At 46.4% G+C, this 57,671-nt stretch carries 58 protein-coding genes and 1 other annotated feature (1 of these 59 running past the window's edge); of the genes, 12 read left to right on the top strand and 46 right to left on the bottom strand.

The features are described 5' to 3' along the window. From DW835_RS13070 to DW835_RS13040, 8 genes are all read right to left on the bottom strand, one after another. Positions 1-530: the 5' portion of an ABC transporter permease gene (locus DW835_RS13070; RefSeq protein WP_118669522.1), read on the bottom strand. The gene continues 577 nt to the left of window position 1, outside the view; only the first 530 of its 1,107 coding nucleotides appear in the window; its start codon is at positions 528-530; the stop codon falls past the left edge of the window. A 4-nt stretch (positions 531-534) separates the two neighbouring features. Beyond that, the gene (locus DW835_RS13065) at positions 535-2,079 is read right to left on the bottom strand and encodes an ABC transporter ATP-binding protein (protein ID WP_118731280.1); all 1,545 of its coding nucleotides are present in this window, start codon (positions 2,077-2,079) and stop codon (positions 535-537) included. Positions 2,080-2,178: 99 nt separating this feature from the next. Continuing rightward, positions 2,179-3,360: a BMP family ABC transporter substrate-binding protein gene (locus DW835_RS13060; protein WP_022312981.1), complete on the bottom strand. Its 1,182-nt coding sequence runs from the start codon at positions 3,358-3,360 to the stop codon at positions 2,179-2,181. Positions 3,361-3,453: 93 nt separating this feature from the next. Further along, positions 3,454-4,311: a mechanosensitive ion channel family protein gene (locus DW835_RS13055; RefSeq protein WP_022312982.1), complete on the bottom strand. Its 858-nt coding sequence runs from the start codon at positions 4,309-4,311 to the stop codon at positions 3,454-3,456. Positions 4,312-4,317: 6 nt separating this feature from the next. Continuing rightward, positions 4,318-5,856, bottom strand: coding sequence for a 1,4-alpha-glucan branching protein GlgB (gene glgB, locus DW835_RS13050; protein WP_243037177.1), 1,539 nt, complete (start codon positions 5,854-5,856; stop codon positions 4,318-4,320). Further along, complete coding sequence (locus DW835_RS18465) at positions 5,835-6,653, bottom strand: hypothetical protein (RefSeq protein ID WP_243037175.1); 819 nt, start codon at positions 6,651-6,653, stop codon at positions 5,835-5,837. The genes glgB and DW835_RS18465 overlap by 22 nt, the downstream gene beginning before the upstream one ends. A gap of 73 nt (positions 6,654-6,726) precedes the next feature. Then, on the bottom strand, positions 6,727-7,968 hold the full coding sequence (locus DW835_RS13045) for a DUF1015 family protein (protein ID WP_118669520.1): 1,242 nt from the start codon (positions 7,966-7,968) through the stop codon (positions 6,727-6,729). Between the two features lie 240 nt (positions 7,969-8,208). After that, positions 8,209-9,261 carry a beta-propeller fold lactonase family protein gene (locus DW835_RS13040; protein WP_118669519.1) on the bottom strand — a complete coding sequence of 351 codons (1,053 nt, stop codon included), beginning with the start codon at positions 9,259-9,261 and terminating at the stop codon, positions 8,209-8,211. Between the two features lie 274 nt (positions 9,262-9,535). On the opposite strand from DW835_RS13040, the gene DW835_RS13035 reads away from it, so the two are divergent. The 4 genes from DW835_RS13035 to DW835_RS13020 are packed head-to-tail and all read left to right on the top strand — an operon-like array spanning position 9,536 to position 13,283. After that, positions 9,536-10,609 (top strand): ABC transporter ATP-binding protein, encoded by a 1,074-nt coding sequence (locus tag DW835_RS13035; RefSeq protein ID WP_118669518.1) that lies wholly within the window; start codon positions 9,536-9,538, stop codon positions 10,607-10,609. Continuing rightward, the gene (locus tag DW835_RS13030; protein WP_022312987.1) at positions 10,602-11,414 is read left to right on the top strand and encodes an ABC transporter permease; all 813 of its coding nucleotides are present in this window, start codon (positions 10,602-10,604) and stop codon (positions 11,412-11,414) included. The genes DW835_RS13035 and DW835_RS13030 overlap by 8 nt, the downstream gene beginning before the upstream one ends. Then, positions 11,411-12,187, top strand: a complete 777-nt coding sequence (locus DW835_RS13025; RefSeq protein ID WP_022312988.1) for an ABC transporter permease — start codon at positions 11,411-11,413, stop codon at positions 12,185-12,187. Before DW835_RS13030 ends, DW835_RS13025 begins: the two co-directional genes overlap by 4 nt. 31 nt (positions 12,188-12,218) lie before the next feature. Continuing rightward, on the top strand, positions 12,219-13,283 hold the full coding sequence (locus DW835_RS13020) for an ABC transporter substrate-binding protein (protein ID WP_118669516.1): 1,065 nt from the start codon (positions 12,219-12,221) through the stop codon (positions 13,281-13,283). A 66-nt stretch (positions 13,284-13,349) separates the two neighbouring features. Here the strand turns inward: DW835_RS13020 and DW835_RS13015 are convergent, their stop codons facing one another. Genes DW835_RS13015 through DW835_RS13005 form a run of 3 tightly spaced genes read right to left on the bottom strand, consistent with a single transcriptional unit; the run spans position 13,350 to position 16,247 of the window. Next, positions 13,350-13,676, bottom strand: coding sequence for a hypothetical protein (locus tag DW835_RS13015; protein ID WP_118669515.1), 327 nt, complete (start codon positions 13,674-13,676; stop codon positions 13,350-13,352). 33 nt (positions 13,677-13,709) lie between these two features. Further along, a complete protein-coding gene (locus DW835_RS13010) occupies positions 13,710-14,282 on the bottom strand; it encodes a DUF5662 family protein (protein ID WP_118731277.1) in 573 nt (190 codons plus the stop codon). Between the two features lie 9 nt (positions 14,283-14,291). Then, a complete protein-coding gene (locus tag DW835_RS13005; RefSeq protein ID WP_118731276.1) occupies positions 14,292-16,247 on the bottom strand; it encodes an alpha-amylase family glycosyl hydrolase in 1,956 nt (651 codons plus the stop codon). A gap of 158 nt (positions 16,248-16,405) precedes the next feature. On the opposite strand from DW835_RS13005, the gene DW835_RS13000 reads away from it, so the two are divergent. After that, positions 16,406-16,738, top strand: a complete 333-nt coding sequence (locus DW835_RS13000; protein WP_022312993.1) for a DUF1292 domain-containing protein — start codon at positions 16,406-16,408, stop codon at positions 16,736-16,738. On the opposite strand, the gene DW835_RS12995 is transcribed toward DW835_RS13000, so the two are convergent. The 10 genes from DW835_RS12995 to DW835_RS12945 all read right to left on the bottom strand — a co-directional run bounded on the left by DW835_RS12995 (position 16,710) and on the right by DW835_RS12945 (position 27,722). Continuing rightward, the gene (locus DW835_RS12995) at positions 16,710-18,653 is read right to left on the bottom strand and encodes an ATP-dependent helicase (protein WP_118731275.1); all 1,944 of its coding nucleotides are present in this window, start codon (positions 18,651-18,653) and stop codon (positions 16,710-16,712) included. The genes DW835_RS13000 and DW835_RS12995 overlap by 29 nt on opposite strands. Further along, positions 18,646-20,106 carry a glutamate--tRNA ligase gene (gene gltX, locus DW835_RS12990; RefSeq protein ID WP_022312995.1) on the bottom strand — a complete coding sequence of 487 codons (1,461 nt, stop codon included), beginning with the start codon at positions 20,104-20,106 and terminating at the stop codon, positions 18,646-18,648. Before gltX ends, DW835_RS12995 begins: the two co-directional genes overlap by 8 nt. 142 nt (positions 20,107-20,248) lie before the next feature. Next, on the bottom strand, positions 20,249-20,899 hold the full coding sequence (locus tag DW835_RS12985; RefSeq protein WP_022312996.1) for a trimeric intracellular cation channel family protein: 651 nt from the start codon (positions 20,897-20,899) through the stop codon (positions 20,249-20,251). 177 nt (positions 20,900-21,076) lie between these two features. Continuing rightward, positions 21,077-22,597 (bottom strand): 4Fe-4S dicluster domain-containing protein, encoded by a 1,521-nt coding sequence (locus tag DW835_RS12980; protein ID WP_118504722.1) that lies wholly within the window; start codon positions 22,595-22,597, stop codon positions 21,077-21,079. Positions 22,598-22,805: 208 nt separating this feature from the next. Then, complete coding sequence (locus DW835_RS12975) at positions 22,806-23,051, bottom strand: integrase core domain-containing protein (protein WP_006855993.1); 246 nt, start codon at positions 23,049-23,051, stop codon at positions 22,806-22,808. Positions 23,052-23,393: 342 nt separating this feature from the next. After that, positions 23,394-24,086 carry a hypothetical protein gene (locus DW835_RS12965; protein WP_178708366.1) on the bottom strand — a complete coding sequence of 231 codons (693 nt, stop codon included), beginning with the start codon at positions 24,084-24,086 and terminating at the stop codon, positions 23,394-23,396. Positions 24,087-24,090: 4 nt separating this feature from the next. Next, the gene (locus DW835_RS12960; protein ID WP_022154496.1) at positions 24,091-24,612 is read right to left on the bottom strand and encodes a helix-turn-helix transcriptional regulator; all 522 of its coding nucleotides are present in this window, start codon (positions 24,610-24,612) and stop codon (positions 24,091-24,093) included. Between the two features lie 382 nt (positions 24,613-24,994). Beyond that, entirely contained in the window at positions 24,995-26,299 is a 1,305-nt protein-coding gene (locus DW835_RS12955) for a sensor histidine kinase (protein ID WP_243037173.1), read from the bottom strand. A gap of 3 nt (positions 26,300-26,302) precedes the next feature. Continuing rightward, complete coding sequence (locus tag DW835_RS12950) at positions 26,303-27,028, bottom strand: LytTR family DNA-binding domain-containing protein (RefSeq protein ID WP_117466466.1); 726 nt, start codon at positions 27,026-27,028, stop codon at positions 26,303-26,305. Between the two features lie 340 nt (positions 27,029-27,368). Continuing rightward, positions 27,369-27,722: a hypothetical protein gene (locus tag DW835_RS12945; RefSeq protein ID WP_118669752.1), complete on the bottom strand. Its 354-nt coding sequence runs from the start codon at positions 27,720-27,722 to the stop codon at positions 27,369-27,371. Positions 27,723-28,159: 437 nt separating this feature from the next. Here DW835_RS12945 and DW835_RS18060 point away from each other — a divergent pair, with 437 nt between their 5' ends. Then, the gene (locus DW835_RS18060) at positions 28,160-28,462 is read left to right on the top strand and encodes a hypothetical protein (RefSeq protein WP_182430319.1); all 303 of its coding nucleotides are present in this window, start codon (positions 28,160-28,162) and stop codon (positions 28,460-28,462) included. Between the two features lie 60 nt (positions 28,463-28,522). Here DW835_RS18060 and DW835_RS12930 read toward each other — a convergent pair whose 3' ends face one another. From DW835_RS12930 to DW835_RS12920, 3 genes are read right to left on the bottom strand one after another with little or no spacing between them, the layout of a single operon-like run. Continuing rightward, a complete protein-coding gene (locus DW835_RS12930; RefSeq protein WP_243037172.1) occupies positions 28,523-28,951 on the bottom strand; it encodes a hypothetical protein in 429 nt (142 codons plus the stop codon). Further along, positions 28,882-29,682, bottom strand: a complete 801-nt coding sequence (locus DW835_RS12925) for a helix-turn-helix transcriptional regulator (protein ID WP_118731273.1) — start codon at positions 29,680-29,682, stop codon at positions 28,882-28,884. The genes DW835_RS12930 and DW835_RS12925 overlap by 70 nt, the downstream gene beginning before the upstream one ends. A 34-nt stretch (positions 29,683-29,716) precedes the next feature. Continuing rightward, complete coding sequence (locus DW835_RS12920) at positions 29,717-30,196, bottom strand: imm68 putative immunity domain-containing protein (protein ID WP_020225661.1); 480 nt, start codon at positions 30,194-30,196, stop codon at positions 29,717-29,719. Positions 30,197-30,572: 376 nt separating this feature from the next. Here DW835_RS12920 and DW835_RS12915 point away from each other — a divergent pair, with 376 nt between their 5' ends. The 5 genes from DW835_RS12915 (at position 30,573) to DW835_RS12890 (ending at position 34,485) form a co-directional block, all read left to right on the top strand. Next, a complete protein-coding gene (locus tag DW835_RS12915) occupies positions 30,573-30,986 on the top strand; it encodes a cysteine-rich VLP domain-containing protein (RefSeq protein WP_118731272.1) in 414 nt (137 codons plus the stop codon). Between the two features lie 111 nt (positions 30,987-31,097). Continuing rightward, positions 31,098-31,493: a replication initiator protein A gene (locus DW835_RS12910; RefSeq protein WP_118731271.1), complete on the top strand. Its 396-nt coding sequence runs from the start codon at positions 31,098-31,100 to the stop codon at positions 31,491-31,493. Positions 31,494-31,675: 182 nt separating this feature from the next. Next, positions 31,676-32,617: a MobV family relaxase gene (gene mobV / locus DW835_RS12900; protein WP_118731270.1), complete on the top strand. Its 942-nt coding sequence runs from the start codon at positions 31,676-31,678 to the stop codon at positions 32,615-32,617. Between the two features lie 70 nt (positions 32,618-32,687). Beyond that, complete coding sequence (locus DW835_RS12895; protein ID WP_002566025.1) at positions 32,688-32,879, top strand: hypothetical protein; 192 nt, start codon at positions 32,688-32,690, stop codon at positions 32,877-32,879. 94 nt (positions 32,880-32,973) lie between these two features. Then, positions 32,974-34,485 (top strand): recombinase family protein, encoded by a 1,512-nt coding sequence (locus tag DW835_RS12890; RefSeq protein ID WP_118439450.1) that lies wholly within the window; start codon positions 32,974-32,976, stop codon positions 34,483-34,485. 278 nt (positions 34,486-34,763) lie between these two features. Here the strand turns inward: DW835_RS12890 and tyrS are convergent, their stop codons facing one another. From tyrS to DW835_RS12860, 5 genes are all read right to left on the bottom strand, one after another. Continuing rightward, a complete protein-coding gene (gene tyrS, locus DW835_RS12880) occupies positions 34,764-35,990 on the bottom strand; it encodes a tyrosine--tRNA ligase (protein WP_022153339.1) in 1,227 nt (408 codons plus the stop codon). 94 nt (positions 35,991-36,084) lie between these two features. Continuing rightward, positions 36,085-36,359, bottom strand: a binding site (T-box leader). A 75-nt stretch (positions 36,360-36,434) separates the two neighbouring features. Continuing rightward, positions 36,435-37,448 (bottom strand): NAD(P)H-dependent glycerol-3-phosphate dehydrogenase, encoded by a 1,014-nt coding sequence (locus DW835_RS12875; protein ID WP_118504680.1) that lies wholly within the window; start codon positions 37,446-37,448, stop codon positions 36,435-36,437. Between the two features lie 2 nt (positions 37,449-37,450). Then, entirely contained in the window at positions 37,451-38,137 is a 687-nt protein-coding gene (gene plsY / locus DW835_RS12870) for a glycerol-3-phosphate 1-O-acyltransferase PlsY (protein WP_022313001.1), read from the bottom strand. After that, positions 38,137-39,477 carry a ribosome biogenesis GTPase Der gene (der, locus tag DW835_RS12865; RefSeq protein WP_022313002.1) on the bottom strand — a complete coding sequence of 447 codons (1,341 nt, stop codon included), beginning with the start codon at positions 39,475-39,477 and terminating at the stop codon, positions 38,137-38,139. The genes plsY and der overlap by 1 nt, the downstream gene beginning before the upstream one ends. A gap of 34 nt (positions 39,478-39,511) precedes the next feature. Further along, positions 39,512-40,864 carry a DUF512 domain-containing protein gene (locus tag DW835_RS12860; protein ID WP_118504678.1) on the bottom strand — a complete coding sequence of 451 codons (1,353 nt, stop codon included), beginning with the start codon at positions 40,862-40,864 and terminating at the stop codon, positions 39,512-39,514. 189 nt (positions 40,865-41,053) lie between these two features. Here DW835_RS12860 and DW835_RS12855 point away from each other — a divergent pair, with 189 nt between their 5' ends. Beyond that, positions 41,054-42,253 (top strand): ribose-phosphate pyrophosphokinase, encoded by a 1,200-nt coding sequence (locus DW835_RS12855; protein ID WP_022313004.1) that lies wholly within the window; start codon positions 41,054-41,056, stop codon positions 42,251-42,253. Positions 42,254-42,355: 102 nt separating this feature from the next. Here the strand turns inward: DW835_RS12855 and DW835_RS12850 are convergent, their stop codons facing one another. The 17 genes from DW835_RS12850 to ylxM form a co-directional block, all read right to left on the bottom strand. Then, positions 42,356-45,037, bottom strand: coding sequence for a HAMP domain-containing sensor histidine kinase (locus tag DW835_RS12850; protein WP_118731269.1), 2,682 nt, complete (start codon positions 45,035-45,037; stop codon positions 42,356-42,358). After that, positions 45,034-45,732 (bottom strand): response regulator transcription factor, encoded by a 699-nt coding sequence (locus tag DW835_RS12845; protein ID WP_118537824.1) that lies wholly within the window; start codon positions 45,730-45,732, stop codon positions 45,034-45,036. Before DW835_RS12845 ends, DW835_RS12850 begins: the two co-directional genes overlap by 4 nt. 128 nt (positions 45,733-45,860) lie before the next feature. Next, a complete protein-coding gene (pgeF, locus tag DW835_RS12840) occupies positions 45,861-46,712 on the bottom strand; it encodes a peptidoglycan editing factor PgeF (RefSeq protein ID WP_118731268.1) in 852 nt (283 codons plus the stop codon). A 4-nt stretch (positions 46,713-46,716) separates the two neighbouring features. After that, the gene (locus DW835_RS12835; RefSeq protein ID WP_022313008.1) at positions 46,717-47,085 is read right to left on the bottom strand and encodes a YraN family protein; all 369 of its coding nucleotides are present in this window, start codon (positions 47,083-47,085) and stop codon (positions 46,717-46,719) included. Beyond that, complete coding sequence (locus DW835_RS12830; RefSeq protein WP_117466456.1) at positions 47,082-47,390, bottom strand: EscU/YscU/HrcU family type III secretion system export apparatus switch protein; 309 nt, start codon at positions 47,388-47,390, stop codon at positions 47,082-47,084. Before DW835_RS12830 ends, DW835_RS12835 begins: the two co-directional genes overlap by 4 nt. A gap of 819 nt (positions 47,391-48,209) precedes the next feature. After that, positions 48,210-49,838, bottom strand: coding sequence for a flagellar hook-length control protein FliK (locus DW835_RS12825; RefSeq protein ID WP_118731267.1), 1,629 nt, complete (start codon positions 49,836-49,838; stop codon positions 48,210-48,212). Between the two features lie 28 nt (positions 49,839-49,866). After that, positions 49,867-50,625, bottom strand: coding sequence for a ribonuclease HII (locus DW835_RS12820; protein ID WP_117466454.1), 759 nt, complete (start codon positions 50,623-50,625; stop codon positions 49,867-49,869). Positions 50,626-50,645: 20 nt separating this feature from the next. After that, on the bottom strand, positions 50,646-51,191 hold the full coding sequence (gene lepB / locus DW835_RS12815; RefSeq protein ID WP_117466453.1) for a signal peptidase I: 546 nt from the start codon (positions 51,189-51,191) through the stop codon (positions 50,646-50,648). 4 nt (positions 51,192-51,195) lie between these two features. Continuing rightward, positions 51,196-52,035 carry a ribosome biogenesis GTPase YlqF gene (ylqF, locus tag DW835_RS12810; RefSeq protein WP_117466452.1) on the bottom strand — a complete coding sequence of 280 codons (840 nt, stop codon included), beginning with the start codon at positions 52,033-52,035 and terminating at the stop codon, positions 51,196-51,198. A gap of 24 nt (positions 52,036-52,059) precedes the next feature. Further along, positions 52,060-52,635 carry a signal peptidase I gene (lepB, locus tag DW835_RS12805; RefSeq protein ID WP_022313015.1) on the bottom strand — a complete coding sequence of 192 codons (576 nt, stop codon included), beginning with the start codon at positions 52,633-52,635 and terminating at the stop codon, positions 52,060-52,062. A gap of 118 nt (positions 52,636-52,753) precedes the next feature. After that, positions 52,754-53,101 carry a 50S ribosomal protein L19 gene (gene rplS, locus DW835_RS12800; RefSeq protein WP_022313016.1) on the bottom strand — a complete coding sequence of 116 codons (348 nt, stop codon included), beginning with the start codon at positions 53,099-53,101 and terminating at the stop codon, positions 52,754-52,756. Between the two features lie 115 nt (positions 53,102-53,216). Then, complete coding sequence (trmD, locus tag DW835_RS12795) at positions 53,217-54,599, bottom strand: tRNA (guanosine(37)-N1)-methyltransferase TrmD (RefSeq protein WP_243037170.1); 1,383 nt, start codon at positions 54,597-54,599, stop codon at positions 53,217-53,219. Then, positions 54,596-55,108, bottom strand: coding sequence for a ribosome maturation factor RimM (gene rimM, locus DW835_RS12790; RefSeq protein WP_118537821.1), 513 nt, complete (start codon positions 55,106-55,108; stop codon positions 54,596-54,598). Before rimM ends, trmD begins: the two co-directional genes overlap by 4 nt. A gap of 93 nt (positions 55,109-55,201) precedes the next feature. Then, positions 55,202-55,429, bottom strand: coding sequence for a KH domain-containing protein (locus DW835_RS12785; protein WP_022154075.1), 228 nt, complete (start codon positions 55,427-55,429; stop codon positions 55,202-55,204). Between the two features lie 31 nt (positions 55,430-55,460). Continuing rightward, entirely contained in the window at positions 55,461-55,706 is a 246-nt protein-coding gene (gene rpsP / locus DW835_RS12780) for a 30S ribosomal protein S16 (RefSeq protein ID WP_022313019.1), read from the bottom strand. An 86-nt stretch (positions 55,707-55,792) separates the two neighbouring features. Beyond that, complete coding sequence (gene ffh, locus DW835_RS12775; RefSeq protein WP_118731266.1) at positions 55,793-57,172, bottom strand: signal recognition particle protein; 1,380 nt, start codon at positions 57,170-57,172, stop codon at positions 55,793-55,795. Positions 57,173-57,182: 10 nt separating this feature from the next. Then, positions 57,183-57,524, bottom strand: coding sequence for a YlxM family DNA-binding protein (gene ylxM, locus DW835_RS12770; RefSeq protein ID WP_117466484.1), 342 nt, complete (start codon positions 57,522-57,524; stop codon positions 57,183-57,185). Between the last annotated feature and the right edge of the window lie 147 nt (positions 57,525-57,671).

Here is a 57,671-nt window from a genome sequence, read left to right as displayed (position 1 = left end):
ACCGGATCCACGAAAAAGGTATTGATGAAGAAACTGATCACATACTGGAACGTATAGTTTAACATAATAGAGGAAACGACCTCATTGATATTAAACCGGTATTTCAGGAAGCCGATCAGTGCCCCCACCAGACCACCGACGATCAGGCCAATGATTACTACCAGCGGCTTTGCCAGCACGGCGTTCAGACTGCTGTAGCCCACAACGATGCTTGCGGTAAATCCGGCTGCCAGCATCTGTCCGGAGACGCCGATATTAAACAGTCCGGCGCGGAGTGCTACCGCCACAGCCAGTGCCGCGTAGATCATGGGGGTAAAATAGTTCACATAACTCATAAAGTCCGTCAGCATACTCTTGTAGCTGGCGTAGGAGGACTTGGGTGCCAGTCCGCCTCCCTGTAGAAGTGCGTAATAAGCCTTAAAGGGATTGGAACCGGTCACAGCGATGATCACACCACCTGCCACAAGACTACAAAGGATCGCAAGGAGAGGAATCTTTACCGCATTCCATAATTTTGTAAATTTTTTCATGGTCTTATGCCTCCTTCTCCTTGTTTTTTACGCCCATCATGAACTCTCCCACTTCATTGGTGGTCAGTTCACTGGCTTTGGCGATCTTCTGTATGCTTCCGTTATAAATAACTGCGATGGTATCCGCACAATTCATGATCTCATCCAATTCCAGAGAGATCAGAAGGATTGCCTTGCCCTTGTCTCTCTCTGCAATGATCTGCTTGTGGATATTCTCTATGGCACCGATATCCAGTCCACGGGTGGGTTGCACAAAGATCATCAGGGAGGAATCCTGTTCCACTTCTCTGGCAATAATGGCTTTCTGCTGATTACCACCACTCATGGAACGTACCACTGTCTTGCTGCCCTGGCCGCTTCGGATATCGTATTTTTCTATCAGTTTTTCACTGTTGTCTTCAAAAATCTTCTGATCCAGTACTCCCTTATGACAGAACGGCTCTTTGTAATAATTACGAAGCGCCAGATTCTCCGAAAGGGTAAAATCCATGACCAGTCCGTAATTCTGTCTATCCTCGGGAATATAGGAAATTCCTTCGGTCGTTCGTTCTCTGATAGACAGGTTCGTAATGTCTCTGCCGTTTAACAGGATCTTGCCGGAACGCACCAGTACCAGTCCCGCAATAGCATCTGCGATTTCTACCTGTCCGTTGCCTGCCACACCTGCGATCGCAACGATCTCACCGGAATGTACCTCCAGAGATACATCCTTTACCACCTGGAAATCCTGTTTATTGTAAACATTCAGTTTCTCGATACTGAGTATGGTCTTACCCGGTTTTGCAGGCTCTTTTTCTGTCTCAAAATTCACTTCACGGCCTACCATTTTGTTGGCCATAACTTTGGTGGACGTGGTAGCCACATCCATGACATCCATCAGACGTCCGTGGTTCAGGATGGCACATCTGTCCGCGATCCGTTTGATTTCTTCCAGTTTATGTGTGATCAGGATGATAGTCTTGCCGTCATCCCGCAGAGATTTGATAATATCCAACAGGAAATCGATCTCCTGCGGTGTCAGAACCGCTGTGGGTTCATCAAAAATGAGGATCTCCGCTTCTCTGTAAAGCATCTTTAAGATCTCTACTCTCTGCTGTGTAGAGACATTAATGTCGCTGATCACATCGGTGGGGTTCACTGCCAGTCCGTATTTTTCCGAAAGGTTCCGGATATCCTGATTGGCCTTCTTCATATCCACTACCGGAATACATCCCAGCACCTTCTTCACCGGCTCCATACCCATTACGATATTCTCAGCAATGGTGTAGTTGGATACCAGTTTGAAATGCTGGTGTACCATACCGATGTTTAATTTGGTGGCATGATTGGGAGATTCCAGCTTCACCTTTTCACCCCGGATATAGATCTCTCCTTCATCCGGTTCGTACATTCCGAACAGCATACTCATCAAGGTGGATTTTCCTGCACCATTTTCTCCCAGAAGGGCAAAGATCTCTCCCTTTTTGATCTGGATCGTCACATCGTCATTGGCTACGATCCCGGGAAAACGTTTGGTGATGTGTTTCATCTCAACAATATATTCCGACATGTTCATCCTCATTTCTGTACATTTTCCTGCCTAAACAGCAGTTTAAACAAGAAGAAGGTGACAGTTCCTCACCATCACCTTCTTGTGAATCCATTCTTCCTACCAGGTAAAGGTCTCCGGAGTTACACCGTTAAAGTTTGCCGCAGGAACGATCTTGCCTTCCTTTAACAGAGCCTGTGCTGCATTGATCTTCTCAATAGCCTCTGCGGTGAGCTGGCATCTGCCTTCCTCACTTACGAAACCGGTAGCATCATCTGCTGCGGTCAGAGTCACATTAGCACCTTTGAAGGAACCGTCTTTTACTTCGTTCAGTACGTTGTAAACAGTATCATGCATTACCTTCAGGCCACTGGTCAGAACGATATTGCTGTCACCGTTTGCACCGTCATCATACTGGTCAACATCACAACCGATCACCTTAACGCCTTCAGCTTCCTTTGCAGCGGTGAATACACCGTTACCGGAACCACCTGCTGCTACGAACAGGATGTCCACGCCTTCAGCGATCAGAGCATTACCCAGTACCTTACCGGTAGCTTCATCGGAGAAGTTACCAACATAGTTACCGCCTACGTTAGCGCCGGTAACATCGGTACCTGCGTAAGAAGGAAGCTCTACTACTTCTACGTTCATGCCTTCGGTACCGTTCACATACTTAACACCGCACTCGAAGCCATACTGGTAGTTCACGTTGGAAGGATATGCAATACCGTTTACTACTGCTACCTTACCTGTGGTGGTAGACAGAGCTGCAGCCATACCTGCATAGAAACCACTCTCCTGCTCAGCATAGTAAGCAGCGTATACGTTGTCGATCACCTGATCTGCGGTTACTTCGGTACCATCAACGGTAGGCCAGGAATCGATCAGGATGAACTTGGTATCCGGATTCTCCTGTGCCAGATTGCCGATACCTGCAAACTGGAAACCACAGCATACAATAACATCATAATCAGCTACAACATCAGCTACAGCCTGAACAGCTGCTGCGCTGTCACCGGTCTCCTCACGGATGGGGGTTACGGTTGCATTCGGATTCTCCTCAATGAACTTCAGAACACCGTTGTAGTTGTCCTGATTGAAGGAACCGTCATCCACGCCGGAGGGGCTGGATACGATAGCGATCTTCAGACCGGGTTCTTCACTGCTGCTCTCTGCAGTTGTTGCAGTGGTGGTAGCTGCCGCACTGGATTCTGCATTGGTGTCAGCATTGGTGCTGCCGCATGCTACCAGAGAAACAGCCATGACAGATGCAAGTGCAAGTGCCAGAAACTTTTTCATAATTTTTTCCTCCTAAAAATGTAAATATTAAAACATTGAATCACAACGGTAATATTATCATTATAGTCTGTAAAATTCAATATCTATTTTTAATTAACGCATATGCACATCCATCTGCGGGAACGGTATTTCAATTTCTGCTTTATCAAGTGCATACTTACACTGTTCGGTAATACGCCATTTTCCCTGCCAGAAATCCTCATTTTTGAACCAGCAGCGTACACATAGGTTGATTCCGGAGTCTGCCAGTTCATCTACAAATACAAAATGCTCTCTTTCCTTTATAGTATCGGGATCTTCAGAGAGAACCTTTGTCAGAACTTCCTTTGCCTTCTTAATATCTGCGCTGTAAGCAATAGACACCTTCACATCACATCGCCTGGATTCGGCAGCAGTGACATTCACAATGGTGTTATTTGCCAGATTGCCGTTTGGAAGAATAATCGTCTGATTATCATAGGTTAACAGCTTTGTATAGAAGATCTGGATCTCTTTTACTGTACCTTCCTTACCGGAGGAGCCTTCCACAATGTAATCTCCCACCTTAAACGGCTTCAATAATAAAATCAGCACACCGCCCGCCAGATTAGACAGACTTCCCTGCACTGCCAGACCGATGGCCACGCCGGCCGATCCCAGCAACGCAACAATGCTGGCTGCGTCCACGCCGAAGGAGGACGCCAGTGTCAGGATCAGTATTATATATAAAGAAGCTTTTACAAAAGAGTCCACGAACTGGATCACACCGATCTCTGCTCCCGCCCGGTTCATAGATTTACGGATGATCTTGCGGATCAGCCTGATCAGCTGCATTCCAATGAAAAAGAATACCAGTGCCAGTCCGATCCGGATGCCAAGATTCAGTGCCTTTTCCGGCAGGGTATCCAGGAAAGATGCGATCAGTCCTTCTTTTTTCTGCACCTCTTCAATTACGTTATCTGTCAGATCCATGTTGCCTTATTTCTCCTGTTTTCTTTTTGTAGTCTTGCCTGCGGTCTTGCGGATCGGTGTATTCTTGCGGATACGTTTCTCGATCACTTTTTCCAGTTCTGCCTCGGTATAAGGAATAAACTGCAGAATGCTTAAGGAAAGGGGAGCCATTTTCACGGTAACGGACTGCTTTTTGTCATCCCATTCCACGTCCTCCGCACGTTTCACACGGTCATTGACCACACCGGTACCGCCATATTGCACAGCATCCGTGTTCAGGATCTCCTTGTATTTTCCCTCGTAAGGCACACCTGTGGTGATCTCTCTGGGTACTCCGGAGAAGTTTGCTACGACCAGAAGCAGTTCCTCTGCCTCTTCTCCCTTACGCACAAAGCTTACATAGCATTCATTGGCAGAGATCTCGTTCATCCACTGGAAGCCTTTGGCCTGATCATCGCATTCATACAATGCCTTATTCTCTCTGTAAAGTACATTCAGATCCTTCACCAGTTTCTGGACACCGGCATTTTCCTTCTGTTCCTCCAGCTGCCACTCTACCTGACGCATTTCGTTCCATTCTTTCTCTTCCGCCAGATCCTGTCCCATGAAGAGAAGCTTCTTGCCGGGATGGGTCATCATATAACCGTAAGTCAGACGTAAATTAGCAAGCTTCTGTGCCCTGTCTCCAGGCATTTTACCAAGCAGAGTTCCCTTGCCGTGTACCACTTCATCATGGGAAAATACCAGCATGAACTTCTCACTGTAGGCATAGATCATGCTGAAAGTAAGCTCTCCGTGGTGGTGGCTGCGGAAATAGGGATCGTATTTGATATAATCCAGATAGTCATTCATGAAGCCCATGTTCCACTTCAGGTCAAATCCCAGTCCGCCTTCATCCAGTGATCCGGTGATCATGGGAAATGCCGTGCTTTCCTCTGCAATGGACAATACCCCGGGATCTCTCTTTTTGAGGATTGAATTAAAGTGTTTGATCAGCTCGATGGCTTCCAGATTCTCATTACCACCGTACATATTGGGAATCCATTCCCCGTCCTGTTTGCCGTAGTCCAGATAAAGCATACTGGCTACCGCATCCATCCGGATACCGTCTGCATGATATTTTTCCACCCAGAATAAAGCATTGGCGATCAGGTAATTGGATACCTGGGGACGGCCGTAGTTGTAGATCAGCGTTCCCCAGTGAGGATGGCTTCCCTGCCTGGGATCCTGATGCTCATAGAGACAGGTGCCGTCAAAGCCGGACAAACCGTAAGTATCTCTGGGAAAATGTGCCGGTACCCAGTCAAGGATCACGCCGATTCCCGCCTTATGCAGTTCATTCACGAAGAACATAAAGTCCTCCGGTGTACCGTATCTGGCGGTAGGGGCATAATAACCGATCACCTGATAGCCCCAGGAAGCATCCAGAGGATGTTCCATAACCGGCATCAGTTCCACATGGGTGTATCCCATTTTTTTTACATAGTCAATGACCTTCGGAGCGATCTCACGATAGTTCGCATAATCCTGTCCCTCGTCCGGCGTCACAAAGCTTCCCAGATACATTTCATACACACTGACCGGAGCATTTCCGCACTGGTAGCTTTCCCTTTTTTCAAGAATTCGCTGTCATCCCACGAAAAATCTCGCAGGTCAGCGATGACGGAAGCTGTCTCCGGTCTCTTCTGCGCGGCGTTGCCGTAAGGGTCTGCTTTCAGATAAGTCAGTCCACCTTTGATCTTCAATTCATATTTATAGCAGTCTCCTGCTTCTGCGCCGGGAATGAACAATTCGAAAATACCGGAATCTCCCAGGCGTCTCATCTGATGGATCCGCCCGTCCCATTCATTGAAATCACCTACTACGCTGACACGCATGGCATTCGGCGCCCACACAGCAAAATACGTGCCGTTATCCCCATCCAGTTCCATGGGATGTGCGCCCAGTTTTTCATAAATGGTGTAATGAACACCGACTGCAAAACGATCCATATCTTCCTTCGTGATCTGGGGAACATGCCGGTAAGCATCGCCGCAGATCATTCTGTGGGCTTCACGCTCTTCTGTCTTTCCATATTCCACCAAATATTCATAAGGTGCCATCTTCCCGGCATTTATCAGGGCTGCGAAATAACCTTCTTCGTCTGCCAGTTCCATAGGGACATCTGCCAGAAAAGCTTCGCCTACCTGTCCTGTCTTCTTCCAGTGGATCGTCACCTTTTCTGCTCCCGGGAAGAATGCCTGTACCAGCATTTTACTTCCCTGCTTATGAGGTCCTAACAGTTCATGGGGATTATCACATTCAGAATAAGTGATTTCTTCTATCTTTGCCCAGTTCATCAGTTTATAAAGTTTGTTTGTCATATTCCCTCTTTTCTGCGGCGTGTAGTCTGCTGCATTCTATTCTGTCACTATTTTGCTTATCCGGTCGTAGGTATTACCGCTCTATCTCATGCAGAAACAGACCGCTGCGCAGCTTCGGCTCGAACCAGGTGGACTTCGGAGGCATCAGACGTCCCGCATCCGCCACTGCAAAAAGTTCCCCGATGGAAGTAGGATACATGGAAAATGCCACCTTCATATCGGTATGTACTCTCCGCTCCAGTTCCGCAAGTCCCCGGATACCTCCCACAAAATCGATCCGCTTATCGGTCTTTGGATCTTCGATTCCCAGAACAGGATTCAACAGGTAATTTTGTAAAAGAGATACATCCAGTCCTTCCACAGCATCTTCGCTCCGAATCTCCTTCTTCGCTGTAAGACAGTACCACTCATCTTCCAGGAACATACCGAAAGCTCCTTTTTTCTCCGGCCGGTAAGGAATACGTCCTTTTTTCTCTATCATAAAATGTTCTTCGATGGCTGCCAGGAACGCATCGACATCCATACCGTTTAAATCCTTCACCACCCGGTTATAATCCAGGATCTGCAGTTCTTCATCTGGGAAAATCACCGACAGGAAATAATTGAATTCCTCTTCTCCCGTATAATCCGGATGCTGCTCTCTGCGCTTTAATCCCACCTTTACCGCTGAGGCACAACGATGATGACCGTCCGCAATATAAATAGCCGGGATCTTTGCAAATGCCTCTTCAATCATTGCCACATCCGCAGCCTCCGAAATCACCCACACACGATGTTCGATGCCGTCCTCACTGACAAAATCGTATACCGGTGTCTGTGTTTTGATCTCTCCGATCTTGTTCTGCAGTTCCTCTTTCGCCCGATATGCCAGGAAAATGGGCCCCGTCTGCATACTGCAGGTATCTACATGGCGGATACGGTCTTCCTCCTTATCCGCTCTGGTATTTTCATGCTTTTTGATCACATTGTTCCGGTAATCGTCAATAGAGGCACAAGCCACTACACCGGTCTGGCTGTTCCCGTCCATGGTCAGTTCATACAGATAGAAACATGGCGTCGGATCCTGTACAAATTTTCCTTCCTGAATTTTCTCCCGAAGCAGCTGATCCGCTTTCTCATACACACAGTCCGCATATGTGTCTACTTCCTCGCCAAACTGCGTCTCCGCCCGATCAACCACCAGAAAAGAGTCCGGATTCTTCTTCACCACTTCACACGCTTCCTCCCTGTTATATACATCATAAGGAAGCGCCGCAATCCTTTTCTCCATCCCCTGACAGGGACGATATGCCCTAAATGGTCTGATCTGTGCCATACTCCTACCTCCCAATTTCTATATGTTCTTATTTTACCAAATCCCATCTCATATCACAAGGTTATTAAAATAAGCAAGCAGCCCCGGATGGGTGTAAGAATAAGCAGGCCGTAAGCAGACGTCAGCACTTAGCGGGCGTATTCTGACCGCTTATGTGCCGTTACGCTCTGCGACAGAGCGAAAGCGTGCCGCGTTTCTTACCCCAGCCGAGGCTGCGGGGGGTTATTACTAAAATAATACCTACCCCAACTTATGGAACAAAATACAGTTGGGCATATTGACCTTCATTGCCGGTCCATTCATGATCATCGTTCCATGCTCCAGATCAATATGGAAGAAGGTCATCGTATTACTTTCATGATTCAAAGACACCAGAAACTTATTGTTCGGGAAGAACTCTGCATCCTTGGGATACTCACCGCTGATCGGCAGCAGGAAGTTCTTCTTCAAAAGTCCTGTCTTCTTGTCTACATCAAATACGATAACAGAATTATCCCCTGCAATGGAACTGAGCAGATAATTGTAATCCAATGAAAAACTGAAGGCGCTGGCACTGTTGGTGTTGCCTCTGGTCAGCTTGATCAGCTCTACCGTCTGGATCTTCTCAAAGGTAGGGTCGTTATTATTGTCCGCATATTCGTATACATCAATATAACACTTTAATTCATGGAGAATGTAAATATACTTGCCATCCTCGGAAATCTTGATATGACGGGGTGCGGATTCCATCTCACTGCGGATGATATCCTCCAGCTTTACCTTGCCCTTCTCCACATCAAAACGATATACATTGACATGATCCATACCCTGATCTGCCACCAGAAGATACTTATTATCATGTGTCATGCGGGCACAGTTGATATGGGGACGGAAATTCCGCTCTGCCATACTGCCCAGACCCTTGTGGTAGATTTCATCAGTGATTTCGCCGATGGAACCGTCCTCTTTCAGTCTGAGTACTGTCAGCTTACCGTCATGATAACCGGCTACAAACAGATACCGATCCGTATAATCCGTAGAAACATAGCAGCCTCTCATACCATTGATTGGTGCAAAGTTGATCAGCTCCAGATCTCCGTCCGGCTGGATGGTATAAGCCTCCACACCAAAATCCGTTATAGAATAAAGAAACTTTCCGTTGTGGGAAATGGTCAGATAGGAAGAGTTCGTGATCTCTACCTTATCTTTCTCCTTAAAACGGCCGTTTTTCATATCCACATCATATATTCTGATGCCATGACTGTCCCCCTGTGTGTAACTGGAAATGTAGGCAACATATTTTTCCTTGCTCATGACCGGATCCTCCTTAGCGTTCTATGTCTTTTTTTATGTTTATAAATATAGCACAATTCTGAAAATTGTGAAACATTTTTTCTGCAAAATTCCCGAAAAATACTCCTGTTTTTTCCACAGGGTAAAGTTTATGTAAATTAGGCCAGAAATTGCAAAACTTCACATTGACTTTCCGTGTATTTACGTATAATATTAATTCGACTTGCAAAAAATTTTCATTTAGGTTTTTCGAAGATTTTTTGCAGGATTTTTTACATCAGGAAGGAAAAAATTGATGAAAAATGCTTTAGTCAATTTAGTGAACATCTCAAAATCATTTGACAATCAGATGGTTCTGGATGATCTCAATCTGTACATCCGCGAGAACGAGTTTCTGACTCTGTTGGGCCCCAGTGGCTGCGGAAAGACTACAACCCTCCGTATCTTGGGCGGTTTCGAGACCCCTGATAAAGGTCAGGTCATTTTCGAAGGCCGGGATATCACTAACCTTCCACCCAATAAGCGCAATTTAAATACCGTATTCCAGAAGTATGCTCTTTTCCCTCATATGACCATTGCGGAGAACATTGCTTTCGGATTAAAGATCAGCGGTAAAAGTAAATCTTATATTAATGATAAAATTAAATATGCCCTGAAGTTAGTCAATCTGGACGGTTTCGAGAACCGTATGCCGGATTCCTTAAGCGGCGGTCAGCAGCAGCGTATCGCCATTGCCCGTGCTATCGTAAATGAGCCCAAGCTTCTGCTGTTGGATGAGCCTCTGGGTGCACTGGATCTGAAACTGCGTCAGGACATGCAGTACGAACTGATCCGTCTGAAAAATGAGTTGGGAATTACCTTTATCTATGTCACCCACGACCAGGAGGAGGCTCTGACCATGTCCGATACCATCGTGGTCATGAACCAGGGCTATATCCAGCAGATCGGCACTCCCGAAAGTATCTACAACGAGCCGGAGAACGCTTTCGTTGCCGACTTCATCGGTGACAGTAACATTATCGGTGCAACCATGATCAGAGATCGTCTGGTAGAGATCCTTGGTGCCCGCTTTGACTGTGTGGATACCGGTTTCGGAGAAAACAAGCCCGTCGACGTAGTCATCCGTCCCGAGGACGTGGAGCTGGTAGCACCGGAAGAAGGTATTATCCATGGTACACTGACCCATTCCATTTTCAAAGGTGTCCATTACGAAATGGAAGTTATGGCCAACGGTTTCGAGTGGCTGGTACAGTCCACGAAAATGGTTCCTGTGGGGACCAAAGTCGGCATCAAAGTGGATCCGTTCAACATCCAGATCATGAAGAAGCCGGAATCCGAGGATGAGGAGGCGATTGGTGTCAATGAATAAAAAATTATTATCGCTCCCTTTTATCTTCTGGTCAGCCATGTTTGTCATCGTGCCCCTGTGCATGGTCTTCTACTATGGTCTGACCGATAAGAGCGGTGCTTTTACGCTGGATAATATTCTGGCGATCGCAACCGCCGAGCATTCCAAGGCTCTGTGGGAAGCGCTGAAGTTATCCGTGATCAGCACTGTGATCTGCCTGCTTCTGGCATATCCCCTTGCCATGATCCTGTGTAACATGAATGTCAACCAGAACTCGTTTCTGGTATTGATCTTTATCCTGCCCATGTGGATGAACTTCCTGCTTCGTACCCTGGCATGGCAGACACTGCTTGAGAAGACAGGTGTCATCAACAGCATCCTCTCCACCCTGCATCTGCCGGCGTTAAATATTATCAATACACCCTCTGCCATCGTACTGGGTATGGTATACAACTTTTTGCCTTTTATGGTACTGCCTCTTTATAATGTACTGGTCAAGATCGACAAGAGCGTAATCAACGCCGCTTATGATCTTGGTGCCAACGGTGTGCAGACCTTTGTACGGATCATCTTCCCCTTAAGTCTGCCCGGCATGTTCAGCGGTATCACTATGGTATTTGTCCCCGCCCTGACCACTTTCGTGATCAGTAAGATCTTAGGCGGCAGCAAAATCCTGCTCATTGGTAATGTCATCGAACAGGAATTTACCCAGACCGGCAACTGGAATCTGGGAAGCGGACTTTCCATCGTACTGATGCTGTTCATTATCTTCAATATGGTGATCTCCGTAATCACGGATAAAGAGGGGGAGGCGAACACATTATGATCAAAACAACGGCACAGAAAATATATCTGGGGCTGATCTTTATCTTTTTGTATGCCCCCATCGTTACCCTGATCGTACTCTCCTTCAACGCCAGCAAGACCCGTGCAAAATGGGGAGGTTTTACGACCAAATGGTATGCTGCCCTGTTCCAGAACGAACAGATCATGCAGGCTCTGTGGAATACACTGGCGCTGGCTGTGTTGTCTGCACTGATTGCCACCTTCATTGGTACGATTGCCTGTATTGCCATGCAATCCATGAAGCGTACCAGCCGTACGATCCTTATGGGAATCACAAATATTCCCATGCTGAACGCAGAGATTGTTACCGGTATCTCCCTGATGCTTCTGTTCTTAAGCCTTGGAGCCAAATTTGGTTTTGGTACGATTCTGCTGTCACACATTACGTTTAATATTCCTTATGTGATCTTAAGCGTAATGCCCCGTATGAAGCAGTTGAACCCCAGCACGTATGAGGCCGCCCTTGACCTGGGTGCTTCCCAGACCTACGCCTTTTTCAAGGTGGTATTTCCGGATATCCTGCCGGGTATCCTTTCCGGTTTCCTGATGGCATTTACCATGTCACTGGATGATTTTATCATTACCCACTTTACCAAAGGTCCCGGTGTCGACACACTGTCCACCAAAATCTACACTGAGGTAAAGAAGGGCATCAAGCCGGAAATGTATGCATTGTCCACCATCATTTTTGTGACGGTACTGGTTCTGCTTTTACTGGTGAACTACATGCCCATGGCAAAGAAGAAGAAATAATTCTTTGAAAATAGATTCAGGAGGAAAAGAAATGAAAAAATTTATTGCACTGCTTCTGTGCGGTATCCTTACCGCAACTGCTCTGACCGGCTGCGGGTCCTCTTCCGCCGGTGGTGAAAACGGTGAAGTCATCGTCTACAACTGGGGTGAATATATCGATCCCGATACGATCACCATGTTCGAAAAAGAGACCGGAATCAAAGTGGTCTACGATGAGTTCGAGACCAACGAGATCATGTATCCCAAGGTAGAAGCTGGTTCTTCCGCTTATGATGTGGTATGTCCTTCCGATTACATGGTACAGAAAATGATTGAAAACGACCTGATCCAGGAACTGGATTATGACAAGATCCCCAATGCCAAGGAAAACATCGGTGCCGAGTATTATGAGCAGGCTGCCGCTTACGATCCCGGCAACAAGTACTGTGTTCCCTACTGCTGGGGAACTGTAGGAATCATCTATAATAAGACTCTGGTAGATACCCCTCCCACCAAATGGGCTGATCTCTGGGATGAAAAGTATTCCGATGAAATCCTGATGATGGATTCCATCAAGGACTGCTTCATGGTGGCACTGAAAAAGAACGGCTTCTCTTCCAACAGTCTGGACGAATCCGAACTGCAGATTGCCACAGAGGATCTGATTGCCCAGAAGCCTCTGGTACAGGCCTATGTAGTAGATCAGGTACGTGATAAAATGATCGGTGGCGAGGCTGCCATGGGTGTTATGTTCTCCGGCGATGCTCTTTATGTTATGAGCGAAAATGAGGATCTGGATTTCGTAATTCCCGAGGAAGGCACCAATGTCTGGATCGATGGCTGGGTAATCCCGAAGAATGCTCCCAACAAGGAAAATGCGGAGAAATTCATCGATTTCATGTGTCATCCGGATGTAGCACTGAAGAATTTCGAGTACATCACCTACGGTACTCCTAATACCGCCGCCAGAGAGCTGATCGAGGATGAAGATCTGAAGAATTCTCCCATTGCTTTCCCGGATCTGACGCAGTATAACAATCTGGAGACCTTCCTGTACCTCGGAGAGGACGGCGAAGAACTCTACAACAAATACTGGAAAGAAGTTATGTCCAACTAGTCTTTCAGACAAAACAAGCCCCTGAACTGCCAAGACAGTTCCGGGGCTTTCCTGTTACCCATATTTTCAGGAATTCTGCTCACATCCACAGGTCTCGCATCTTCCGTCATTTCTCCTGGAAAATGCCGGATCATCCACCGGTGTGAAATTCGGGAAATCCGGTCTGGGCGGTCTGCGGTCTCTGTCTCCACCGCGTCCCTCGTCTTCCAGACAACGTGCGCCGCAGGCATTCGAGCTGCCACAGGAACTACTGCTTCCGCAGGAGTTATTGGAATTCCCACAGGAATTGTTGTTTCCGCAGGAGCTGCGATTGCTGTTTCCTATACAGCTACAGCCGTTGCTACAGGAATTTCCACCACAAAATAGTAACAATAACAGAATGATACAGTTCATAGGATCCTCTACTTACCACTGTTTTTTACTATTCTATTCCGCTTTCTCCAGCTGGTGCCAGTCCATACACCGTTTATGCTGCACCAGTTCCTCTTTGATAAACCGGAAGGTCTTCTCCTCTCCCTCCTCTGCCAGCATTTCCAGCACATATAGCAATTTTGTCTTCGTCTCCGGATGAATGGGTGCCCTATCTGTCCCCTGATAATAGTAATCAAGAGGAGACCTGTCCGTGTATTCGCCTCCCATATAGACCTTGCTGGCAGCGATCCGATCCATGATCATTTCCGCAATATACTTATCCGGCATCGGCACCGGAGCCATTCCACCGGGCAGTGCCTGCATGCTGTAATCGATCCAGTATTCGTAATGATGTTTATTCCGGCCCTTATGGTGCAGCCAGGCGCTGGAATAACCGATGTCTTCTCGTTCCGCATTGTTTGGGCTGCGTGTCCCCTGATAGTATTTTGCCCCTACCCAGAACTCTGTGGGACTATACTTGGACATATCATGCAACAATCCCTGTTTATACAGACTTACCTTAAAGCAGCCCTTTGCCACAAGGATCTTATGATGTGTGATCGTTTTAAAATGTTTCCAGATATTCATTTCGTTCTATCATCTTTCTCCGGCAGCATCTGTTTTCTTTTTTAAAGATCTTGCCGAAACTTTTTTCTCCTTGTCCTGTGATGCTGCCATCACAACGCCTTCATATACTGCAATACTTCTGGGGGCAATGATCCCCGTCTGCTCTCTGGACTGTTCTTCTTTCTCCTGCACTGTCAGAGTATCTTCCGCCTTCTCCGTTGCCAGCACAAGATTCCATTCCATACCCTTCGGCAGCTTTGGAAATGCCAGTTTCTGCGGCTCCCAGTGCATATTCATGGCAACATAGAGGAAAGAATCCTCCCCACCCTGTGGTGTCTTTGCATACTTTCCGCAGTACATAATGCCTACATGCCGGTTATAGCTCTCTGTCTGGGGCCTCCAGGCATTCTGTCCGTGATAGGACAGATCCGGATAACCACAGGACAGGCTGTCCAGGATTCGCAGTTCTTCGACAGGGTGCAGGATCGGGTGAGCTTTCCGGAAAGCGATCATCTGTTTCCAGAAATTCAATAATTCCGCATTTTTCTCCCTGTCCTGCCAGTTCAGCCATGTGATTTTATTGTCCTGGCAATAGGGATTATTGTTGCCCTGCTGGGAATTGCCAAACTCATCCCCCATGAAAATCAACGGGGTGGACTGTGTCAGCAGCAACATACAACATGCATTCTGTAACTGTTTTTTCCGAAGTGCCTGCACTTTTTTCCGTCTGGACGGTCCTTCCTCCCCACAGTTCCAGCTGCAGTTATAGTCATTGCCATCCCGGTTACCTTCTCCGTTGGCTTCATTATGCTTGTGATCATAGGACACCATATCCATCAGCGTAAGGCCGTAATAATTGGACAGATAATGGATTCTTCCCATATTGGCGGGGATATGACGCATCTCATACAATACGCCCGATAGCATATTGTCATCTCCCTTAAGAAAACGACGCATGGTATACAGATAATCGTCCCGGTATTCCGCCAGATTCCGGTATTCCGGCTTCACTGCCGGATCATAGAGTTGCTCCGTATCAAAGGAATAATGCCACAGTTTTGTCCCGGACAATGCCGGATCTCCAGCCAGCATCTGAGCCGGTACTCCCTCCCCCATCAGATGAAAACCATCCACATGATAGGATAATACCCAGAATCTTAAAATATTCCCGATCTCTGCCGCATCCATTCCCCGGGGGAAATAGAACTGCAGGATCACTTCCATTTTTCGCTTATGGAATTCTTTTACCATAAGACGAAACTCTTCCGCCGGGTCTTCCCCTGCCGCATAGGCTGCCTTAGGCGCATAATAGAAGCCTTCCCGATAGCCCCAATAGTTCAGCACCCGGTAGCCGGGCAATTTACCTTCTCCGTTCTTTTCCCCCGCCACGGCCACAAGCTCTCCGGAGGTCTTCGGCACCGTCTTCTCCGGTGTCTCATCGAATTCATAGACCGGTTGGAATTCCACGGTTGTCACACCGATTTCCTGCAGATAGTCCAGCTTCTCCACAACCCCTGCAAAGGTACCTCGATGTGTTACCTGAGATGAGGCATGCATGGTAAAGCCACGCACATGAAGGCAATAGCAGGTGCTGTCTTCATAGGGAAGCATAGGGTGCATATCCTGTTCCCAGTCGAAATCTTCGTTGGTAAATACTGCAATGCGATCCGAAGGCTTACGTATTTTCCCATACGCAGGCTTACGCAGGAACCCCTGTGCATGCAGATCCGGCACAGTACGCTCCCCTTCATAGAACTGATACCCGATATTTTCCGGCTCCAGTTCCAGATATTTACAGTACACATTTCCCATCCGTTCCTCCTGTCGAAACGGAACCCTGTGCGTTTTTTTTCCACTCTTTCTGTCATATATGAGAATGCCGCAATCCTTTTTCCCGGACGCATAGGCAAAACGGATGGCTCCGTCCTCCACATGCACCCCCAGAGGGTAAGGCTTTATTGCATGCTTTTTTTCTGTCATTGTCATACCCCATCTTCCAGTTTTCTATCACTTAAAGTCTCTTTGTCCATTTTTATTATAGTCTGTAAGTGTAAGAAAAACAAGCATTGCAAGAATATCCGTAAGCGGTTATAATAAAGGAACAAAGTACTGTTACACCCAATAAACATATCAGGAGGATTCCCATGGGTAAAAAAGAAAGCTATGAAGATGAAGAAATGACCGTTGAGCTGGAGCTGGAAGACGGCACTGTTGTCAACTGTGCCATCATTACCATTCTCACCGTAGAGGCCAAGGACTATATCGTACTGTTGCCTCTGGACGAGGACGGCGAAAACGAAGACGGAGAAGTATGGTTCTACGGATATTCCGAGAATCCGGATGACCCGAATGAAGAACCCATTCTCGCATACATTGAAGATGATGATGTCTACGAAAAGGTTGCCGATGCTTTTGATGAGTATCTCGACAGCTGTGAATTTGACGAGATCATCGATGATAACGATTCAGAGGAATAAGGAATCTGGAAGGGAACCTGGGACGCTCTCTCGTGCCTGTAAGGCAGAGAAGTTCCAGGTCTTTTTTTGCCCGTGTCATCGCCACATAGAAGATCCGTCGTTCCTCTTCACAATGCTCCGGCTCCCGGGAGCTTCCGTGGGGAAAGGTCTTCTCATTACAGTCCGGGATCCACACATGGTCGAATTCCAGTCCCTTTGCCGCATGTACCGTCAGCAGAGTGATCCCGCTGTTTTCCTGTTTTTCCTGCTTCTTCTGCATGCCACTCCTTACAGTTTCCCTGCATTGCAGTTGTTCCCGGTAAAGCTCCTGTGCTTCCTGCCATTCTTCAAGGCTTCGGTATCGTCCCGCATCCTCCGTGATAAAATCCAGCACTTCCTGCCATTCCGTCAGATCTGTTTTTCCCTCCTGTGCAGCTCTCACCCGCAGGTATCTCTCATAGCCGCACGCCTTACGCAAAAATGCCATTGCAAGCTTCAGTTCCGTATTTTTTACAAATTCCATCTGTCGCATCCATACTCCGACCGCTTTCTGCGCCTTTTGCTGCCCCGCGTCCAGACTTCCCGCAGTCAGATCTTCATAATATTTCTTCAAAGCCGGTAAAGATGCTTCGGCACCAAAAGCCTCTCTGGAAATATTCCGATATGGTCTGTTGCTCACCCTCAGGTAATCCGCTCTTGTAGCACACCCCTGCGCGATCCGCAGATAGGACAGGAGATCCTGTGCGATAAAATGGTCGTAAATGTTTCTCCCCTTCTCTTTCATGGAAAAAGGGATCCCCTCCCCGGTAAGTCTCGCCGCCACGCCCTGCATGGCCAGATTTGTCCGGAACAATACAGCACAGGTCCCCCCATTTATCCGATTTTTCAAGCTTTGTACCAGATACCTCATTTGTTCCGAAGCCTCACTGAATTCCCTGATTTTTACCCGATATTCCTTCCGGTATCCGGCGTCAGTCTTATGATCCCCTGCCTGCCGTCTATGCGCCTCGCAAGGCTCCAGATCCTTATGAAAACGGTCTTTATTCTCATCTATCACCGCCAGGGATGCCTCCACGATATCCGGATGACTGCGATAATTCGTCCGAAGAAGGATCTGCTTTGCACCAAATTCCTCTACAAACTGTCTCATGCAGGCTGGTCTGGCTCCGCGGAATCCGTAAATGGCCTGATCATCATCCCCCACTGCAAAAATATTTCTATGTTTTTCCGCCAGAATTTTCACGATACTGTACTGTCTGTAATTGATATCCTGAAATTCATCGATCAGTATATATTCAAACCGGTTCTGCCAGTATGTACGCTGCACCGGATCCCTTTGCAGAAACTCCTCGCATTCCTTTAACATATCCTCAAAATCAAGGCCTCCGGTATTTTTTCTCGCCTCCTCATAAGCTTCATAGATCCTGGAAAAATGTTGTTTTTCTTCTTCCGGAAGCTTCTTTCTGCTGTTCTCAATATCGCCGGTATTTTTGTAATAACCGATGGCAGCAAGATAGTTCCCGGCAAGCTCCGTTACTTCCGCTGCGGATCTTTTTTTACAGTCTGTTATTTTCTTCAAAATGGGAAGGATAAGATCTTTTTTTTGTCTGTCGTTTAAAATATTGCCTGATGAAATTCTGCCCGACTGGAGCAGGATTTGATAGAAAACAGAATGAAATGTTCCAAAATTGACGGTATGCACTTCCTGTGGAGATATCTGCGCAAAGCGCTGCCTCATGGATAGAGCCGCTTCTCTGGTAAAGGTGATCACCAGAAGCTTCTCCGGGGTGATCCGGCGTTCCCGGATCAGATACAGGATCCTCTGGGTGATGGTAAATGTCTTGCCGGAGCCGGGGCCCGCCAGTAATAACAGCGGTCCCTCTCCGAACGTGACAGCCTCCCGCTGGGAGGCACTTAAGCATGTCAGATCAGACATTTGCCTGTAATAACTCGATTCCTTTGCGGATTCTTGCCAGAGATTCCTCTTTGCCCAGGACTTCCATAATCTCCGTAGCACCGGCAGGTGTCATCTGCTTGCCGGATACGGCGGTACGGATCGGCCACATCACATAGCCGTTCTTACAGCCTTTTTCCTCCACATATTTTACAAGAGTCTGATACAGCCCGTCATTGCTGTAATCCTCCTGTGCCTCCAGGATCGGAAGCAGATCTTTCAATACCTCCAGAGAAGTCTCTGCGGTAGTCTTCATCTTCTTGTGTGTATACATTGCCACGTCATATTCCGGAAGCTCCTCGAAGAAATCTACCAGTCCGGCAATATCCGGGAATACTTCGATTCGGGTCTTTACCATGGCTGCGATCTTCTTCAGATCCAGAGGCTTGCTAATCGCTGCCTTCAGGTAAGGCTCTGCCATCTCATAGAACTTGTCGAAATCCATAGCCTTCAGATATTCACCATTCATCCAACGCAATTTCACGATATCGAAGACTGCCGGGGACTTGCTGATGCGATGGTAATCGAACTCCTTGATCAATTCATCCAGAGAGAAAATCTCGCGGTTATCCTCCGGGCTCCATCCAAGCAGTGCCACATAGTTCACGATGGCTTCGGTAATGAATCCCTGATCGATCAGATCCTCGAAGGAAGCATGTCCGCTTCTCTTGGACAGCTTCTTGTGGTTCTCATCGGTGATCAGCGGCAGATGGATATATACCGGTACCTGCCATCCGAAAGCTTCGTACAGACGTACATATTTTGGGGAGGAGGACAGATATTCGTTGCCTCGTACCACATGGGTGATATTCATGGTATGGTCATCTACCACGTTTGCAAAGTTATAGGTAGGGTAACCGTCGGATTTGATCAGGATCATATCATCCAGCTGGGAGTTATCTACTGTAATGTCTCCGTATAACTCGTCATGGAAAGTCGTGGTGCCTTCCTTGGGGTTGTTCTGGCGAATGACAAAAGGCTTGCCTGCGGCAAGATTTGCCTCAATCTCTTCTTTGGACAGGGACAGGCAGTGCTTGTCATATACGGTGATCTCCTTACCATCCACAACTTCGGTCTTCAGGGAAGCCAGTCTCTCCTTGTCACAGAAACAGTAATAAGCTTCTCCCTTATCGATCAGTTCCTTGGCATATTTCATATAAATACCGGTTTTCATACGTTCACTCTGCACGTAAGGACCATAACCGCCGTCCTTATCCGGGCCTTCGTCATGTACCAGTCCGGTCTTCTCCAGGGTACGATAGATGATCTCGGTAGCACCTTCCACATAACGTTCCTGATCTGTATCCTCGATGCGGAGCATAAAATCTCCGCCGGCATGCTTTGCAATCAAAAATTCATATAATGCGGACCGCAGATTACCTACATGCATTTTACCGGTAGGGCTGGGTGCGTATCTTGTTCTGATCTTTGTCATTTTCTCCTCATTTCCGCAGGCGATCCGTATCCGTTCTGTACCTTCCGGCCTACTCTTCCCTGCTTATATATTCCTGTCCGCCCTCTCTCAGAAGGCAGAACTACTTCCTTATTCTACCGCCTTTTTTCAAAAACTGCAACAGTTAAGACAAGGTTTTCGGATGGGGCAGATTCCACCGAAAGTGTGCCGCCAGAAACCGGATCGCCATGACCACAAAGGCAGCGATAAATACCGCGGGAAGTCTGCCGATACTACGGTACAGCCAGACGCAGCAGATACCGCCTACCAGAGAGGCACAGGCGTAAATATGCTTTACGAAAATATACGGTTCCTCTCCCGCCATCATGTCACGCATCAGACCGCCGCCCACGCCGGTGAGCATGCCGATAAATACCAGCAAAAAGGTATTATCCGGATAGCCGTTGTCGATGCCAGACATCACACCCAGGGAAGTAAAAATTCCCAGTCCTACAGAGTCCATGCCTAACATCGCTTTGTCATAAAAGGTTCCCAGTCTGCCGCTCAAAAGATCCTGTTTGATATAAAGCAGTATAAAAATAGCCAGTGCTGTAGCCACCGAGACACCGACATATACCGGTTTCTCCAGTGCCGAAGGTAATTTCCCAAGGATCACGTCTCTGGTCATACCACCGCCTACAGCCGTCACCACGCCCAGCACACAGATGCCGAAAATATCCATCCGTTTCCGGATCCCCACCATGGCACCTGATGCTGCAAAAGCGATGGTTCCTAAGATTTCCATGAAAAATATAATACTGTCCTGAATGTTCATAAAATAGTTTCTCCTAAAAGTTCTCCACGCTATTTTATAGTATCTTTCCCGAAATAACAATATGCCATTTGTAACTATTCTGAATAGTTTCTCTAATTTTATCTCTATGCGCGCAACAAAACCGCCACGGTAATGTGACGGTTTCGTTTTCGGGATATATCTGTTCTGTTGCAGTGTTTATTCTTTTTCCAGTTCCACCATTTCCTGATCCACACTTTCATCAGGCACTTTCTTCTCAGCTTCGTTCTTGAACTTGTCCACGGCTCTGGCAGCTACGGGGATGGCGATGTTGGTGCCGGCTCCGGCGATACAGCCTCCGGGGCAGGCCATGCCCTCGATCAGGCAGCCGTTCATCTTGCCGGCCTTGGCAAGGAGCAGGGCTTTCTTACATTCTGCCAGACTTTCCGCATGCTGAATGTTCACCGGTGTTCCCGGATAATACTTTTCGATACACTCCTTGATAGCATTGGCAACGCCGCCTGCCACGCCGTAACCTCTTCCGGCTGCGGTAGCATCCTTCATCTCATCCATGGCCTTGATCTCATCCAACAAGATTCCCTTAGCTTCGAACATACCGGTCAATTCCTCAAAAGTGATAACAAAGTCTACATCGGAACGAACGGTACGTCTGCTGGCTTCCAGCTTCTTGGAAGCGCAAGGGCCAATGAATACTACGGATGCATCCGGATGTTCCTGTTTGATCAGACGGGCCGTTGCAACCATAGGGGTTAATTCATTACTGATCTTATCAATGGTCTCAGGGAACAGATTCTTCGCCATTACAGACCAGGAAGGACAACAGGAGGTCAGGGCAAACTGCTGCTTACCGGTAGCAACCTCCTTCACGTAGTGCTCCGCTTCCGCCATACATCCCATGTCAGCGCCCAACGCTGTCTCATAGACATCCGCAAACCCCAATTCCTTCAACGCTGTCTTGAACATCTCAGGTGTCACCTTCGGGCCGAACTGTCCGGCAAATGCAGGTGCTACCTGGGCTATGATCTTCCGCCCGGACTGCATGGCACGGATCAGCTGGAAGATCTGAGACTTGTCAGCAATCGCTCCAAAAGGACAGCTTACCATACACTGACCGCAGGATACACATTTCTCATTGTCGATCACGGCTCTTCCCACATGGTCTGATGTAATAGCTCCAATACCGCAGGCAGCCTTACAGGGACGCTCTTTGTGACAGATCGCATCATAAGGGCAGATTTCACGACACTTTCCGCACTTGATGCATTTTTCCTGATCAATAACAGACTTGCCGTTTTTCATAGAGATCGCACCCTTGGGACAAACACTCTGGCAGGGATGTGCCAGGCACCCCATGCAGGAGCTGGTCACCTCATAACGGTTCTCCGGGCAGGCATTACAAGCCGACGGAATGACCTGCATCAGAGGGGGCTCGTAATATTTTTCATCAATATTACTCTCTTCCAGTCCCTGTGTCAGATGTCCGGGATGCTCACGGTTCTCCGGGCGTAAGCTCATACCCATGGCCAGACGGATGCGCTCACGGATGATTGCTCTGTCACGATAGACGCTCTCCCAGAACTCCGACTCTTCATAGTCTACGATCTTATAAGGCAGCGCCTCCATATCATCCTTCAGATTCGTGGAATTATACGCCAGATTAGCCACTTCCTTAAATACTCTTCTTCTCCGCTGTCTTACCGGAGTATCGATCCCTCTCATGCTGCTCATATCACATTACCGCCTTTTGATATTTTTTTAACACACTAACCATATTAAACCATACCGGCTCCGTAAAAGCAAGAAAAATATCTATAAAAAAATATCTATATTGTGCTCATTCAGCACAATATAGATATCTTTTTCATTAAATAGTACCAACCTGATATTGTCAATATTGGTTTACACTTTTTTCTCAAGGATGTTCGACCTATGCTGCCTCCTGTAATGAATCGTAGTATTGTTGACGCTTAATCATCGGAGGTAAGCCACCATTAGCAGAGCAGATTCTTCGGTTATTCCAATAGCTGATGAAATATCTCCAGATGAGTGTTTTTAACTGTTCTACTGTCATTGAAGTGGTATCATAACGTCCATAAAGTAATTCTTCTTTGAATCTTGCCCACATGCTTTCGCATCTGGCATTGTCGTGGCATCTGCCGCCAGCACTGTTCATGCTTTGGAGAATGCCATATTTGCTGATTGCTTTACGATATAACTCACTTGTGTACTGTGTTCCTCTGATACAGCATCAGGATATACTTCCAAAGTTGATGCTGTATCATAAAAGTAAGGGGCGGCAGCACTTTAGGCTGTCGCTCCTTGACTGCCTAACTGCAAAACCGGGCGGGGCTGTCAACGGCGGCTCTGCAAGAGCCGTTCATCTTGCCGTTGACTGGCTCGACTGGGTTTGCTATTCTTTAAGTGTTGTCTGTAAGTCGTTTGTAAAAATATCATCTCCGGCGCACAATCATTTTCTACCAAAGTAGCGGCATAAAAAATTTCATTGTCCTGCCTTTCAAAAATAAGAAGTTTCCATTTTTTTGACTGCAAATTCCGAGGCTGTCTCTTGTACAATTTCTAGTACATTGACATCTTCTGCTATATTTCCTTGACGGGGTTCCAGCTCATTGTTAGTTACCACTTCTGCCTTGCCAGCGTCCGATGCACCATAAGAGAAATTTACTATGGTAGCATTGCTGTATTTTTCAAAAGCTGCATAGTATTCTTCTTCTGTAATTACATCTGTTTCCTCTCCTTTTTTCATGGTATAAGCAGCATTTCCACTTTCGTCAAATTGCTCATAAATCCCCTCTGCCAGTCTGAGCGAACCGGATTTTTCAATTTCAAAACGCTGCATATCGTGACCGGAAGCAGCATAAATACCTGTTTCATCATAGGCGATAGGATATGCTGTTCCCATACTTTCTATTGTTCCTATGTTTTTAACTTCTTTATCTATCAAATAATATACATCACAATTAAGTGCTGCCTGATTTCCCAAACCGTCATTATATACTTGTGAGGTAACAAGTAAAACAGGTAAAGAAGAATTTGTATCAATAATTGCAAAAAGCTCATTATCTTCCAATCCTCCGACGGTTTCTCCATAAATAGCAGCGTTTTCACTACCTTTTTCTCCACATGCACATAAAGAAAAGATTAACACACATAAAGCCATATATGAAATAAACTTCTTTGCCTTATACATATTTTCAGTCTCCTTTTTTTCTTCTTTCAATGGTATAACTTATGAACAATATCACTCCGATTGCTGCCGCAATAATAGACGGTATCATTAACCGCATATAATCAATAGGGGCATTTTCGTATTGTCCTGTAACGATATATCGGTATAGCATATACTGGGTACTAAGTGTTGTGCTTTGTAGCGCAATTACATAGGCGAAATTTAATATGCTAACCATAATAAAAATCAGACCACTAATTAGCAACAGCGTCATTTTTCTGTTATGAAGATTTATTTTCATCAAATCTTCTAAAGTTATTTGCTCATCAGTTTTGTTTGCCACACCTGCTTCTCCTTCCTTTAGCAAATCATCTAATGACACATGAAAAATTCTGCTTATTTTAACGATACTTTCTAAATCAGGGGAAGTGCTATCTGACTCCCATTTGGAAATAGTCTGTCTGGATACGTTAAGTTTTTCTGCTAATTGTTCTTGTGTCATTCCCGAAAGTTTCCTTAATTGGTTGATTTTATTTCCAATTTCCATTTTGTGTCCTCCTTTAAGAGCAATTTTAAATAAAATAAACAATTTTTTCTATCAACATTGCTTTACATTTGCGCTCAAAATAATAACATTTATGAAATTGCTTGTTTTTCTGCACTTTAAGTGTTCATATAAAGGCATTTAAAACCTTATGTATGGACAATCACTTAAATATCTATTCAAAATAATTGTCTTAATAAATTGTTATTTAATGCCTTTTTATTTTTTAGGTCTTTTAGGCTGATGAAGAATTTTTTTTGCCTGTTCAATCATTTCTGCAAAAAGTGAACATTTATTGCAGAAATTGACAACAAATCTCCTCCTTGAATCACCTTCTAATTAATAGGACTCAATAATATCCCTTTGATTACCTAATGTTTTTTCTTCATAAAGGTATAATAATAGAAAAGTAAAATTGATCTTCATCATTTTGAATTACATATTCCCCATTATATTTTTCCACAATTCTTATAATGTTTTTTATTCCTACACCATGCTCATCCTGATTTATCATTTTAGTAGTAGCGATTTCATTATTATGATATATAATCATTTGATTACATGTATTTTTTACTGATAAAATTATCATCTGTTCTTCCATCATAAACTTGAACTTAATTACTTTTTTACCAATGCAATTTTCGCAGGCTTCAATTGCATTGTTTAACAGATTAGCCAAAATCACAACCAAATCTTCATCTTCCATTTTTATGTTAGATAAATCATTAACTTTAAAGACAAAGACTATATGCTTGTTAATAGCTTCTTCATATTTTGTATTTAAAATTGCATTTACTACTACTTGATTCGTGTTTATTGCATTTCGCTCTTTGAAAAAGCCCTTACTGATTTTACTAACATAATCTACTGCCCGATCATATTCTTTGTCTTTGAGCAACGCTTCTATACACAATATTTGATTTTTAAATTCGTGCGATTTTCTTTTTTGTATGTCAAAGTTTTCCGAAACAGATCGATACATCTGAATCTGATTTTTAACCTGCAATTCAAGCATTTCCTTTTCATGCAGCTTTGCATCTCGAATGACTATATCATTAATTAAATAATATACAAATACATTCATTACCACCATTCCAAACGAAATAGAATATAAAGCATTTGCTTGCATTTCATTTTCAGTATATTGAAATTCCATTAGTAATGTAATTATTGTAATAATAGTAAATACAGGGAAAAAAAGGAACTTTGTCCATTCGGCGTCTGTCAGTACTTCTGTTGACTTTTTGCCAAATTGTTTTTTTATTAGTATGATGCAAAGAAAAGAAATAACTTTACTAAAAATAATAATTAAATTCCCCTCAAGTGCATATTCTTGAGTTACTATTCCCTCTCTGGATACGATTGCACTATTTCCTGCATAAACTAAATAATCCACTAACATCAATAATCCTTGATATAATATTGCAAGCACCGCAGACTTTACTAAGCTTATTTCAAAATAGAATCGCATGATAATAGCAGTTGACATTATTGCACATAGTTGCTTAAGGACAATCCATTTTGATAATGTAAACCCGCATATATAATAAATTGCAATCAACAAAACTAATAATATTGTTCTTTTATACTTTCTATTTTCCCCAGAGCTATCGCAAAAATTTTCAAAAAATATTTTGCAGCAAATAACTTCAAATGCAATTATTGCTAAACTAAAAAAATATGTAAACATAAATTACACTTCTCCTTTATATGCAATAAATGCACTTTTAACATCCTTATACCTTGCTCTTGGTACAACAAGTTTCTGATTGTTATTCAGTATTACACTATAGCCTGTAATACTCTTTATATGTTTTAGATTTACCAGAAAACTCTGATGAATCCTTATAAATTTATATTCCATCATTTCCCTTTCCATATCATTTAATGTTGCATACAATGTATATATCAAAACCTTATCTTCCATAATATGAAACTCAAGTTTATGCAATCTGCTTTCTATATATAGTATCCTATCAACCTGTACATTTTTTTCACATTCGTTAAATTTAAAATACTTTTTTAATACAATGTAATTCATTTTATGTAAAATTGTGTCCATACACTCATATATAGACTCATCAAAATTAATAGTATTCTTCAATAAATATCTTGTCGCATCTACCTTATAACCTTCTAATGAATAATTTACGTAAGCAGTTACAAATACAATATATATATCCATACTATACTCTCTAATTTTGTGTGCAGTCATAATTCCATCTATCTCATCCATATTAATGTCGAGAAAAATAATATTATAGCCAAGTAAATCTGTCCCCAAGCCAAGTAATTCTTTCCCCGAATTAAACATATCAATTTCGGATGAAATATCCTTTTCGGATAAATATTTTAATACATATTTTTTAATATTTTCTCTAAACAACTTTTCATCATCACATATTGCTATTCGTAACATAATTTCCCCTTTCCCTTACTTTTTTACTATATGGGTGGCAATATCGTCTGTTTTTCGTTTATGCTGCAATAATTATTTTGAAAACAAATAAGAAATTCTTTAGAATAAGACTATCTATACTTTCCAATTATTTGATATAAGTCAGAATAGCAAGCTTGATATATCATTTTTGCACTCTGTAATGTCATATTAGTACGACTGAAATTCAAAATCAATAGCTTGGAAGAACTCAAATATTTATCACAGGAAGTTGAAAATTACATTATATTAATTTTTGATAATAAAATGAAGGCTGAAAACCATAGATATGTTTTCAGTCTTCATTATTATCTGCTTATATTCATTTTTGAATAATCCACTGATCGTTTGCGGGATCATACAAAAAAATAGTCTTTCCATCCATCGTTATTGCATAGTTATTAATCAGTCTGCTTCCAACCTCCTCAACATTTTCTTTATATCTTACTTCGAATCTATACACTTCATTATTATCAATTTCACCAACAACCGGATCGGTTGGTTCAAGACTATACTCTTCTTCCCATTGATTAGCACTTTTCAAGTACTCTTGCAAAATTCTTTCGGCGTCCATCATAGAGCTCGTTGGCAAATCATTTTTCCCACACTTTATGCATATACTAAAAATAACTATTACAATAATTCCAATGCTGATCAGCAAATATTTTTTAGACATTTTTGTCTCCTGTCATTATTACTAACTATAACGGAAAATTCGATAACATTTTTCCATTATAAATTTCTAAAAATAGAACATTGGCTGAATGAGTGCTTTCATTACTGGCACATGTGTATGGCGTATACTTATAAATATCAATTTCATCAATATTTCCCTCTGCATAAATAAACTCTGCAACACATCCGCCTACTCATGACTTTTTGCAAAACACTTTAATATTTATATATCTCTTTAGGTCAGTTTACAAGGAACTACACGCAGACCACGAAACGGGGGCTGCTGACAACAAATAAAGGCTGATATCAAGCACCGGGAAAGTGCGAGATATTCAGCCTGTTTTGTTGTCAGGGGTTTCCAAAGGGGCTTGCCCCTTGGCACACGACTTTGCTCGCAAAGTGTAGTGTGTTATACGCTCTGTCGGCGTTGCTGCGAAAATGCGGTTGCCACCGGGGAGGGCAAGGGCATTTGAAGCGGCAGGAAAGCAGGGCTGTGATTGCGCGGCGTGGAGCCGCAAGCGCAGGACTGGTTTCATCAGCAGACAGGGCGTATATGAATGCCCCCGTCCCTCGTCCTACGCCGAACTATGGGACAAAGTGTCCCAGACGGATAGCCACACTTACGAAAAAGCAGACGGCTTTTTCTCTCAAAATGGAAATGGGCGGGAAGCCATTTTAGGGCTTTCCCGCCTTGATTGCCCATTAGCAAAGACGGGCGGGGCTGTCAACGGCGGCGCATGAAATGCGCCGTTCATCTTGACCGTTGACTGGCTCGACTGGCTTTGCTATCTCCCCAACAAGTTATTGTTTGTTGTTTTCCCAATTATCTAAACGGGCTTGCATAGTTTCTCGCCATTCTTCACTTGGACAAGCAGTAATCAATTTTCGATACTCTTCACTTGATGGTGCTTCTATCAAATAAGACTCTACCAATTTTAGCAAATCCCACTCTACTCCATACATTCCACCTTCGGGGAAAATGTCAATCAATACGCCTACTTCTTCTCTTGTCAATGGCGTTTTTACATTGGAGAGCAATTCGTCATACATGTTGATGGTTTCTACTGTAGGGTCATCTTTCACTGCGTCTGGCATTTGACCGAGAAGTTTCAATTTTATAATTACCTCCTGCACCTTTACTCCCTCCAATTTCTCGTTCTCTATTTTCTCCCCCGCTGCGGGTTTGGATTTTTCAGCAAGTCCGACTTCTGTGCAATCTTTTTCAGCCACTTCTTTTCTTCCTCGGACAGCTTTTTCAAATTCAGCTTGAGCCGCTTACAGATAAACGCCAAAGCCGCTTGCTCCGGGTCGCTGTCTGGACTGGCAGTTTCCTCGGCGGTCTGCAAGAAATCTTCCAGCGGATTGTCCTCCGGAACGCTGAAAAAATCATCCTTATGGGCTTCCCGCAGGTCAAGGGCTATCTTGTTTATGTCTTGCTGTATCACATAGCGGCAAAAGCTGTCATCGTCAATATGGGCGGCGACAAGCTGCCTTAACTGCGGGTCGGACAAGCCGGGATTGTGCTGCTTCATAATGGTTGCGCTCATAATATCCACAATGGCATTTGCGCTCTGTACCTGCCTGACTGCCGTTCCGTTCACATAGATTTCAAGGTCAGCCATGAGCCGGGGAAAATCAGGGTGCGCCGCCAGCTCACACAAGAGGGAATTATTCACCCGCCCACTTTTCAATAGTTCAATCATATCATCACTCAAACACAGGTCTGCAAGATCGGCGTTTGGGTGATTTTTTGTTTTAGAGCGTCCCAGCAGGTAATCAACGGTCACTTCATAAACCTTTGCCAGCTGGATAAGGGCATGGTGGCTGATGTCTTTGAGATTGTCTCCCTCATAACTGCCTAAAGCAGATTTGGAAAGGTGAGTTTCCTCCGCAAGCTGTTCCAGCGTCAGCCCTCGTTCCACACGCAGGTCTTTCAATCGTTCTTGTATGGATAGTTCCATGCACTCCCTCCTTGTCTGCTTGATAATTTGGAAGTTATTCGCACAATTCCTTACGGATATTTTCGCAGTCTTTCGCCATTTCCAGCATATCTTCATCATCTACCATTTCATGAAGATCATATTCGAGCGGAGAAGCACAGAACTCTGCTAAAGCCCGATTCATTGCTTGATCCTCCTCTGGCGTAGTTATGATTTTTACAAACCTATCTCGTTTTTCCCCATCAAACAGATTTTTTATATTGAACCCACCACTTTTCTTACTCTCAAGAATAAGTGCTGCCAAATCAGTTGCCAAATCAATAGCATAATAAAATTCGTGACATTGGCCCTCCGAATCAATGTATTCTAAATTGGGTGAGATATGGAAATTCCAGTTTAGTTTGCTAAGGCCAGTATCATTGAATATCTCACTCAGAGGTATTTCAGTTTTGCCTTTGTCATAGAGGTAGTCCACCAAGGTCAGGCTATCGTCTGTGCCACCGATATAGTTATACCAATATTTTTTAATATACATTTATCTCCTCCTTATCACTTCCGCTTTGTCGTTCTGTTTTTTTATTATATCACAATTCCGAGAGCGTGGAAATAGGGAGTTTTCCGGGCTGATTTCCTACCTTTCGGATATACGGCACAGGCGGTCGAAAAAGTGTAGACTTGTGGTAGTTCATCGATGAGCTGCACCTTGAAAAATGAATGACCGTCCGAAAAGGAATACCCCGGCAGGGGAAGCACCGCAAGGAGCCAACTTCTGGACACTTTGTCCAGAGGTCACTTCGGGACAACTTGTCCCGAAGCTGTGGGGAGCGTGCCAACGCCGGAACACGCCGCAGGAATGGGGCAGGAAGCCTTTTCGGGGAGAACGGCAACGGAAAGCAAAATGGAGGAAACACATGAGAGAGAACCCATATAAACGACTGCCGCCCATAGAGCGCAAGCAGGACGGTTCCCTTTACCGCATGACACCGGCACAGAGGAAACAGGCAAACGCCCTGATCCGCCGGGAGTGCTGCAACTGCGAGGACGGGAACTGTATGCTCCTTGACGATGGGGATACCCACACCTGCCCCCAGACCATTTCTTTCTCGGTCTGCTGTAAGTGGTTCCGCTGGTCGGTCTTACCGCAAATCGGGACGCTGGAAGCAGAGATTTTCCGGGATAAGGACTTGAAACGCTGTGCGGTCTGCGGCAGAGTGTTCGTCCCTAAATCCAACCGGGCGAAATACTGTCCCGACTGCGCCGCCAGAGTTCACAGGCGGCAGAAAACAGAAAGTGAACGGAAAAGGAGGTCTACTGTGGACAGTTAGGGGCTGAAAAGTCCTTGATTTTCAAGGCTTTGCAAGCACAGAACAGGGGCAGGCAATAGAAACTACCGTCTGCCCCCGGAAACAGGCTTCTAACCGTCCACAAAACACACCATGACAAACACCATTTATATTCATCAGCCGGAAAAGGCGGTCAGCTTTACCCGGCTTCCCAATTTCCTTTTTGAAGCCCCCACATTCACACCCCTGTCCAACGAAGCAAAGGTTCTGTACGCCTTTATCCTGCGCCGGACGGAGCTATCCCGCAAGAACGGCTGGGCGGACGAATACGGGCGCATTTACCTGTACTATCCAATCTGTGAGGTAGTCGCCCTGCTCCACTGTGGGCGGCAGAAAGCCGTCAACACCCTGCGGGAATTGCAGTATGCGGAGTTGATTGAGATTAAGAAGCAGGGCTGTGGAAAACCCAACTGTATTTACCCAAAATCCTATGAAGCGGCTCCAAACACCGACTTCAAGAAATCCGGTTATGGAACGCCGGAGGACTGAAAACCGCACTCATGAAGTATGGAAATCACTCCCCGGAAGTACGAAAACCGGACGGTATATAGAAATACAAAGATAAAAAGATTGATTTATATTCTATCCAGTCCAATCCTATCCGAGCTAATTCCTGTGAGATTTTCCCTGTGGAAAACCCCGGATAGGAAAGGGATGGGGAAAGGAGCAGAATGGCACAACACGCAATTTTGCGATTTGAAAAGCACAAGGGCAACCCGGCAAGACCGCTGGAAGCCCATCACGAACGACAGAAAGAGCAATACGCCAGCAACCCCAACATTGACACCAGCCGGAGCAAGTACAACTTCCATATCGTCAAGCCAGAGGGACGCTATTACCACTTTATCCAAAACCGCATTGAACAGGCTGGCTGCCGCACCCGCAAGGACAGCACACGGTTTGTGGATACGCTGATTACCGCCAGCCCGGAGTTTTTCAAGGGTAAGTCCCCAAAGGAGGAACAGGAATTTTTCCAGAGGGCGGCTGATTTCTTAATCGGGCGGGTAGGCCGGGAAAATATCGTGTCGGCAGTGGTACACATGGACGAGAAAACACCCCATCTGCATTTGGTCTTTGTCCCGCTGACAGAGGACAACCGCCTGTGTGCAAAGGAGATTATCGGCAACCGGGCAAACCTGACAAAGTGGCAGGACGATTTTCACGCCTATATGGTGGAGAAATATCCTGACTTGGAGCGTGGGGAAAGTGCCAGCAAGACAGGCAGGAAGCATATCCCCACCCGTCTGTTCAAGCAGGCGGTCAATCTATCCAAACAGGCAAGAGCCATTGAAGCCACGCTGGACGGCATTAACCCGCTGAATGCCGGAAAGAAAAAAGAGGAAGCCCTCTCCATGCTGAAAAAGTGGTTCCCACAGATGGGGAATTTCTCCGGGCAGTTGAAAAAATACAAGGTCACAATCAATGACCTGTTAGCGGAAAATGAAAAGCTGGAAGCAAGGGCAAAAGCCAGTGAAAAAGGCAAGATGAAAGATACGATGGAACGGGCAAAGCTGAAAAGCGAACTGGACAATTTACAGCGGCTGGTTGACCGTATCCCGCCGGAGGTGCTGGCAGAACTGAAACGGCAACAGCGGCACACAAGGGAACGGTGATTGATGGCAGAAAACATTTCACGCCGCAGCATGGCGGCACTGCACTTTGAAAATTAAATACGGAGGTACTATGGAGCATATCAGATACAAGAAAGAAACCGAAGTCGTGACTTTTCAGGGAAAGGAAATCACGCTGGAAAATCTCTCTCCGGTGTTCACGCCGGAGCAGGAAGCGGCAAAACGCCGGGAGCTGGAACAGCAGCTTTATGAGGTGTTCCGCAAGTATGCCGACAAACGGCAGAGTGAGGAAGCCGGGGCATAAGGTTTTCCGAAGCCATCGTTGATTTGCGGGGCTGCTGGCGGTATAATAAAGCTGTCAGCAGCTCCGTTTCTTTTTTAAGAAAAGGAGCGACAATATGAATAATCGAATAGACGCAATCTATGCAAGACAATCGGTGGACAAAAAGGACAGCATTTCCATTGAAAGCCAGATTGAATTTTGCAAATACGAGTTGAAAGGCGGTAACTGCAAGGAATACACAGACAAGGGGTACAGCGGCAAGAACACAGACCGTCCGAAGTTTCAAGAACTGGTGCGGGACATCAAGCGGGGCTTGATTGCAAAGGTCGTGGTTTACAAGCTCGACCGTATCAGCCGTTCCATTCTGGACTTTGCCAATATGATGGAGCTGTTCCAACAGTACAATGTAGAGTTTGTGTCCTCTACGGAAAAGTTTGATACCTCCACCCCGATGGGGCGGGCGATGCTGAATATCTGTATCGTGTTCGCCCAGCTTGAACGGGAAACGATACAGAAGCGGGTGACGGACGCTTATTATTCCCGCAGCCAGCGAGGCTTCAAGATGGGTGGGAAAGCCCCTTACGGCTTCCATACAGAGCCGATTAAGATGGACGGTATCAACACAAAGAAGCTGGTGGTAAACCCGGAGGAAGCGGCAAATATCCGGCTGATGTTTGAGATGTACGCCCAGCCCACAACCTCCTACGGGGACATTACCCGGTACTTTGCCGAACAGGGAATTTTATTCAACGGCAAGGAACTAATACGCCCCACGCTGGCGCAGATGTTACGCAATCCTGTCTATGTGCAGGCAGACCTTGATGTGTACGAATTTTTCAAAAGTCAAGGGACAATCATTGTCAATGACGCTGCCGACTTTACGGGGACAAACGGCTGTTATCTGTATCAGGGACGGGATGTGAAGCCCAGCAAGAAAAACGACTTGAAAGACCAAATGCTGGTGCTGGCTCCCCATGAGGGCATTGTCCCGGCGGATATATGGCTGGCCTGCCGCAAGAAGCTGATGAACAACATGAAAATCCAGTCCGCCCGGAAAGCCACCCATACATGGCTGGCGGGAAAAATCAAATGCGGGAATTGCGGGTATGCTCTTATGAGCATTAACAATCCTGTGGGAAAGCAATATCTCCGCTGCACAAAACGGCTGGACAATAAAAGCTGTGCCGGGTGCGGGAAAATCATCACTTCGGAACTGGAAGCGGTTGTTTATCAGCAGATGGTGAAAAAGCTGGAAAAGCACAAGACGCTGACGGGCAGGAAGAAAGCGGCAAAGGCAAACCCGAAAATTGCCGCCCTGCAAGTGGAACTTCTCCATGTGGACAGCGAAATTGAAAAGCTGGTGGACAGTCTGACGGGTGCAAACAATGTTCTGCTCTCCTATGTGAATGTGAAGATAGCGGAACTGGACGGGCGCAAACAGGAACTTGTGAAGCAGATAGCCGAGTTGACGGTGGAAGCCATCAGCCCGGAGCAGGTCAATCAGATTTCCGGCTACCTCGACACATGGGACAATGTATCCTTTGACGACAAGCGGCGGGTGGTGGATTTGATGATTACCACCGTTGCCGCTACAAGCGACAGCTTGAACATCACATGGAAAATCTGACGGGCGGCACACCTCCTGTCAGATACCTACCCTGTGTAGTCCCTTGTAAACTGTACTTTATCTAAATAGTAATATTTTTTTTCATTACAAACAATATCTTTTGCAGAAAGTAACTGTTTTTTGCAGAAAATGATCAACTATATCCGTTCAAGTCTCAGTTTCGTCCAGAATAAAATAGGCATGTATCAATTCTACGGTTCTCCAAAGGAGATTTGCTTGTAAAATAAAAACAGGACCCTCCGTATTTCACGGAAGATCCTGTCTGAAGAATCCTGTATTTATTTGCTCATAACGACTCTCTTAAAGTTCTTCTTACCTCTGCGGACTACCAGACCCTCTCCGTCAAACTGCTCGGGATCGTAAGCGGTCTTCACATCTGTAACCTTTTCATCCGCTACGACAACACCGCCCTGTTCTACGGCACGTCTTGCTTCACTGCGGGATGCGGACAGTCCGGATTTCACCAGAACACCGAGAATATCAATCTTACCATCGGTAAAGTCTGCCTCTGTCAGCTCACTGGTAGGCATTTCTGCGGCGTTGCCGCCGGTAAACAGTGCTCTTGCACTCTCCTGTGCCTTCTTAGCCTCTTCCTCGCCATGTACCAGATTGGTCAGTTCGTATGCCAGAATTTCCTTCGCCTGATTTAACTGGCTTCCTTCCCATTTGTCCATCTCATCGATCTGCTCCAGAGGCAGGAAGGTCAGCATGCGCAGGCACTTCAGGACATCAGCGTCCGATACATTTCTCCAGTACTGGTAGAACTCGAAAGGTGTAGTCTTGTTGGGATCCAGCCATACGGCACCCTTCTGGGTCTTACCCATCTTCTTGCCCTCGGAATTCAACAGCAGGGTGATGGTCATGGCGTAAGCATCCTTGCCCAGCTTTCTGCGGATCAGTTCCGTACCACCCAGCATGTTGCTCCACTGGTCGTCACCGCCGAACTGCATGTTACAACCGTATTTCTGATATAAGGTCAGGAAGTCAAAGCTCTGCATGATCATGTAGTTGAATTCCAGAAAGCTTAAGCCCTTCTCCATTCTCTGCTTGTAACACTCTGCAGTCAACATACGGTTAACACTGAAATGTGCTCCCACATCTCTTAACAGTTCCACGTAATTCAGGTTCAGCAGCCAGTCCGCATTATTGACCATCAGTGCCTTACCATCGCTGAAATCAATAAAACGGCTCATCTGTTTCTTGAAACAGTCTACATTATGCTGAATGGTCTCCTTGGTCATCATGGTACGCATATCGCTTCTGCCGGAGGGATCACCGATCATCGCAGTTCCTCCACCGATCAGAGCGATCGGCTTGTTACCTGCCATCTGCATTCTCTTCATCAGGCACAGTGCCATGAAATGTCCCACATGAAGGCTGTCTGCGGTAGGATCAAAACCGATGTAGAAGGTAGCCTTTCCGTTATTGATCAGTTCCTTGATCTCCTCTTCATCTGTCAGCTGTGCCAATAGTCCTCTTGCTTTTAATTCATCAAATACTGTCATTTTCTCTTCTCCTTTTTGTGTTTTTTACCCTGTATACCTTTTTACATTTTGGGGGATTCGGCTTAAAAGGCACAAAAAAAGCCCGCCCCTTTTTCAAAAGGACGAGCTTGATCACTCGTGTTACCACCTAATGTTCCCGCCAGACTCACATCTGACAGCTCAGTAAGTATCTATCAATACTTTCGGCCGATATCGGTGCCTGCCGTCCTGATCTACTCGTTCGGGATCCTCTGATAAAATCTACTGATCCTTCTCTTTCCACCGGCTGCTCCGGGATGTATTCCTGCTCTGCTTCTGTGCGCCTCTCACCGACCGGCTGCTCTCTGTCAGAAGTGGAGGAACAGTACTTCTTCCCTTCATCGCATTCTTCTTATCCTATGTTTGCGCTAAACATGAGCTTATTATAGCCAGTTTGCATTTTTCTGTCAACACCAAAAATACGATTTATTCTTCCGGCCAGGGCAGGTGGGATACTTCCAGCTTCTTGTCACGAAGCATCAATTCTTTTACCGCCTGATCCGCGGGCTTACCATCAAAGAGCACTTCATTTACCTGCTCGATAATAGGCAGCTGAACATCATATTTTTTCGACAGTTCCATGGCAGCCTTGGCGGAATACACGCCCTCTACCACCATCTGTACTTCCTTCATGGCTTCCTCGTAGGTCTTGCCCTGTCCGATGAGGATACCGGCACGACGGTTGCGGGAATGCATGCTGGCGCAGGTCACGATCAGATCTCCGATACCGGTCAGACCGCAGAAGGTCTCAAAATTACCACCCATGGCAGTACCAAGTCTTGCGATTTCGGTAATGCCTCTGGTGATCAGCGCAGCCTTCGTATTATCTCCGTAGCCCAGTCCGTCTGCGATACCGGCAGCCAGTGCCACTACATTTTTCAGTGCACCGCCCAGTTCAATGCCCAGTACATCCGGGCTGGTATAGACACGGAACACTTCGTTCATGAACAGATTCTGCACATATTCCGCGCAGCTTTTGCTCTTAGAACCCGCTACGATCGTTGTAGGAATCCCGCGGCTGACTTCCTCCGCGTGGGTAGGTCCGGACAGCACCGCTACCTGTGCCTGCGGAATCTCATCTTCGATGATCTGCGCCTGGGTCATCAGGGTATGCTCCTCGATTCCCTTGGAGACACTGACAATTTTCTGTCCCTGTGCCACCAGCGGGCTGATGCGATGTGCTGTGCTTCTGGTATAGGAGCTTGCCACTGCCATGACCAACAGGTCCTTGCCCTCGATGGCCTGTTTATCATCCGTCGTAAAGATCATATCCTCCGGAAGCTTTACTCCCGGCAGCATCTTGTGCTCATGCTTCTCCTGAAGCATCTGAATCTCTGCGGGAACCGCAGACCATACCGTCACCTCATGTCCGTTCTTATGTAATACCACTGACAGGCCGATGCCCCAGCTTCCACCACCCAAGATACATACTTTTGCCATAATTATTTGTCCTCCCCTGAGATTTCCGTCTGCGCTTCGGCTGATTTCTTATTCTTGAACAGATAAGTCTTCCTCTCGTTCCCGTGGATCAGACGCACAATGTTCTGTCTGTGCTTCCAGTAAGCCATAACCGTAAGAAATGCAGTGATGGCATACATTTCATACAGCTGTGACTGTGGCATGGCACCGAACAGTCCCATCTGTCCGCAGACTACCATCTGGATCATAAATCCGGCATATACAAGCAATGATCCCAGCGAAACATAATGTGTGGTCAGGAAAGTGCCGAAAAACAATACCACACCCATCACGATAAAATAAGGATGGAACGAAAGAATCAGACCTGCAGTGGCAGCGATTCCTTTTCCTCCCTTAAATCCCATGTAAAATGGGAAGTTATGTCCGATGACAGCTCCTGCACCGGTGTACAGGCACAGCAGATAAATATTCTCCGGATGTCCGGTACTGAATAAGGCTCTGGTGATGCACACGGCAATAATACACTTTAAGCAGTCTCCCGCCAGTACGATCAGTCCTGCCTTGGTTCCCAGCACTCTCAGGGCATTGGTGGTACCGGCATTGCCGCTTCCGTACTTACGGATATCGATTCCTTTTGCCTTCCCGTAAAAGTATGCGGTCTGAAACAGGCCGAACACATAACCGATGAGTAAACAGATAACACGTTCCATTATTGATCTTTTTCCTTTCGTTCTCTGATAATAAACCGGAGGGGGGTTCCCTTGAAGCCAAAGGTCTCCCGGATCTGATTCTCAATATATCTGGTATAGGAGAAATGCATCAGCTCCTTATCATTGACAAAGATTACAAAGGTAGGGGGCTTTACCGCTACCTGGGTAATGTAATACAATCTCAGTCTCTTACCCTTGTCGGAAGGTGGCTGCTGCATGGCCACGGCCTCTGCCATGATCTCATTCAGCACACCGGTAGCCACACGCATGGCGTGATTCTCACTGACGATATCGATGGTCTCGAACAGCTTGGGCAGTCTCTGTCCTGTTTTCGCAGAGACGAACAGAAGCTCTGCATAGGGCATGAAGGATAAGGTATTACGCACCTTTTCGGTAAATTTATAAATGGTCTTGTCATCCTTTTCGATAGCATCCCATTTGTTCACCACGATGATCGTAGCCTTTCCTCTCTCATGGGCGATTCCGGCGATCTTCGCATCCTGCTCCGTAACACCTTCCTCTGCATCGATCATCAGTACCACCACCTCGGCACGCTCTACGGCACTGACGGTACGGACGATCATATAACGCTCCAGTTCTTCCTTGATCTTGTTCTTCCGGCGAAGACCGGCAGTATCAATGAAGACATATTCTTTGCCGTTATAAGTGATCTCGGTATCCACCGCATCTCTGGTGGTACCCGCGATATCAGAAACGATCAGACGGTTCTCACCCAGCAGTTTGTTGATCAGGGAAGACTTGCCGACATTGGGCTTTCCGACGATGGCCACACGGGTGCGGTCATCCTCTTCTTCCTCTGCCTGTTCCTTATCAAAATATTCCGTTACGGCCTCCAGCATGTCACCGATTCCCAGACGATTCACCGCAGAGATCGGATGGGGATCGCCAATACCCAGATTGTAGAATTCGTAGACATCCGCCATATACTTCTGGAAGCTGTCCACCTTATTGACCACCAGTACCACGGGCTTGTGGGAACGGCGCAGCATGTCTGCCACCTTGGAATCCGCATCCACCAGTCCCTGCTTTACATCCACCAGGAAAATGATCACGTCTGCAGTCTCCATAGCGATCTCTGCCTGTTCCCGCATCTGGGACAGGATCACGTCCTTGCTGTCCGGCTCGATACCTCCTGTGTCGATCAGGGTAAATGTCATATCCAGCCAGTGGATATCCGCATAGATACGGTCTCTGGTAATACCGGGTGTATCTTTCACAATAGATATATTTTCGCCAGCCAGTGCATTGAACAGGGTGGACTTACCGACATTCGGGCGTCCCACCACCGCAACGATGGGCTTGGTTTTTCTCTTTGCCATAATTTCCTCCGTTTCTTATTTACCATCTTAAAATCTATTCAGATGTATCTTCTCCAAGCAGGGCATCCACAAGATCATATCCGCTTGATTTTACAATATTCACGGGCACTTGTAAAGCCCCCTCCACGTCTGCCAGCGTATAATCATCCAGGAACAGATCCGCTCCGCTTCTGAGTACATTCCGGGGAAGATACAATGCTTCTCCCAGATTTTTGTCCTTTAACTGCTTTACGATATCCTGTCCCGTCAGAAGTCCGGACACCGTGATCAGCTCTCCGAAAAATTCATTGATGACCTCATAGACATGTATCTGCAGGCCGGGGTATTCCGACATCATTTCTTCCGACATCTTCTTTAAATAAGGAAACGCCAGTCTTCCCGTAGCCAGAGAGATCTCTCTGGTGCCTTCCCAGGATGGCTTTTTTCCCGCTTCCTTTTCTGCGGTACGCCTCTTCAGTCCGTCGTGGAATTCATCCAATAGCAGGCGGATCATTCCAACACCGTTCTCCAACTGCAGATATCCGTCGTAACGTTCCTCTTCCGGCACCTCTCTGCCCGCCAGAATGTACCATTCATCACTGGCCTGGATAAAGTGTGTCCCATATTTTTCCATGCAGATCTTCTGGTATTTCTCGATCAGATCAATGATCTCACCGGCATCCTGCGCATTAAACGGCTCTAACGGATATAATCCCTCCCGGTACCTGGATAATCCTACCGGCACCACCGAGACACTTTCCACATTTGGCAGATATTCCATCAGCTTCCGGATGCTGTATTCCAGTTCCTTGCCATCGTTTACGCCCTTGCAGAGCACGATTTGTCCATTCATACGGATTCCGGCGGCATTGAGGATGTCCACCTTTTTCAGGGCATCCCCCGCAAAACGGTTGTTCAGCATTTTGCAGCGCAGTTCCGGATTCATGGTCTGGAAGGAGATATTGATCGGAGATAAATGGTATCTGCAGATCCGGTCAATATCATGATCCGACATATTGGTCAGCGTCACATAATTTCCCTGCAAAAAGGATAATCGGGAATCATCATCCTTAAAATAAAGAGTATCACGCATGCCCTTCGGCATCTGATCGATAAAGCAGAAAATGCATTTGTTATGGCAATGGCGGTATTCGTCCATCAGACCGTTCTCAAATTCGATGCCCATATCCTCATCAAATTCCTTGTCGATCTCTAAGAGCCACTGCTCTCCGTCCGGCTTCTCTACCAGCATCTCAATATAAGTATCCTGTGTCAGAAACTGATAATCAAAAATATCTTCGATCTCTGTATTATCTATGGCCAGTACTTTATCTCCGGGAGCAATCTCCAGTTCCTCCGCAATGCTTCCCGGCTTTACTGTTTTTACAATATGTTCTTTTTTCTTCATTCTAATTCACCTAACCATCTTTCTCCTACCCATTGTACAAGAAATTCCTTGACGTGTCACTAGCATAATGTTATAAATTAATTGTTATATTCAGAATAGTTCCGCAAAAATTAAGCATCGAAGATGCGCTTTTGCGAAGGAAGCTCTGCATATTTTTACGAACAATAAAGCTCGTCCGGGAGGGACATCATGCCTAATTTACACGAACTGGAAAATGCCATGCCCGTGGCTCCTTTGAAGATCATCGCTCTGCCTTCCGCAGAAAAAATGGGACGCCGCATCAATGACTACATGGTAGAATTCCGTAAGAGTATCCATAATGACAAAGTGAAAAACGATCCTGCCTTTCACGGCTATATCGAGAGCAACTATCTCGTAGACGTGGATGTGCCCCGTTTCGGAAGCGGTGAAGCCAAAGCGCAGATCAGCGAGACCATCCGCGGTAAGGATCTGTTCATTCTCACCGATGTATGCAATCATAGTATTACTTACAACATGAACGGCTATACCAACCACATGTCTCCTGATGACCACTACCAGGATCTGAAGCGTGTTATCGCCGCTTGCAACGGCAAGGCCAGACGTATCAACGTCATCATGCCTTTCCTCTATGAAGGCAGACAGCATCGCCGCAGCGGCAGAGAATCCCTGGACTGTGCTTATGCACTGGAAGAGTTACGGGATATGGGAATTGATAACTTTATCACTTTTGATGCCCATGATCCCAGAGTACAGAACTCCACTCCGCTGAATGGATTTGATAATTTTACCACCCCTTACCAGTTCATCAAGTCCTTGTTAAATTCCGAGGACGATATGATCGTGGACAAGGATCATCTGTTAGTCATCAGCCCGGATGAAGGAGCTCTGGATCGTGCCATTTATTTTGCCAGCGTTCTGGGTGTCGATACTGGTATGTTCTACAAGAGACGTGACTATTCCACCATCGTCAACGGCAAGAACCCTATCGTTGCTCACGAATTCTTAGGTGACAATATTGAAGGTAAGGATATCATCATCATCGATGACATGATCTCCTCCGGTGGAAGTATGCTGGATACTGCAAAACAGTTAAAGGCCATGAAAGCCAGACGCGTATATATCTGCTGTACTTTCGGCTTGTTCACCGACGGTCTGAAGAATTTCGACGCTGCTTACGAGCATGGTGATTTCGATAAGGTCATTACTACGAACCTTACCTATCTGCCGCCTGAGATCTACACCAGACCTTATTTCGTGGAAGCCGATATGAGCAAGTTCATTGCTTCCCTGATCGACTTTATGAACCATGACGCTTCTCTGTCCAATGTCATGGCTACCACCGAAAAGATCCACGGTATTGTAGAAGCCTACAACAATCGTACGGAAATGAGCGAATTTCATTTTTAATTTCCAACAGATCTGACAACGCATAAAAAAACGCAGAAGCCGTTATGGTTTCTGCGTTTTTCAGTTATATTGCTTATTTCAGTATTTCTTATTTCGCCATTTCTAAACCTCTTTCGACACGGTCTCCTTCAGCTGCTCAGTGGCGGGTTCTTCCGGCTTATGGTATTCCGGGAAATCCAATATAATCTTAAACAGATCTCCATCCAGCTGAATCTGGAATTCTCCGTGCTGTGCCTTGGTCAGATTTTTCGCAATATACAGACCCAGACCACTTCCCTCGGTAGTACGGGAAGCATCTCCCCGGATAAATCTCTCTGACAGTTCCTCACCCTTGAGATTCATGGGCCGGTCGGAAATATTTTTCAGAGAAGCGATGACTCTTCCGTCCTTTACCTGCATCTCCAGATAGACTCTGGTTCCCTCCAGGGCATACTTGCAGATATTCTGAAACAGATTTTCAATGATTCTCCACATCCTGCGGCTGTCGGCATAGATCATGCCGGCCACATCATTTCCGTCAAAGATCACCTGCAGCTTTTTCTCTTCCATTCTGTCGGAGAATTCTCCCACTGCCTGATTCAGCAGTTCCGTCAGGTTCAACTGTTCCAGATTCAGCACAATGTTACCGGAGGAGATTTTCGAAGCCTCCACCAGATCATCCGTCAACTGTTTCAGTCTCTGGGATTTGCTGTCCAGCACCTCAATATAGCTTCTGGCCGGTTCTTCCGTGATCTTTAGGCGTTTCAACAGATCCACATAATTGATAATGGAAGTCAGCGGTGTCTTAATATCATGGGAGACATTGGTGATCAGATCCGATTTCATCTGCTCATCCTTCATGCTGGTGCTTACCGCCTTGCGGATACCCTCTCCGATGTTATTGACTGCATCCGCCATCTCACGGTTGTCCCCATGAAGAGATTCCACATCCAGCTTATAATCCACTTCTCCATCACGGATCCTTCGGATTCCTTCCACGATATCGATCTGCTCCGCTTTTTGCTTGAACCTTAGTACCCCCACAATGCCGTCCAACACAATAGCCCCCAGTGCCGGAAGCACCCACAGAGCGCTTTTTCCCCGTAGCAGATAAGCTCCGAAAATTCCTGCCAGATTCACCAGTAGAAACAGATTATACGGGATCAGTGAGCTGATGGCGGAATTTCTGTGGGAAACCACAAAATGTACCGCCTTACCGAAGCTTGTGACGATCCAGTGCAGGAAACTGTCACTCCACATATTGTGGGATTTGATCCTGCGGATCAGGCTGTACCAGAAAACATTGATTCCCATGCTTACGCAGAAGCCATACAGCGCAAAGACACCGTAGGCTGTCAGCCGTGTGATCTCCCGCCCCTGGATCTCGGAATGGCTGAGATATACCTTATTGGCCACATTCATCAGATAATCGTATCCGATTCTTCCGCCATAGATAAATCCCACCAGCAAAAGCGCCATGAACTCGATCCAGACATGATCGATACCGTTCAGGTACAGAACCGGCTCATCCTCCTCATCGTAAGCCACGCCGGCCGTTACGGTAAGATAAATACCCACCAGCAGCCACAATACTGCCAGCAGGATCCCTCCGCCGATCAGATACCAGATATTCGGAACGATTCTCTGGAACACCACATTGGCATTGTAAAAGGAATCTCCCTCCACCGGATAATTGGTATCCACTGCGATCCAGATATGAGTCATATCCGGATGCACATAACCATACTCTTTCAGATACTGATAGATCTGGCCCTCAGTCATTCCTGTGTTGCCGGTAAATTCCAGACTGTCCGGATAATAGATCAGATACCGTCTGTACTCCGAAAAATAATCCGTAATATCATTATCGGAACTGTTCTCAAACTCCGATACATTCGTATAGGTTCTGCTAACTCCATCTGTTGTCATCATACGGACCACATATTTCAGATTGCCCGCATCTTCTTTATACAGATCATTACAGTTCTGATACTGCTCATAGTTGGCTGACAACGTCTGGATCGTCATCTCCAGATTGCTCTGCAGCGCAATATATTCGATCCAGTTGTCCGCACAGGCTGTCAGCTGCTTCTCTCCGTCTACGGTGGCATAACGGTTCACCAGCATCGGGAAATATACCGTCAGCGTACCATCGTCTTCTCTGGATACCCGGATATCCTGTACACTCTCTTTCACAATGTATGTGAAAGCCAGATCTTCCAGCCGATCGGTTCTCTGGCTCTCCGGAATTGCCTCGATTGCCTGTGCGACTGCTTCCTTCTGCTCCTCCGTCTGCTCTCCGCCTGCCACGAACACCAGCTGTCCGTCCGCATCCACGCGGAAGTTCGACTCCAGGTCTATCGGTCCGAAATAATTCACGAAGTCCGACATACTCATAATACGATCTGTATATTCCGCACCGTATTTTCCCCATTTGATCAGATCTTCCAGCTCATAAACTGCTGTTACAGGGCAATCTGCACCGCCGGTTTTTCCTGAAGCAAATTCCGTGATATCAACATGCTTATGCGGATCAAAGCTTCCATTGGTCTCCATCTGTCCTTTGATCACCATAAGCTGGATAATATCCGATACCGAGCTCTGGAACAGATCATGGAAAATCACGGAATCTTCAAATTGCGTTTCCGCATCCAGAGGGGATAATTCATATACTTTTGTGCCATCCGCTGTGTCTACCGCCAGATAGGAATTGAACAAAACCGCCGCGATTGCCACCAGCAAAAGCAAAGCCGCCGTCTGCTGCACCAGTCCCAGCATCAGCCGTTTCAATGTAGGTCGTCTCATGCCTGCTCCTTGTCGATCTTATAGCCTACTCCCCATACCACTTTCAGATACCGGGGTTCCTTGGGATTGATCTCGATTTTTTCACGGATATGCCGGATGTGTACCGCCACGGTATTGTCCGCTCCGATGGCATCCTCATTCCAGATGCTTTCATAGATCTGATTGATGGAAAATACCCTGCCCTGGTTCTTCATCAAAAGTAATAAAATATTATATTCGATAGGTGTCATTTTTACCGGTTCATCGTCCACTGTCACCTGTTTGATATCATCATTGAGGATCAGTCCACCCACCTGATAGATTGCTTTGTTCTCACCGGTCAGGCTCCCCAGGGAGGTATATCTGCGCAAGTTGGATTTGACTCTCGCCACTAGTTCCAACGGATTAAAAGGCTTGCAGATATAATCATCCGCACCGATATTCAGCCCCAGGATCTTGTCCGTGTCTTCCGATTTGGCCGACAGGATAATAATGGGAATGCTGCTGTATTCCCGGATCTTCAATGTAGCCCGTATGCCATCCAGCCGGGGCATCATGATATCCATGATCAACAGATGGATATCCTCCTTGTCCAGGATCTGAATTGCCTGTTCCCCATCATACGCTTTATATATTTTATAGCCATCCTGACTCAGATAGATCTCGATGGCATCCACGATCTCTCTGTCATCATCACATACAAGAATATTTGCCATACTTCCCTCATTTCTCCGTTACTTCCCGGTTCCCCATCATTTTCGTTATTTCTATTTAAACATAATATTTTTAAATATTTTCGTGTTTTTTCTTAAATTTTCTTAATTCCCGTCAGGCACTCAGGAACTCAGGACTCCTTCAGCATTAAAAATGCCGCCAGATTTCCCCTCTGTCCGTGACTTGCCCGGTGGGAAAACAGATACTCCGGATTGTGGCAGGTACAGACGTTCGTTACCGCCATATGTTCCGGCGAGATCCCCGCCCTTAACAGAATGCTCTGATTGGCTTTCCACAGGTCAAGCTGATATTTACCAGGTGCTTTGCCCGGCTGCAACACATCCTCCGGAAAGCCTTCCCGGAACTGTTCCGCCACTTCTTCACTCACTTCATAACAATCCACACAGATGGACGGTCCGATGGCCGCCACCAGTTCCTCCGGGCGGCTGTTAAAATGTTCCTGCATATATCGTACCATACAAGCTCCCATTCCCGCTACCGTTCCTCTCCAGCCGGAATGCGCCAGTCCGATGGCCCTGTGTACCGGATCAACGAAATACAGAGGAACACAGTCTGCATAAAAAGTCACCAGTGCGATTCCGGGGATATCCGTAGCCAGACCGTCTATATCATCATAGACCGATGGTCTGGTGATCCCATTTCCGGCATCTGCTTTCGTCACCAGATGAATATTCGTGGTATGGGTCTGTTTCGATGCCACCATATGTTCCGGGTCTGTTCCCAGTACTTCACCAATCCGTCTGTAATTCTCTCTGACGCATTCCAGGTCATCTCCTCTGGAAAAACTCAAGTTCATAGTGGAATAGATTCCGTTGCTGACACCACCGGTCCTTGTGGTAAACAGATGTTCCACCACACCGGTCTCTTCCAGCTTCGGGAATACCAGATACTCTAGTTCCCCTTTTTGTCTCTGCTGTATACTGTCTGTGTCTCTGCAGTCTGTTCTGATCAATGGATACATTATTCTATCTCCTTGCACTATAATGGTGTGGAAAAGCATTTGGAATCCAGTGAAGTGCCTCCCCCTGGATTGCCACCACATCATAGCGCACCCAGGTATCCTCCCCATAATGATGCAGATAACGGTAATAGTCCGCCACTCTGCAGATGGTTCTCTGTTTCGCCGTTGTCACGGCCTCCGCCGCATTTCCCTTTTCATCACCGGAACGGTATTTCACTTCCACAAACACAAGATATTTCCCGTCTCTGCCGATAATGTCGATCTCACCGTTCCTACCTCTGCGGAAATTCCGTTCCAGGATACGCATTCCCTGTTTCTCCAGATAGTCCGCAGCCATCTGCTCATATACATTCCCCGTCTGTCTGGTATTCAACCCTTATGTTTTCCCCCGTTTGCCACACTTTCCTTTACCATGCGGTGATCCACAGCATCCACAAATACCAGAATCTCCGCCACCACTTCATACAACTCCGGCGGGATCATCTCGCCGATGTCCAGCCGGGACAGTGTATCCGCCAGCTTGTCATCCCGATGGATCGGCACACTGCTCTCCTGGGCCTTCTCTATGATCTTCTCCGCCAGAATTCCCTTGCCGCTGGCTATGACTCTGGGTGCCTCATCCGAGGGATCGTATTCCAGTGCTACGGCCTGTTTTACTTTCTTTTTCTCGTCATTCATTCTGTTTCCTCTATGGCCTTCTTAACATACATGGTTTCAGCCGCACAAAACATATACGTTTTCTCCGTGCTGCGCACTCTCGAAACCGTAACAATCATTCGTATTCCGGACTATCGTCCTGCATACTCATGTTTGTCCGCTCCTCTCATAGGAAACATCCGCTGCCTGCTAGCAGTCACGTCTGTTCTTCATTGACCTTACAAAACATATACGTTTTCTCCGTGCTGCGCACTCTCGAAATCGTAACAATCATTCGTATTCCGGACTATCGTCCTGCATACTCATGTTTGTCCGCTCCTCTCATAGGAAACATCCGCTGCCTGCTAGCAGTCACGTCTGTTCTTCATTGACCTTACAAAACATATACGTTTTCTCCGTGCTGCGCACTCTCGAAATCGTAACAATCATTCGTATTCCGGACTATCGTCCTGCATACTCATGTTTGTCCGCTCCTCTCATAGGAAACATCCGCTGCCTGCTAGCAGTCACGTCTGTTCTTCATTGACCTTACAAAACATATACGTTTTCTCCGTGCTGCGCACTCTCGAAATCGTAACAATCATTCGTATTCCGGACTATCGTCCTGCATACTCATGTTTGTCCGCTCCTCTCATAGGAAACATCCGCTGCCTGCTAGCAGTCACGTCTGTTCTTCATTGACCTTACAAAACATATACGTTTTCTCCGTGCTACGCACTCTCGAAATCGTAACAAACATTCGTATTCCGGACTATCGTCCTGCATACTCATGTTTGTCCGCTCCTCTCATAGGAAACATCCGCTGCCTGCTAGCAGTCACGTCTGTTTCCTATGGATGAGCTATGTTCTCACATCAAAGGCATATTGTGCTACCGGAACACTTCCTTCTGTCTTAAGAAGCGGTGCCATGGCCTGCGCCGTCTGCTGTAATTCGGTGCGCAGTGTTGTCTCACATTTACAATCATAGCCTCTTTTTTGCAGCCGCTCTGTCAGCACATCCATATTAGCCTCCAGGTAATCCAGGATTGCATCATTCTGTACATAAAATTTGGTGCTGACTTTGGTATCCTTCAGAGCCACATACACATCAAGCGGTCCCAGATGTTCCATATCCAGATGCAGCAGTGCGCTGACCTGTCCGTCCTTTCTGGCAAGATTTTTCTTGTTGGTATATACAAACAGTTCCCCCGTCTTATGCTCTCCCTGTCGTAAATGCAGCGGCAGCTGGATATAGACATAGGTCTGGTTGATCTGTTGCAGGAAATCCACGTTCTGGCTTAAATTCGTCACGTTCTGATAAACACTTGAACCACGCTGTCCGTTTTCTTCCAAAAGATTACTCAACCCCTTCAACTGTTTTCCCAGCTTCTGGTAAAGTTCCTCCACCTTCTCCGGAGATTCCACATCCTCTGGTTTTATGCTCCACCGATCCGCCAGGAGTTTTGCCGGAAGCTCTGCCACTTTGGAATTATGGAGAATACTGCGCAGCAAGGGAATATCTTTCGTCTCCAGCCCCTGCTTTAACAGTTTCTGCAGATTCTGCAGCTGTGGTGCCTCCTGTGTTTTTTCTGCACCGGGATTTTCTTTTATCGTCTGACCGTTGCCCGGTGCCGTCTCCGTCGGTTCCTCTATGATGGTCTTCTGCCCCGGCACAGCTTCCGGTGCTATTGCCGAAGGCTGTACTGGCATCTGTTCTGCCTCTTCCGGGGTCACTGTCACATCCACGCCAGACTCCGGCAGAGATCCCCCGGTCTGTTGTTGTCCTGTTACCGTCTCTCCGGCCGCATCTTCGAAAGCCAACAGTTCCAGAACCTCACTGTAGATTGTGGCGGCCTGCTCTATGTCTCCGCTCTCTACCAGCCCCTGCAGCATATTTGTCAGACTTTCTCCGGTCTCTGCGATTCCTGCTGTCAGCTGATGTGTCAGATTGCGATAGGATGCCATCTGTGTGATATTTTCCTCCGTCACCGGAAGTTCCAGTCTGTGAAGATTCACGAGATCCAGAATCTCCGCATCCGGGAACGCATTACTTTCATGCCAGATCTGCTGCAACGTATTCTTATCAATAGGAAGCCCCGCATCCATCAGTTGTTTTGTCATGGCTACCGTATTCTCGTTCACCGGCAGCAATGCCATATCCAACGCTTTCAGTACGGTTCCTTCTGTTGCCATATTGGTAAAAAGAGGACTCAGATTCAGTGTCTGCCCGTTATTTTTTACCTGAAAGGTAATGTTCTGCCCCAGTTCCAGACGGATGTCCGCATCCACTTTTGCATCCACCAGGACATCCTGCAGCAGACGGATCTGCGCATTATTGCCCTCCCTGGAGACCACCTCTCCTCTGAGGGTCTGCCCGGGAACCAGTGCACGGATCTGCCGGTTTACCTGTTCGGTATTCGCATTATTTGGAGTCTGTACTCTGCTGTTATCCGCTATTTTATCCTGTGAGAACCATCCTGTCAGCTTCATATTTTCTCTCCCGGCACGCTAAAATGCCTTAAAATCCGAAATTTTTGATAAAGCTGTGTCTGTGAATCGGAGTCGGTCCATACTCCTTCAGTGCCGCAATATGTGCCGCACTGCCGTACCCTTTGTTGGATGCAAAATCATACTCCGGAAACACATCGGCATACTGCTCCATCAGACGATCCCTGGTCACCTTGGCCACAATACTGGCCGCACCGATAGAAATGCTCTTGGCATCGCCCTTGATGATCGGCACCTGTCGGATCTCCACTCCGGGAATCGTCACAGCATCGTTCAACAACAGATCCGGTGCCGGATCCAGTTTGCCGACAGCCTCCCGCATGGCCTCATAGGTTGCCTGTAAAATATTGATCTCATCGATCCGCTCCGGAGAAGCATAGCCCACTGCCCAGGCCACCGCTTCCTTCGTGATCACATCGTACAGCTCTTCTCTCTTTTTTTCGGATAACTGCTTGGAATCATTAATGTATAAAATATCACAATCCTTCGGCAGAATGACAGCACCTGCCACTACCGGTCCCGCCAGAGGACCTCTTCCCACTTCGTCAATTCCGCAGATATAGGTATATTGTGCGTATTCTTTCTCGTATTTTTTCAGATTCTCGATCCGCTGACGTTCCTTTTCCAGAGCATCTATCTTTTTCTGTGCGCTAGACACCAGCTTCTGCACACCGCTTCTGGGATCATTCTCATATTCTGCTATAAATTCAGGCAGCTTTTCCATTGAAGCTGCCTGTAATATTTCCTTGATCTTTGCTGCACTTTCCATTTGTTTATCCCCATTTATGGTTATTGATGTTGTAATACACCGAAATCAGAAACCGGCCAGATCCGGAGCCAGGCTTTTCCGATGATATTTTCTCTTTTTATGTTACCCACCATATCCGTACGACTGTCGCTGGAATTGTTGCGGTTGTCTCCCATGACAAAATATTCATCATCCCCCAGTTCAATGGGTTCCGCCGCCCGGCCGATGGTCTCCGGTTTTATGACTTCCATGCCGTAGTTCTCTTCCAGCTTTTCCCCGTTGATGTAGATACTGCCATCATCCATGATCTGTACCGTCTCTCCCGGCAGTCCGATGATACGCTTGATATAATAGGTGTTGTCCTGGAATTGAAACGGGAAGACAATGATGTCAAAGCGTTCCGGATCATGAAAACGATAGCTTAACTTATCCACGATCAGATTATCCCCGTTGTGCAGGGTATTCTCCATGGAGGCTCCCTCCACTTCCGTACGCTGTCCTACAAAGGTGATCACCAGCCATACCGCTCCCAGTACACAGAGCAGGTAGATCGCTGTGTTTAATAATTCTCTCATGATTCTGTTCATCTGTCTATATCCTCTCCAGTGTTATTCGTCCCAGCTTGCCGCTCCGGAAATCATCGATCAGGATGCCGGCGGCTTTCCCCAGATCCAGTTGTTCTCCCTTTGCATAGCATTTGCGGCTCTCTGCCACTGCTTCCAGTATCTCTATGGGCTTTCCCGCAGGATCTGCCTCGTAGCGTTCCTGCAAAGCCTTCGGATAAAGTTCTTTGATGGCTCCGATCAGATCACAGGCCAGTTCATCCGGAATTAGGATCTCATCGTTCATGGATCCGATAAATGCCAGACGCATTCCTACCTGCTGGTCCTCGAATTTGGGCCACAGGATACCGGGGGTATCCAGAAGTTCCAGTCCTTTATTCAGACGGATCCACTGTTTTCCCTTGGTCACACCGGGTTTATTTCCCGTCTTGGCGCAGGCTTTTCCCGCGAAGGAATTGATAAAAGTGGATTTTCCCACATTGGGGATTCCCACTACCATAGCACGTACCGGTCGATTTACGATGCCTCGCTTTCTGTCACGTTCAATCTTCTCCTTGCAGACTTCCTGTACCAGCCCCTGAATCGACTTGATTCCCATACCGGTACGGGAATTGATTTCCAGTACACCCATTCCCTGATTTGAAAAATACTCGACCCATTTCTTATTCCACACTGGATCTGCCAGATCTGATTTATTCAACAAAATGATACGGGATTTACCTTTTCCCAGTTCATCGATATCCGGATTTCTGCTGCTGATGGGGATTCTGGCATCTACAAGTTCAATCACCAGATCGATCAGCTTGATATTTTCCTGCATCATACGCCTTGCTTTGGTCATATGACCGGGATACCACTGATAATTCATTTTTCTATTCTCCTACCATACTTTCTATTTGATAAAGCCGATGCCATCCGTCCCGGATTTTAAGTGGAACCAGGCTTTGCCGATCATATCGCCCTCCTCCACCGGTCCGATATTGGCGGATCTGCTGTCTTCGCTGTTATTCGGGTTGTCCCCGATGCAGAAATACTCCTTGTTCCCAAGGATGATCTCGTTTTCCGCTATACCCGCATCCAGGATCCGTTCCGTCACCCATTTGCTTTCCTGCCCGTTGACATACAGAGTTCCGTCCGCGATCCTTACCTTGTCTCCCGGCCCTGCCACAACACGCTTGACATAATAATGGGAATTTTCATTGCCGTTCGGCAGAAATGCTACTACGTCTCCCGCCTTCGGAGAAGATAAAACATACAGAAAACGGTCAATAAATATCTGCTGTCCATTCTCCAGTGTCGGTTCCATGGACATGCCCACAACTCTGGTGGACTTTCCCAGAAAGATAACCACCACTGCAGCCAGAAAGACTGACAGTGCAATGCCGAAGATCCAGCTGAAAATTTCCCTGAGCAGTTCCTGACTGATCTTTTTCTTTTTTTTATAAAAACTTAGTCCCTTATTTCTCAATGTTCTGTCCTATCTCGCATAGTGTTTACAAGTCTCAGTGTACCATATCCGTATTCCTTTTTCAAATAAATATAAAAGGCAGCTGTCAGAAACAGCTGCCCCTCTCCGGTCAATGTAATTATTTAACTAATTCCTTAACCTTTGCCTTCTTACCAACACGATCTCTTAAGTAATTCAGCTTAGCACGTCTTACTTTACCTTTTCTTACAACTTCGATCTTCTCTACGTTGGGAGAATGTAAAGGCCAAGTCTTCTCTACGCCGATACCGTTGGAAGTCTTTCTAACAGTGAAAGTCTCTCTGTTGCTGCCGCCCTGTCTCTTCAGTACAACGCCTTCGAATACCTGGATTCTCTCACGGTTACCCTCTTTGATCTTGCCGTATACCTTAACGGTATCGCCGACTTCAAACTGATCAACGGTTGCTTTTAACTGTTCTGCTTCGATCTCTTTGATAATGTTACTCATAATGAGCCTCCTTCATAAAATGGATGTTCTTAATACCCTTATTGGTAGCAGAGGACCATCTCGTTTTCACAACATTCAGATTTTACCATAAAGCCATATAAAAAGCAAGCTTTTTTTAATTATACAGCCACCAGATCACGGGATCCGACAGATTCAGCCCCAACCGTTCCTGCAGTTGTATGGACGCTTCATTTCCATTCACAATATGGGCGTAGGGGATCATCCCCTGTTCTCTCTGTTTGTTGATCAGATAACCTTCCAGGGATGCTGCAAGTCCTTGTCTACGGTATGCATCCTCCACATACAGCATTCCCATGCTGCCGTCATTGTGGCATCCTATAAAACCACAGAGTTTTCCCTCGATATAGATGCCGAAGACATCTCCTGCTGCAATCCTCTCCCGGACATAAATCTCGTCTCCCAGGTGATAATGCTCCGCCACATAAGGAACCTCTTCCACTGTCAGCTGCCGGATGTCCTTGTGCCTCACCGGAAGTGGTTCCCCTCTGGTATAGCACGCCTGGGAACATAGCATACTGCCATGATACCCTAAAATTTCACTGACACGTTCATTCCACCGGTCTGTCACGGTCACGATACTATGCCCCGACACGGCTTTCGGAATGAGCGGCAGCATTTTCTCCAAATGCTCCTCATCCTCCGCATTCAGCATGGCATTGCCGATCTCCGGCAGATAGATCAGTACATTTTTCCCCTCCGCATAGAGAACTTCTCCCAATCCTCTGGACAGTGTCTCCATCATATGAATAAAAATACGTTTCTTTGCGGAAAGTTTTTTTATGACTTTCTGTTTTTCCTGATATTTTGCATAGAGATCCGGGCGGCGTTCTCCCGTCCGGATCTCGGACTGTTCGAGCCGCCAGGCATTGATCTTTTTATGATTGCCCGACAGAAGTACCTCCGGTACCTTCTTTCCGTGCCAGTCCTCCGGTCGGGAATACTGGGGATATTCCAGCAGATCGTTATGAAAGCTCTCTGTCTCGGCGGATTCGTCGTTATTGAGCACTCCGGGTACCAGTCGCGCCACAGCGTCCACCACGACCATGGCAGCCAGTTCTCCGCCGGTGAGAACATAATCTCCGATGGAGATATAATCGGTTACCACTTCCTCCAATACTCGCTCATCAATTCCTTCGTAATGTCCGCAGAGCAGTACAAGTTCCTCCTCCCCGGACAGTTTCTTCGCCTTTTTCTGGGTAAAGGGTGTTCCCTGAGGAGTCAGATAGACACAACGCACGTTCCTGTCTCCAGCCACCGCCCGGTATGCGTCATACACCGGCTGTGCCTGCATCAGCATTCCGGCGCCGCCGCCATAAGTATAATCATCTACTTTTCCATGCTTGTCCTGTGTGTAATCCCGGATATTCACCGCATCAATAGAGATCAGATCTTTCTCCGCAGCCCGTCCCAGGATGCTGGTCGCCAGTCCCTGCTGCACCATTTCGGGGAACAGGGTCAGAATATGAAACTTCATCATAAGTCAAGCAGTCCTTCCAGTACATGTACCTGCATTGTGCCATTTTCCACGTCCACATTCAGGATACACTGTTTGATAGCGGGCAGAAGCAGGCTCTTACCGTCTGCCATTTCCACCTCGTAGACATCATTGGCACCGGTCTCGATCACATCTTTTACCGTGCCCAGTTCCTTACCGTCTTCATCCTGCACTTTCAGTCCGATCAGATCGGCGATGAAATACTCGTCCCTTTGCAGACGCACTGCATTTTTGCGGGTCACGTACAGGCTCTTCTGACGATATTTTTCTATATCATTAATGTTGTCCAGCCCTTTAAATTTCAAAATCACAAACTGCTTAAAGAACTTGACACCCTCAATTTCCAGATTCATTTTTTCCTTGCCGGTATCCAGAACGACTTCCTTTAATCTGCGGAATCTTCTGGGATCATCCGTGGTAGGATATACCTTTACTTCTCCTCTCACCCCGTGGGTGGAAGTGATAATGCCGACCTGCAACAGATCTTCCATATAGTTTTACTCCATTCCGGCTTTAGCCAAAAAACGGAGAAACACACGCCTGTATGTTTCTCCGCTCAACGTCAAGGATCTCTCAATTCGAAATTAAACGATCTCAACGTCCACTCTTGTGTTGTCTTTGGATGATGCTGCTTTCACAACGGAGCGGATTGCTTTTGCAATACGTCCCTGCTTACCGATCACCTTACCCATATCGGACGCAGCTACATGAAGTTCAAGGACGATATTTTTTCCTTCTGTCTTCTCAGTTACAACTACTTCATCCGGATTATCAACGAGTGCCTTTGCAACTACTTCTACTAGTTCCTTCATAATCCACCTCCGATGAATAGATATTTAGAACTTATTTCTCGATTCCTGCAACCTTGAAAAGCTTAGCAACCTGCTCGGTAGGCTGAGCACCGTTCTGTAACCACTTCTTAGCCAGCTCTTCATTGATCTTGAAAGTGGAAGGATCGGTGGAAGGATCGTAGGTACCGATCTCCTCGATGAATCTACCGTCTCTGGGGGAACGGGAATCTGCTACGATAATTCTGTAAAAAGGAGCCTTCTTCTGTCCCATTCTTCTTAATCTGATCTTTACTGCCATTTCTTTTTCCTCCATTAATTAAAAATAAAATAATTTATATGATAAGAACTGATTGTTCATATCGGACTTAAGTTAAGTAAACAGTGTTAGAAAAATCTGCCGCCAATACCGGGAAATTTTCCGCCGCCGAACATACCACCCATGCCGCCGCGACCCTTTTTGCCGCCGCCAAACTGCTTCATCATCTTCTGTGTCTGCTCGAACTGTTTGATAAAACGGTTCACCGTTGCAATATCCACACCGGCACCTTTTGCAATACGGTGTTTTCTCTGAGGGGTCAGGATCTTGGGATTCCTGCGTTCCTCTTTTGTCATGGATAATACGATGGCTTCCGTACGCTTCATCTGCGTCTCATCAATGGCACCTTCCAGATCCGATGCCTTGATACCCATTCCGGGAAGCATCCCTAAGATGCTGGACAGACCGCCCATATTACGCATCTGCTTCATGCTCTCCAGGTAATCCTCAAAATCGAACTTACCTTCCTTCATGCGGCCGGCCATATCACGGCTCTTCTCCTCATCGATATCGATGCTGGCCTGTGCCTTGTCAATGAGGGATAACACATCACCCATACCAAGGATACGGCTTGCCATACGATCGGGATAGAACTGCTCTAAATCGGACAATTTCTCTCCCATACTTACAAAAAGGATCGGCTTTCCGGTGACTGCTTTGATGGAAAGTGCTGCACCGCCTCTGGTATCGCCGTCCATCTTGGACAGGATCACACCGTCGACGCCTACCTTTTCATCAAATTCTTTTGCCACATTTACGGCATCCTGACCGGTCATGGCATCGACTACCAAAAGTGTCTGATGCACGGTCACGGTCTCCTTGATCTCCTGTAATTCCGCCATCATGTCTTCATCCACATGAAGTCGTCCGGCAGTATCGAGGATCACTACATTATGACCGTTTTTCTCCGCATACGCAATGGCTTCCTTCGCAATCTCGGCAGGTTTATGATCCGTTCCCATGGAGAACACATCAACTTCCTGCTTCTTTCCATTGATCTGTAACTGTTCAATGGCTGCGGGACGGTAAATATCGCAGGCTACCAGCAAGGGCTTCTTGCCCTTGAGCTTCAGCTTACCGGCGATCTTGGCCGTTGCGGTGGTCTTACCTGCACCCTGAAGACCTGCCATCATGATAACGGTAATGGCTTTGCCGGGCTGCATGGCAATCTCTGTGGTCTCACTGCCCATGAGATTTACCATCTCTTCATTTACGATCTTGATCACCATCTGTCCGGGATTCAGACCGTTCATGACGTCCTGGCCAATGGCACGTTCTTCCACTGCCTTCACGAACTGCTTGACTACCTTGAAGTTAACATCGGCCTCCAGGAGCGCCATCTTGACTTCCTTCAGTGCGGACTTGACATCCTCTTCCGTCAGACGGCCTTTGCTTCTTAAGTTTTTAAAAACATTTTGGAGTTTGTCTGTTAAACTTTCAAATGCCATTTGCTGCTCCTTACCATTCCTTTAAAAGGGATCTGGACAATTCCCGGATGCGTCTCATCCGTTCTTCGGGATCCGTGGTATCCTCCGCAGTCAACTGTTCGATCTCACCGATCTTCTCCTTGGCTGCCATGAAGCGTTCCACCAGATGAAGCTTGCTTTCATAATCCTGCAGGATCTTATCGCAACGCTTGATCAGATCATGGACGCCCTGTCTGCTGATGCCCTGTTCTCCCGCAATCTCACTGAGAGACATATCATTATATACTGCATCCTCATACACTCTCTGCTGATGCTCGGTGAGAAGTTCACCGTAGAAATCATACAACAGATTCTGTTCCAAAATCCTGTCCATCTTATCCAGTGCCTTTCTATAGGTCATGCGATATGCACCTTGGCTATCATACTATAGAAAAGTATAGGTGTCAAGTATTTTTTCTTTACACCTTTTTATGTAAATTGAGAGTTAGTGAAGAAATGCTATCAAATCCCCGTAGCCCTT

The organism is Clostridium sp. AM34-9AC (assembly GCF_003480225.1).
Classification (GTDB): domain Bacteria; phylum Bacillota; class Clostridia; order Lachnospirales; family Lachnospiraceae; genus Acetatifactor; species Acetatifactor acetigignens.
The sequence above is the reverse complement of the archived record's forward strand: the minus strand, read 5'-3'. Positions and strand labels throughout refer to the sequence as shown.

Excerpts from the sequence above, each read along its gene's own strand:
- DW835_RS13065 (WP_118731280.1), bottom strand. The coding sequence starts at position 2,079 with ATGTCGGAATATATTGTTGAGATGAAACACATCACCAAACGTTTTCCC.
- DW835_RS13060 (WP_022312981.1), bottom strand. The coding sequence starts at position 3,360 with ATGAAAAAGTTTCTGGCACTTGCACTTGCATCTGTCATGGCTGTTTCT.
- DW835_RS13055 (WP_022312982.1), bottom strand. The coding sequence starts at position 4,311 with ATGGATCTGACAGATAACGTAATTGAAGAGGTGCAGAAAAAAGAAGGA.
- glgB (WP_243037177.1), bottom strand. The coding sequence starts at position 5,856 with ATGTATCTGGGAAGCTTTGTGACGCCGGACGAGGGACAGGATTATGCG.
- DW835_RS18465 (WP_243037175.1), bottom strand. The coding sequence starts at position 6,653 with ATGACAAACAAACTTTATAAACTGATGAACTGGGCAAAGATAGAAGAA.
- DW835_RS13045 (WP_118669520.1), bottom strand. The coding sequence starts at position 7,968 with ATGGCACAGATCAGACCATTTAGGGCATATCGTCCCTGTCAGGGGATG.
- DW835_RS13040 (WP_118669519.1), bottom strand. The coding sequence starts at position 9,261 with ATGAGCAAGGAAAAATATGTTGCCTACATTTCCAGTTACACACAGGGG.
- DW835_RS13035 (WP_118669518.1), top strand. The coding sequence starts at position 9,536 with ATGAAAAATGCTTTAGTCAATTTAGTGAACATCTCAAAATCATTTGAC.
- DW835_RS13030 (WP_022312987.1), top strand. The coding sequence starts at position 10,602 with ATGAATAAAAAATTATTATCGCTCCCTTTTATCTTCTGGTCAGCCATG.
- DW835_RS13025 (WP_022312988.1), top strand. The coding sequence starts at position 11,411 with ATGATCAAAACAACGGCACAGAAAATATATCTGGGGCTGATCTTTATC.
- DW835_RS13020 (WP_118669516.1), top strand. The coding sequence starts at position 12,219 with ATGAAAAAATTTATTGCACTGCTTCTGTGCGGTATCCTTACCGCAACT.
- DW835_RS13015 (WP_118669515.1), bottom strand. The coding sequence starts at position 13,676 with ATGAACTGTATCATTCTGTTATTGTTACTATTTTGTGGTGGAAATTCC.
- DW835_RS13010 (WP_118731277.1), bottom strand. The coding sequence starts at position 14,282 with ATGAATATCTGGAAACATTTTAAAACGATCACACATCATAAGATCCTT.
- DW835_RS13005 (WP_118731276.1), bottom strand. The coding sequence starts at position 16,247 with ATGACAATGACAGAAAAAAAGCATGCAATAAAGCCTTACCCTCTGGGG.
- DW835_RS13000 (WP_022312993.1), top strand. The coding sequence starts at position 16,406 with ATGGGTAAAAAAGAAAGCTATGAAGATGAAGAAATGACCGTTGAGCTG.
- DW835_RS12995 (WP_118731275.1), bottom strand. The coding sequence starts at position 18,653 with ATGTCTGATCTGACATGCTTAAGTGCCTCCCAGCGGGAGGCTGTCACG.
- gltX (WP_022312995.1), bottom strand. The coding sequence starts at position 20,106 with ATGACAAAGATCAGAACAAGATACGCACCCAGCCCTACCGGTAAAATG.
- DW835_RS12985 (WP_022312996.1), bottom strand. The coding sequence starts at position 20,899 with ATGAACATTCAGGACAGTATTATATTTTTCATGGAAATCTTAGGAACC.
- DW835_RS12980 (WP_118504722.1), bottom strand. The coding sequence starts at position 22,597 with ATGAGAGGGATCGATACTCCGGTAAGACAGCGGAGAAGAAGAGTATTT.
- DW835_RS12975 (WP_006855993.1), bottom strand. The coding sequence starts at position 23,051 with ATGAACAGTGCTGGCGGCAGATGCCACGACAATGCCAGATGCGAAAGC.
- DW835_RS12965 (WP_178708366.1), bottom strand. The coding sequence starts at position 24,086 with ATGTATAAGGCAAAGAAGTTTATTTCATATATGGCTTTATGTGTGTTA.
- DW835_RS12960 (WP_022154496.1), bottom strand. The coding sequence starts at position 24,612 with ATGGAAATTGGAAATAAAATCAACCAATTAAGGAAACTTTCGGGAATG.
- DW835_RS12955 (WP_243037173.1), bottom strand. The coding sequence starts at position 26,299 with ATGTTTACATATTTTTTTAGTTTAGCAATAATTGCATTTGAAGTTATT.
- DW835_RS12950 (WP_117466466.1), bottom strand. The coding sequence starts at position 27,028 with ATGTTACGAATAGCAATATGTGATGATGAAAAGTTGTTTAGAGAAAAT.
- DW835_RS12945 (WP_118669752.1), bottom strand. The coding sequence starts at position 27,722 with ATGTCTAAAAAATATTTGCTGATCAGCATTGGAATTATTGTAATAGTT.
- DW835_RS18060 (WP_182430319.1), top strand. The coding sequence starts at position 28,160 with ATGCGGTTGCCACCGGGGAGGGCAAGGGCATTTGAAGCGGCAGGAAAG.
- DW835_RS12925 (WP_118731273.1), bottom strand. The coding sequence starts at position 29,682 with ATGGAACTATCCATACAAGAACGATTGAAAGACCTGCGTGTGGAACGA.
- DW835_RS12920 (WP_020225661.1), bottom strand. The coding sequence starts at position 30,196 with ATGTATATTAAAAAATATTGGTATAACTATATCGGTGGCACAGACGAT.
- DW835_RS12915 (WP_118731272.1), top strand. The coding sequence starts at position 30,573 with ATGAGAGAGAACCCATATAAACGACTGCCGCCCATAGAGCGCAAGCAG.
- DW835_RS12910 (WP_118731271.1), top strand. The coding sequence starts at position 31,098 with ATGACAAACACCATTTATATTCATCAGCCGGAAAAGGCGGTCAGCTTT.
- mobV (WP_118731270.1), top strand. The coding sequence starts at position 31,676 with ATGGCACAACACGCAATTTTGCGATTTGAAAAGCACAAGGGCAACCCG.
- DW835_RS12895 (WP_002566025.1), top strand. The coding sequence starts at position 32,688 with ATGGAGCATATCAGATACAAGAAAGAAACCGAAGTCGTGACTTTTCAG.
- DW835_RS12890 (WP_118439450.1), top strand. The coding sequence starts at position 32,974 with ATGAATAATCGAATAGACGCAATCTATGCAAGACAATCGGTGGACAAA.
- tyrS (WP_022153339.1), bottom strand. The coding sequence starts at position 35,990 with ATGACAGTATTTGATGAATTAAAAGCAAGAGGACTATTGGCACAGCTG.
- DW835_RS12875 (WP_118504680.1), bottom strand. The coding sequence starts at position 37,448 with ATGGCAAAAGTATGTATCTTGGGTGGTGGAAGCTGGGGCATCGGCCTG.
- plsY (WP_022313001.1), bottom strand. The coding sequence starts at position 38,137 with ATGGAACGTGTTATCTGTTTACTCATCGGTTATGTGTTCGGCCTGTTT.
- der (WP_022313002.1), bottom strand. The coding sequence starts at position 39,477 with ATGGCAAAGAGAAAAACCAAGCCCATCGTTGCGGTGGTGGGACGCCCG.
- DW835_RS12860 (WP_118504678.1), bottom strand. The coding sequence starts at position 40,864 with ATGAAGAAAAAAGAACATATTGTAAAAACAGTAAAGCCGGGAAGCATT.
- DW835_RS12855 (WP_022313004.1), top strand. The coding sequence starts at position 41,054 with ATGCCTAATTTACACGAACTGGAAAATGCCATGCCCGTGGCTCCTTTG.
- DW835_RS12850 (WP_118731269.1), bottom strand. The coding sequence starts at position 45,037 with ATGAGACGACCTACATTGAAACGGCTGATGCTGGGACTGGTGCAGCAG.
- DW835_RS12845 (WP_118537824.1), bottom strand. The coding sequence starts at position 45,732 with ATGGCAAATATTCTTGTATGTGATGATGACAGAGAGATCGTGGATGCC.
- pgeF (WP_118731268.1), bottom strand. The coding sequence starts at position 46,712 with ATGTATCCATTGATCAGAACAGACTGCAGAGACACAGACAGTATACAG.
- DW835_RS12830 (WP_117466456.1), bottom strand. The coding sequence starts at position 47,390 with ATGAATGACGAGAAAAAGAAAGTAAAACAGGCCGTAGCACTGGAATAC.
- DW835_RS12825 (WP_118731267.1), bottom strand. The coding sequence starts at position 49,838 with ATGAAGCTGACAGGATGGTTCTCACAGGATAAAATAGCGGATAACAGC.
- DW835_RS12820 (WP_117466454.1), bottom strand. The coding sequence starts at position 50,625 with ATGGAAAGTGCAGCAAAGATCAAGGAAATATTACAGGCAGCTTCAATG.
- lepB (WP_117466453.1), bottom strand. The coding sequence starts at position 51,191 with ATGAACAGAATCATGAGAGAATTATTAAACACAGCGATCTACCTGCTC.
- ylqF (WP_117466452.1), bottom strand. The coding sequence starts at position 52,035 with ATGAATTATCAGTGGTATCCCGGTCATATGACCAAAGCAAGGCGTATG.
- rplS (WP_022313016.1), bottom strand. The coding sequence starts at position 53,101 with ATGAGTAACATTATCAAAGAGATCGAAGCAGAACAGTTAAAAGCAACC.
- trmD (WP_243037170.1), bottom strand. The coding sequence starts at position 54,599 with ATGATGAAGTTTCATATTCTGACCCTGTTCCCCGAAATGGTGCAGCAG.
- rimM (WP_118537821.1), bottom strand. The coding sequence starts at position 55,108 with ATGGAAGATCTGTTGCAGGTCGGCATTATCACTTCCACCCACGGGGTG.
- DW835_RS12785 (WP_022154075.1), bottom strand. The coding sequence starts at position 55,429 with ATGAAGGAACTAGTAGAAGTAGTTGCAAAGGCACTCGTTGATAATCCG.
- rpsP (WP_022313019.1), bottom strand. The coding sequence starts at position 55,706 with ATGGCAGTAAAGATCAGATTAAGAAGAATGGGACAGAAGAAGGCTCCT.
- ffh (WP_118731266.1), bottom strand. The coding sequence starts at position 57,172 with ATGGCATTTGAAAGTTTAACAGACAAACTCCAAAATGTTTTTAAAAAC.
- ylxM (WP_117466484.1), bottom strand. The coding sequence starts at position 57,524 with ATGGACAGGATTTTGGAACAGAATCTGTTGTATGATTTCTACGGTGAA.